Here is a 57,671-nt window from a genome sequence, read left to right as displayed (position 1 = left end):
CATCGGCTTTGAACTGGTTAATCAGTTGATAGATCTCTTTTTTCGCGCCGACATCTACGCCACGGGTAGGTTCATCAAGGATCAACACTTTGGGGCGTGTCATCAGACCGCGGGCAATCGCCACTTTTTGCTGATTGCCACCGGAAAGCAGACCAATTGCCTGTTCCATCGACGGAGTTTTCACATTAAACAGACGAATGAAATCACTCACAGCCTGCTGTTCATCGGCATGCTTCAAACTGCCGCCAGCGCGGCTGAAGTAGCGCAGCGCTGTCAGCGACATGTTCTCTTTTACTGACATGCCCAACACTAAACCGTCACGTTTACGGTCTTCGGAGATATACACAATGCCGTTTGCCAGGCCATCCTGCGGTGAACGGGTAACGACTTCATGCCCATCCAGGGTGACGTAACCGCTGGTGCGCGGTAGTGCGCCGTAGAGCACTTTCATCAGTTCGGTACGACCTGCGCCCATCAAACCAGAGACGCCAAGAATTTCGCCTTTGCGTAAAGTAAAAGAGACATCGTTAACGCCAGGTCCGCAGAGATTATCGACTTTCAGGCGGATATCTCCCGGCGCTTTGTCCAGGTGCGGATATTGATCTTCCAGCTTGCGACCCACCATCATCTCAATCAGCGAATCTTCGGTCAGTGATGCCACTTCGCGCTCAGCAATAAATTGCCCATCACGAAAAACGGTAACGTCATCGCAAATCTCGAAGATTTCTTTCATGCGGTGGGAGATATAGACAATACCGCGGCCTTGCGATTTCAGCTCGCGGATGACGCGGAACAGGGATTCGGTTTCGGTATCGGTCAGCGCATCGGTCGGTTCATCCATAATGATGACTTTCGACTCAAAGCTCAGCACTTTGGCGATTTCAACCATTTGCTGGTCACCGATGGAAAGATCGCCCACCAGCTTGTCGCTTTTAAAGCGCAGGTTAAGTTTAGCCAGCAATTTATCCGCTTCGGCATACATGGTTTTCCAGTCAATTTTGCCAAAGCGATTAACAAACTCACGACCGAGGAAAATGTTTTCGGCAATGGTTAACTGCGGGATCAGGTTCAGTTCCTGATGGATAATCCCAATCCCGGCTTCCTGGGAAGATTTCGGCCCGGTAAATGTCGTTTCTTTCCCCAGCCATAAAAGCGTGCCGGCATCGCGAGTATAGATACCAGTAAGCACTTTCATCATGGTGGATTTACCCGCGCCGTTTTCGCCCACCAGCGCCATCACGCGGCCCGGATAGACATTTAACGCAGCGCCCGAGAGGGCTTTTACGCCCGGGAAGGCTTTATCGATGCCTTTAAGCTGAAGTAATGCTTCCATGACGGCCTCAGAACGTCACGCCAGCACAGAGAATGATATTCGCATACGGAGAACATTCTCCGCTGCGAATTACCGCCTGACTTTCTGCGGTTTGTTGTTTGAATTGTTCATGCGTGGTGTAACGAATTTCAATGGTATTTCCCTGGTGTTTTTGCAGCTGCTCAAGGTGAGTGAGCAACGTTTCGTGGAGTTGCGGATTATGGTGTTTGATCTCTTCCGCGATAATGGCAGCCTCGACCTGCATTTCATTTGTGACGACGCCCAGCACCTGCATAAAAGAAGGTACACCCTGGGTTAATGCCATATCGATACGCGTTGTACTTTTGGGGATGGGTAAACCAGCATCACACACCACCAGCGTATCGGTATGTCCCAGACGGGAGATCACCGATGAAATATCAGAATTAAGAACGGTGCCTTTTTTCATTTTTTTCTCCATCAGCGAAACGTTTCGCTGACCCGCAGTTTAATCCTGACTGAGTTGGGAAAACCATCGTGACGTTACGGAAATGTGATCAACCTCGAAACGTTTTACATGGTGATTAACCATGAAAACAAAAACGCCCCCTTATGAAGAAAGGAGGCGTCTGGCGTTAGATTTCGACCTGAGTACCCAGTTCGATAACCCTGTTTGGCGGGATTTCAAATTGATCTGGTGCACGCAGCGCATTACGTTGCAGCAGCAAGTACAGCTTGCCGCGCAGACGCAAATACCACGGGCGTTTGCCGAGGATCAACGACTCATGCGACATAAAGAAGGAGGTTTCCATCATCCGGCAACTTAATCCTTCCAGACCGCAGCGGTGGAAAACTTCTTCCACGTTTGGCGTTTCTCGCCAACCATAACTTGCCACCACGCGCCAGAAAGTGGGCGACAGTTGTTCAATCTGTACCCGACGGACGTTATGGACATATGGCGCGTCTTCGGTGCGCAGAGTTAACAGAATCACCCGCTCATGCAATACCTTGTTATGTTTAAGGTTATGCATCAGCGCAAAGGGAATGACGTTGATTGCACGCGACATATACACCGCGGTCCCGGGCACGCGAACAGGCGGTGATTTCTCCAGCGAAGCAATCATCGCTTCCAGAGAGTTACCATGTTCATGCATCCGCCGCAGCAAGCGGAAACGCTCGCTCTTCCAGGTGGTCATCACGATAAACATCACCGTACCGAGGCTCAATGGCAACCAGCCGCCGGAGAGCAGTTTATCGAGGTTAGCGGTGAACAATGGAATATCGACACAAAGGAAAGCAATCAAGATCAGCGCAACAAAATACTTATTCCAGTGCCAGTTCTGACGTGCCACGGTAGTCGAGAGAATAGACGTCAGCACCATGGTTCCGGTCACCGCAATCCCGTACGCCGCCGCCAGGTTGCTGGAGTGCTCAAAGCTGACAATCACAATCACGACCGCGACATAGAGCATCCAGTTCACAAACGGAATATAGATTTGCCCTGACTCCATTTCGGAGGTGTGAATAATGCGCATCGGCGACAAATATCCCAGACGTACCGCCTGACGCGTCAATGAAAAGACGCCAGAGATAACCGCCTGCGAGGCAATTACCGTCGCCAGTGCGGCGATGATCAGCAGTGGGATCAGCGCCCAGTCCGGTGCCAACAGGAAGAACGGGTTCTTAATCGCTTCCGGGTTCTTTAACAACAACGCTCCCTGACCGAAGTAATTAAGGGTCAAGGAAGGTAATACGACGGTGAACCACGCCAGGCGAATAGGGAACTTACCAAAGTGCCCCATATCAGCATACAGCGCCTCGACCCCCGTAATCGACAGCACCACTGCCCCTAATGCAATAAAAGAAACCGTTTTGTATTCAAGGAAGAAATGCACCGCCCACATCGGATTCAGCGCATGCAGCACTTCCGGGTTAGCAATAATGCTACGTAACCCCAGTCCTGCCAGAATCAAAAACCAGGTCAGCATGATCGGCGCAAACAGCTTACCGACCATAGCCGTGCCATGCTTTTGAATCATAAATAATAAAGTGAGAACGATAATTGAGAGGGGAACTATCCAGGTATCCAGCTGCGGGGCGACGATTTCCAGACCTTCAATGGCTGACATCACCGAAATAGCGGGTGTTATGACGACTTCACCATAGAAAAAGCTGCCGCCGATTAGCCCCATAATCACCAGCATTGATGTAGTTCGCGCCGACGTATTACGCCCGGCAAGCGACATCAACGTCAGGATCCCCCCCTCACCGGCGTTATCTGCCCGCATCACGAAGGTGAGATATTTAATGGAAACCACAAAGATTAGCAGCCAGAAGATCAGCGATAAAAAGCCAAACACGGCATCGCGTTCAACGCCAAAACCAAACTGGCCGGACAAACATTCACGAAGTGTATATAACGGGCTGGTACCAATATCGCCGTAGACAACTCCAATCGCCGCGAGGGTAATCGCGGGCAATGATTGCTTATTATCAGTGCTCATAGACTAGTCTTTCGTTGAAATATGAAATGTGTGCTTAGTCCCTTGGCCCACAAAAAAGCGCACAGTATGCACGATTAACGGCAAAATCGTACTCCTAAATGCGGCCACATTAACCTGGCTCAAAGAAAAATCCCCCCCCTTTGAGACTATTTTAGCCACCAGCAAGAAACGTCTATACTCGCAATTTACGCAGAACTTTTGACGAAAGGACGCCACTTCATTATGGCTCACCCTCATTTATTAGCGGAAAGAATTTCCCGCCTGAGCAGTTCGTTGGAAAAGGGGCTTTATGAACGTAGCCACGCCATCCGCTTGTGTTTATTAGCGGCATTAAGTGGTGAAAGTGTGTTCCTCCTTGGCCCGCCAGGTATTGCCAAAAGTTTGATCGCCCGGCGCTTAAAATTCGCCTTTCAGAATGCCCGCGCGTTTGAATATCTGATGACTCGCTTCTCCACGCCGGAAGAGGTTTTTGGTCCCCTTTCTATTCAGGCGCTAAAAGATGAAGGGCGCTATGAACGTTTAACCAGCGGTTACCTGCCGGAAGCAGAAATCGTCTTTCTGGATGAGATCTGGAAAGCGGGTCCGGCAATTCTTAATACCCTGCTCACCGCCATTAACGAGCGCCAGTTCCGCAACGGTGCACACGTAGAAAAAATCCCGATGCGTCTACTGGTGGCGGCCTCCAACGAGCTGCCGGAAGCAGACAGCAGTCTGGAAGCGTTATATGACCGCATGCTGATTCGTCTGTGGTTAGATAAAGTGCAGGATAAAGCGAATTTCCGCTCCATGCTGACCAGTCAACAGGATGAAAATGACAATCCGGTTCCAGCCTCCTTGCAGGTCACAGATGAAGAATATGAACGCTGGCAGAAAGAGATTGGTGAAATTACGCTGCCCGATCATGTATTTGAGCTGATTTTTATGCTGCGCCAGCAACTGGATAAATTACCGGATGCGCCTTATGTCTCGGATCGTCGCTGGAAAAAAGCGATTCGATTATTGCAGGCCAGCGCCTTTTTTAGCGGTCGCAGTGCTGTTGCCCCGGTTGATCTCATTTTGCTAAAAGATTGCCTGTGGTATGACGCGCAAAGCCTGAATTTGATACAACAACAAATTGATGTATTGATGACCGGTCACGCCTGGCAACAGCAAGGGATGTTGACTCGCCTTGGCGCGATTGTGCAACGTCACCTGCAACTCCAGCAGCAACAAAGCGATAAAACAGCCTTAACGGTAATTCGTCTGGGCGGCATTTTCAGCCGTCGTCAGCAGTATCAACTTCCTGTTAACGTTACTGCTTCCACTCTGACTCTGCTGCTGCAAAAACCGTTAAAATTGCATGATATGGAAGTGGTTCATATCTCCTTTGAGCGTAACGCGCTGGAACAGTGGCTGAGTAAAGGTGGTGAAATTCGCGGCAAACTGAACGGTATCGGCTTTGCCCAGAAATTGAATCTGGAAGTGGATAGCGCCCAACATCTTGTTGTACGCGATGTAAGTTTACAAGGCAGTACGCTGGCACTTCCTGGTTCATCGGCTGAAGGTCTGCCAGGTGAAATAAAACAACAACTGGAAGAGCTTGAAAGTGACTGGCGCAAGCAACACGCTTTATTCAGCGAACAGCAAAAATGTCTGTTTATCCCTGGCGACTGGTTAGGTCGCATTGAAGCCAGCCTACAGGATGTCGGCGCACAGATTCGCCAGGCACAACAATGCTAACGCTGGATACGCTTAATGTGATGCTGGCCGTCAGCGAAGAGGGATTGATCGAAGAGATGATCATCGCGCTGCTGGCCTCACCGCAGCTGGCGGTCTTCTTTGAAAAATTCCCACGCCTGAAGGCGGCAATCACTGATGATGTTCCCCGCTGGCGTGAGGCGCTGCGTAATCGGCTGAAAGATGCCCGAGTCCCGCCGGAACTCACCGAAGAGGTGATGTGCTATCAGCAAAGCCAGCTCCTCTCCACGCCGCAGTTTATTGTGCAGCTACCACAGATCCTGGACTTACTGCATCGTCTGAATTCCCCATGGGCAGAACAAGCCCGACAGTTGGTTGATGCTAACAGCACGATCACTTCAGCGTTACACACGCTTTTCCTCCAGCGTTGGCGTTTAAGTCTGATCGTGCAAGCAACGACGTTAAATCAACAGTTATTAGAAGAAGAACGCGAACAACTGTTGAGTGAAGTTCAGGAACGCATGACGCTTAGCGGACAACTTGAACCGATTCTCGCAGATAACAATACCGCAGCTGGTCGTCTGTGGGATATGAGCGCCGGTCAGCTTAAACGTGGCGACTATCAGTTGATTGTGAAATACGGTGAATTTCTTAACGAACAGCCGGAACTGAAACGCCTGGCAGAACAGCTGGGGCGTTCCCGGGAAGCCAAATCAATACCGCGCAACGATGCGCAGATGGAAACCTTCCGCACCATGGTGCGCGAACCGGCGACGGTTCCTGAGCAGGTTGATGGTCTGCAACAAAGCGATGATATTTTACGTCTTCTGCCGCCAGAACTGGCGACACTAGGGATAACGGAACTGGAGTATGAGTTTTACCGTCGGCTGGTGGAAAAACAGTTGCTCACCTATCGCCTGCACGGTGAGTCGTGGCGTGAAAAAGTGATCGAACGCCCGGTGGTGCATAAAGATTACGACGAACAGCCGCGCGGACCGTTTATTGTCTGCGTGGATACTTCCGGCTCAATGGGCGGCTTTAATGAACAGTGTGCAAAAGCGTTCTGCCTGGCCTTGATGCGCATTGCTCTCGCTGAAAACCGGCGCTGTTATATTATGCTATTTTCCACCGAGATCGTCCGTTATGAGCTTTCAGGCCCACAAGGCATCGAACAAGCAATCCGTTTTTTAAACCAGCAGTTTCGTGGCGGCACCGATCTTGCCAGTTGTTTTCGCGCCATTATGGAACGCTTGCAAAGCAGGGAATGGTTTGATGCCGATGCGGTGGTGATTTCTGATTTTATCGCCCAGCGGTTGCCTGACGACGTGACGAGTAAAGTGAAAGAGCTGCAGCGGGTACATCAGCATCGCTTTCATGCCGTGGCGATGTCGGCACACGGCAAACCCGGCATCATGCGCATTTTCGATCATATCTGGCGCTTTGATACCGGGATGCGAAGCCGCCTGCTCAGACGCTGGCGGCGATAAATTATTACAGCAGAGAAGGGACGCTCTCGCGAACAGCAGCTGGCCATACTCCACACTGAACCTGGCCGATATGCGGCAGTTGCAGCAGCAGCATGGTCAAACGAGACTGGCCGATACCGCCGCCGATGGTCTGCGGCATTTCACCGCGCAGCAACGCCTGATGCCATTCCAGCTGCAGACGATCTTCATCACCGGTCAGCGCCAACTGATGCTTCAACGTGTCGGCATCCACGCGGATCCCCATGGAAGAAAGCTCAAACGCATCTTCCAGTACCGGGTTCCACACCAGAATATCGCCGTTCAGACCCGCATGGCCCAGCTCTGACGGGGTGCTCCAGTCATCATAATCCGGTGCGCGCACGTCGTGGCGATGACCATCGCTCAGCTTGCCGCCAATCCCGACAAGGAATACCGCACCAAGATCTTTCGCTATCGCCCGCTCACGCCCTTTGGCATCAAGATCCGGATAACGAGACAGTAACTCCTGGCTGTGTACGAAGTGGATCTGATCCGGCAGGAACGGTGCCAGGCCAAACTCTTCGCTAACCGCAGCTTCGGTTGCTTTAATTCCCGCCCAGATCGCCTCTACCGTGCTTTTCAGAGTCGAGAATTGACGCTCACCGTCGCCCATTACGCGTTCCCAGTCCCACTGGTCAACATAGACCGAGTGCAACGGAGAAAGACGGTCTTCATCGGGGCGAAGGGCTTTCATGTGCGTGTACAGCCCTTCGCCCGCGCTGAAGTCGTGTTGCCCTAAGGTCTGACGTTTCCACTTCGCCAGTGAATGAACCACTTCGAACTGGGCATCAGGCAGAGCTTTCACTTTTACCTGCACCGCTTTTTCACAGCCCGACAAGTTATCCTGCGTGCCATCCCCCACACGGCTAAGAATCGGCGCCTGGACTTCGATCAGCCCCAGACGTTCTTCCAGTTGGCGAGAAAAGTGAGATTTCACGAAGCTAATTTGGCGTTGTTTGGCAATGTAAGCGGTTTTCATTTTTTTATACTCCTGCGTCCTGTTGCTTATGATTAAGCAACAAAAACCGACACACATGCAATAATCATTCAATAAAAAACCTAACACACTTTTGATTCATTAAAAAAGAAGGCTAAAATAGAATGAATCATCAATCTGCATAAGAAAATCCTATGGAAAATTATCTGATCGACAATCTGGACCGTGGCATCCTGGAAGCATTAATGGGCAATGCGCGCACCGCTTACGCCGAACTGGCGAAACAATTTGGCGTCAGTCCAGGGACGATTCACGTTCGAGTAGAGAAAATGAAGCAGGCGGGGATCATTACCGGGGCGCGTATTGATGTCAGCCCGAAGCAGCTCGGTTATGACGTAGGCTGCTTTATCGGCATTATATTAAAGAGCGCCAAAGACTATCCTTCCGCGCTGGCGAAACTGGAAAGCCTCGATGAAGTCACTGAAGCCTATTACACAACCGGCCACTACAGCATCTTTATAAAAGTGATGTGCCGTTCGATCGATGCTCTCCAGCATGTACTTATCAACAAGATCCAAACAATTGATGAAATTCAGTCCACCGAGACACTGATCGTCCTGCAGAACCCGATCATGCGTACCATCAAGCCCTGATCGGCTTTTTTAATCCCATACTTTTCCACAGGTAGATCCCAACGCGTTCACAGCGTACAATACGCCACTCTTAATAAAGGTGGCGGTTTATGGCAGATATCACTCTTATCAGCGGCAGCACCCTCGGCGGTGCCGAATATGTAGCAGAACACCTGGCTGAAAAGCTGGAAGAGGCGGGTTTTACCACCGAAACGCTGCACGGTCCGCTGTTGGAAGATTTATCTGCCTCGGGGATCTGGCTGGTTATCAGCTCAACCCACGGTGCCGGAGATATTCCGGACAACCTTTCTCCTTTCTATGAAGCATTGCAGGAACAGAAGCCCGATCTTTCTGCGGTCCGCTTTGGCGCAATCGGTATTGGTAGTCGTGAATATGACACCTTTTGTGGGGCTATTGATAAACTCGAGGCTGAACTCAAAAATTCCGGTGCAAAACAGACGGGCGAAACACTGAAGATCAACATTCTTGATCACGACATTCCGGAAGATCCGGCAGAAGAATGGCTGGGATCGTGGATTAATTTACTCAAATGAGTATACAGATCGTGCGATCTACTGTGGATAACTCTGTCAGGAAGCTTGGATCAACCGGTAGTTATCCAAAGAACAACGGTTGTTCAGTTTTTGAGTTGTGTATAACCCCTCATTCTGATCCCAGCTTATACGGTCCAGGATCACCGATCATTCACAGTTAATGATCCTTTCCAGGTTGCTGATCTTAAAAGCCGGATCCTTGTTATCCACAGGGCAGTGCGATCCTAATAAGAGATCACAATAGAACAGATCTCTAAATAAATAGATCTTCTTTTTAATACCCAGGATCCCAGGTCTTTCTCAAGCCGACAAAGTTGAGTAGAATCCACGGCCCGGGCTTCAATCCATTTTCATACCGCGTTATGCGAGGCAATCACCATGTTTTATCCGGATCCTTTTGACGTCATCATCATTGGCGGGGGTCATGCAGGCACCGAGGCCGCGATGGCTGCGGCGCGTATGGGTCAACAGACTCTGCTTTTGACACACAATATCGACACTCTGGGGCAGATGAGCTGCAACCCGGCGATCGGAGGTATTGGGAAGGGACATCTGGTAAAAGAAGTGGATGCACTCGGCGGTCTGATGGCGAAAGCGATCGATCAGGCGGGTATCCAGTTTAGGATACTAAACGCAAGCAAGGGACCGGCAGTTCGCGCTACCCGAGCTCAGGCGGATCGTGTGCTCTACCGTCAGGCGGTACGTACGGCGCTGGAGAACCAACCGAATCTGATGATCTTCCAGCAGGCGGTTGAAGATCTTATTGTCGAAAACGATCGCGTGGTCGGTGCTGTTACCCAAATGGGACTGAAGTTCCGTGCCAAAGCCGTCGTGCTCACCGTTGGGACGTTCCTCGACGGTAAAATTCATATCGGTCTGGATAACTACAGCGGTGGCCGTGCTGGTGATCCGCCGTCCATTCCGCTTTCTCGCCGTTTGCGTGAACTGCCGCTGCGCGTTGGTCGTCTGAAAACCGGGACACCACCGCGTATTGATGCTCGAACCATCGACTTTAGCGTACTGGCGCAACAGCATGGCGATAACCCAATGCCGGTATTCTCGTTTATGGGCAATGCGTCCCAGCATCCCCAGCAGGTGCCGTGTTATATCACTCATACCAACGAGAAAACCCATGATGTGATCCGCAGTAACCTCGATCGTAGCCCAATGTACGCAGGGGTGATCGAAGGTGTCGGCCCACGCTACTGCCCGTCGATCGAAGACAAAGTCATGCGCTTCGCCGACAGAAATCAGCATCAGATCTTCCTTGAACCGGAAGGGCTGACCTCTAACGAAATTTATCCGAACGGTATCTCCACCAGCCTGCCGTTCGATGTGCAGATGCAAATCGTCCGCTCTATGCAGGGGATGGAAAACGCGAAGATCGTGCGTCCGGGTTATGCCATTGAGTATGACTTCTTCGATCCTCGCGACCTGAAACCGACGCTGGAGAGCAAGTTTATCCAGGGGCTGTTCTTTGCTGGTCAGATTAACGGCACTACCGGTTACGAAGAAGCCGCTGCGCAAGGTTTGCTGGCCGGTCTTAACGCTGCCCGTCTGTCTGCTGACAAAGAAGGTTGGGCTCCGGCGCGTTCTCAGGCGTATCTCGGCGTACTGGTTGATGACCTGTGCACTTTAGGAACCAAAGAACCGTATCGTATGTTTACCTCGCGCGCAGAATATCGTCTGATGCTGCGCGAAGATAATGCGGATCTGCGTTTGACTGAAATCGGTCGTGAACTGGGCCTGGTGGATGACGAACGTTGGGCGCGCTTTAACGAGAAACTTGAGAATATCGAGCGTGAGCGTCAGCGTCTGAAATCGACCTGGGTAACCCCGTCGGCGGAAGCTGCAGCCGAAGTGAATGCTCACCTGACTGCGCCGCTTTCCCGTGAAGCCAGTGGTGAAGATCTGCTGCGTCGTCCGGAAATGACTTATGAAAAATTAACCACGCTGACGCCGTTTGCCCCTGCGTTGACAGACGAACAGGCGGCGGAACAGGTTGAGATTCAGGTTAAATACGAAGGTTATATCGCGCGCCAGCAAGATGAGATCGAAAAGCAGCTGCGTAACGAGAACACCTTGCTACCCGCGACACTGGATTACCGCCAGGTATCCGGTCTTTCTAACGAAGTGATCGCCAAACTTAACGATCACAAACCGGCCTCTATCGGCCAGGCTTCGCGTATTTCTGGCGTCACGCCTGCGGCCATCTCCATTCTGCTGGTGTGGCTGAAAAAACAGGGTATGCTGCGTCGTAGCGCATAACGCATTAAAAATGCCTGGTAAGCACCCGCTTACCAGGCAACGCATCAAGAACAGGTAATCACCGTGCTCAACAAACTCTCCTTACTGCTGAAAGACGCAGGTATTTCGCTTACCGATCACCAGAAAAACCAGCTTATTGCCTACGTGAATATGCTGCATAAATGGAACAAAGCGTACAACCTGACTTCGGTCCGCGATCCTAATGAGATGCTGGTACGCCATATTCTCGATAGCATTGTGGTGGCACCGTATCTGCAAGGTGAACGGTTTATCGATGTCGGCACCGGTCCTGGACTGCCTGGCATTCCACTCTCTATCGTGCGTCCTGAAGCCCATTTCACTCTGTTGGATAGCCTTGGTAAACGCGTGCGTTTCCTTCGTCAGGTGCAACATGAGCTTAAACTGGAGAATATTGAGCCAGTACAGAGCAGGGTAGAAGAGTTTCCTTCAGAGCCGCCATTTGATGGCGTAATTAGCCGCGCTTTTGCCTCTCTGAACGATATGGTGAGCTGGTGTCACCATCTTCCTGGTGAGCAAGGCCGTTTCTACGCGCTGAAAGGGCAAATGCCGGAAGATGAAATCGCTTTGTTGCCCGAAGAATATCAGGTTGAATCAGTGGTTAAACTTCAGGTTCCTGCCCTGGATGGCGAACGCCATCTGGTGGTGATTAAAGCAAATAAAATTTAATTTTTATCAAAAAAATCATAAAAAATTGACCGGTTAGACTGTTAACAACAACCAGGTTTTCTACTGATATAACTGGTTACATTTAACGCCACGTTCACTCTTTTGCATCAACAAGATAACGTGGCTTTTTTTGGTAAGCAGAAAATAAGTCATTAGTGAAAATATCAGTCTGCTAAAAATCGGCGCTAAGAACCATCATTGGCTGTTAAAACATTATTAAAAATGTCAATGGGTGGTTTTTGTTGTGTAAATGTCATTTATTAAAACAGTATCTGTTTTTAGACTGAAATATCATAAACTTGCAAAGGCATCATTTGCCAAGTAAATAAATATGCTGTGCGCGAACATGCGCAATATGTGATCTGAAGCACGCTTTATCACCAGTGTTTACGCGTTATTTACAGTTTTTCATGATCGAACAGGGTTAGCAGAAAAGTCGCAATTGTATGCACTGGAAAAATATTTAAACATTTATTCACCTTTTGGCTACTTATTGTTTGAAATCACGGGGGCGCACCGTATAATTTGACCGCTTTTTGATGCTTGACTCTAAGCCTTAAAGAAAGTTTTATACGACACGCGGCATACCTCGAAGGGAGCAGGAGTGAAAAACGTGATGTCTGTGTCGCTCGTGAGTCGAAACGTTGCTCGGAAGCTTCTGCTCGTTCAGTTACTGGTGGTGATAGCAAGTGGATTGCTGTTCAGCCTCAAAGACCCCTTCTGGGGCGTCTCTGCAATAAGCGGGGGCCTGGCAGTCTTTCTGCCTAACGTTTTGTTTATGATATTTGCCTGGCGTCACCAGGCGCATACACCAGCGAAAGGCCGAGTGGCCTGGACATTCGCATTTGGCGAAGCTTTCAAAGTTCTGGCGATGTTGGTGTTACTGGTGGTGGCGTTGGCGGTTTTAAAGGCGGTATTCTTGCCGCTGATCGTTACGTGGGTTTTGGTGCTGGTGGTTCAGATACTGGCACCGGCTGTAATTAACAACAAAGGGTAAAAGGCATCATGGCTTCAGAAAATATGACGCCGCAGGATTACATAGGACACCACCTGAATAACCTTCAGCTGGACCTGCGTACATTCTCGCTGGTGGATCCACAAAACCCCCCAGCCACCTTCTGGACAATCAATATTGACTCCATGTTCTTCTCGGTGGTGCTGGGTCTGTTGTTCCTGGTTTTATTCCGTAGCGTAGCCAAAAAGGCGACCAGCGGTGTGCCAGGTAAGTTTCAGACCGCGATTGAGCTGGTGATCGGCTTTGTTAATGGTAGCGTGAAAGACATGTACCATGGCAAAAGCAAGCTGATTGCTCCGCTGGCCCTGACGATCTTCGTCTGGGTATTCCTGATGAACCTGATGGATTTACTGCCTATCGACCTGCTGCCGTACATTGCTGAACATGTACTGGGTCTGCCTGCACTGCGTGTGGTTCCGTCTGCGGACGTGAACGTAACGCTGTCTATGGCACTGGGCGTATTTATCCTGATTCTGTTCTACAGCATCAAAATGAAAGGCATCGGCGGCTTCACGAAAGAGTTGACGCTGCAGCCGTTCAATCACTGGGCGTTCATTCCTGTCAACTTAATCCTTGAAGGGGTAAGCCTGCTGTCCAAACCAGTTTCACTCGGTTTGCGACTGTTCGGTAACATGTATGCCGGTGAGCTGATTTTCATTCTGATTGCTGGTCTGTTGCCGTGGTGGTCACAGTGGATCCTGAATGTGCCGTGGGCCATTTTCCACATCCTGATCATTACGCTGCAAGCCTTCATCTTCATGGTTCTGACGATCGTCTATCTGTCGATGGCGTCTGAAGAACATTAATTTACCAACACTACTACGTTTTAACTGAAACAAACTGGAGACTGTCATGGAAAACCTGAATATGGATCTGCTGTACATGGCTGCCGCTGTGATGATGGGTCTGGCGGCAATCGGTGCTGCGATCGGTATCGGCATCCTCGGGGGTAAATTCCTGGAAGGCGCAGCGCGTCAACCTGATCTGATTCCTCTGCTGCGTACTCAGTTCTTTATCGTTATGGGTCTGGTGGATGCTATCCCGATGATCGCTGTAGGTCTGGGTCTGTACGTGATGTTCGCTGTCGCGTAGTAAGCGTTGCTTTTATTTAAAGAGCAATATCAGAACGTTAACTAAATAGAGGCATTGTGCTGTGAATCTTAACGCAACAATCCTCGGCCAGGCCATCGCGTTTGTCCTGTTCGTTCTGTTCTGCATGAAGTACGTATGGCCGCCATTAATGGCAGCCATCGAAAAACGTCAAAAAGAAATTGCTGACGGCCTTGCTTCCGCAGAACGAGCACATAAGGACCTTGACCTTGCAAAGGCCAGCGCGACCGACCAGCTGAAAAAAGCGAAAGCGGAAGCCCAGGTAATCATCGAGCAGGCGAACAAACGCCGCTCGCAGATTCTGGACGAAGCGAAAGCTGAGGCAGAACAGGAACGTACTAAAATCGTGGCCCAGGCGCAGGCAGAAATTGAAGCCGAGCGTAAACGTGCCCGTGAAGAGCTGCGTAAGCAAGTTGCTATCCTGGCTGTTGCTGGCGCCGAGAAGATCATCGAACGTTCCGTGGATGAAGCTGCTAACAGCGACATCGTGGATAAACTTGTCGCTGAACTGTAAGGAGGGAGGGGCTGATGTCTGAATTTATTACGGTAGCTCGCCCCTACGCCAAAGCAGCTTTTGACTTTGCCGTCGAACACCAAAGTGTAGAACGCTGGCAGGACATGCTGGCGTTTGCCGCCGAGGTAACCAAAAACGAACAAATGGCAGAGCTTCTCTCTGGCGCGCTTGCGCCAGAAACGCTCGCCGAGTCGTTTATCGCAGTTTGTGGTGAGCAACTGGACGAAAACGGTCAGAACCTGATTCGGGTTATGGCTGAGAATGGTCGTCTTAACGCGCTCCCGGATGTTCTGGAGCAGTTTATTCACCTGCGTGCCGTGAGTGAGGCTACCGCTGAGGTAGACGTCATTTCCGCTGCCGCACTGAGTGAACAACAGCTCGCGAAAATTTCTGCTGCGATGGAAAAACGTCTGTCACGCAAAGTTAAGCTGAATTGCAAAATCGATAAGTCTGTAATGGCAGGCGTTATCATCCGAGCGGGTGATATGGTCATTGATGGCAGCGTACGCGGTCGTCTTGAGCGCCTTGCAGACGTCTTGCAGTCTTAAGGGGACTGGAGCATGCAACTGAATTCCACCGAAATCAGCGAACTGATCAAGCAGCGCATTGCTCAGTTCAATGTTGTGAGTGAAGCTCACAACGAAGGTACTATTGTTTCTGTAAGTGACGGTGTTATCCGCATTCACGGCCTGGCCGATTGTATGCAGGGTGAAATGATCTCCCTGCCGGGTAACCGTTACGCTATCGCACTGAACCTCGAGCGCGACTCTGTAGGTGCGGTTGTTATGGGTCCGTACGCTGACCTTGCTGAAGGCATGAAAGTTAAGTGTACTGGCCGTATCCTGGAAGTTCCGGTTGGCCGTGGCCTGCTGGGCCGTGTGGTTAACACTCTGGGTGCACCAATCGACGGTAAAGGTCCGCTGGATCACGACGGCTTCTCTGCTGTAGAAGCAATCGCTCCGGGCGTTATCGAACGTCAGTCCGTAGATCAGCCGGTACAGACCGGTTATAAAGCCGTTGACTCCATGATCCCAATCGGTCGTGGTCAGCGTGAATTGATCATCGGTGACCGTCAGACCGGTAAAACCGCACTGGCAATCGATGCCATCATCAACCAGCGCGATTCCGGTATCAAATGTATCTATGTCGCTATCGGCCAGAAAGCGTCCACTATTTCTAACGTGGTACGTAAACTGGAAGAGCACGGCGCACTGGCTAACACCATCGTTGTGGTAGCAACCGCGTCTGAATCCGCTGCACTGCAATACCTGGCACCATATGCTGGTTGCGCAATGGGCGAATACTTCCGTGACCGCGGTGAAGATGCGCTGATCATTTACGATGACCTGTCTAAACAGGCTGTTGCTTACCGTCAGATCTCCCTGCTGCTCCGTCGTCCGCCAGGACGTGAAGCATTCCCGGGCGACGTATTCTACCTCCACTCTCGTCTGCTGGAGCGTGCTGCGCGTGTTAACGCCGAATACGTTGAAGCTTTCACCAAAGGTGAAGTGAAAGGGAAAACCGGTTCTCTGACCGCGCTGCCGATTATCGAAACTCAAGCGGGTGACGTTTCTGCGTTCGTTCCGACCAACGTAATCTCCATTACCGATGGTCAGATCTTCCTGGAAACCAACCTGTTCAACGCCGGTATTCGTCCTGCGGTTAACCCGGGTATTTCCGTATCCCGTGTTGGTGGTGCAGCACAGACCAAGATCATGAAAAAACTGTCCGGTGGTATCCGTACCGCGCTGGCACAGTATCGTGAACTGGCAGCGTTCTCTCAGTTTGCATCCGACCTTGACGATGCAACGCGTAAACAGCTTGACCACGGTCAGAAAGTGACCGAACTGCTGAAACAGAAACAGTATGCGCCGATGTCCGTTGCGCAGCAGTCTCTGGTTCTGTTCGCAGCAGAACGTGGTTACCTGGCGGATGTTGAACTGTCGAAAATCGGCAGCTTCGAAGCCGCTCTGCTGGCTTACGTCGACCGTGATCACGCTCCGTTGATGCAAGAGATCAACCAGACCGGTGGCTACAACGACGAAATCGAAGGCAAGCTGAAAGGCATCCTCGATTCCTTCAAAGCAACCCAATCCTGGTAACGTCTGGCGGCTTGCCTTAGGGCAGGCCGCAAGGCATTGAGGAGAAGCTCATGGCCGGCGCAAAAGAGATACGTAGTAAGATCGCAAGCGTCCAGAACACGCAAAAGATCACTAAAGCGATGGAGATGGTCGCCGCTTCCAAAATGCGTAAATCGCAGGATCGCATGGCGGCCAGCCGTCCTTATGCAGAAACCATGCGCAAAGTGATTGGTCACCTTGCACACGGTAATCTGGAATATAAGCACCCTTACCTGGAAGACCGCGACGTTAAACGCGTGGGCTACCTGGTGGTGTCGACCGACCGTGGTTTGTGCGGTGGTTTGAACATTAACCTGTTCAAAAAACTGCTGGCGGAAATGAAGACCTGGACCGACAAAGGCGTTCAATGCGACCTCGCAATGATCGGCTCGAAAGGCGTGTCGTTCTTCAACTCCGTGGGCGGCAATGTTGTTGCCCAGGTCACCGGCATGGGGGATAACCCTTCCCTGTCCGAACTGATCGGTCCGGTAAAAGTGATGTTGCAGGCCTACGACGAAGGCCGTCTGGACAAGCTTTACATTGTCAGCAACAAATTTATTAACACCATGTCTCAGGTTCCGACCATCAGCCAGCTGCTGCCGTTACCGGCATCAGATGATGATGATCTGAAACATAAATCCTGGGATTACCTGTACGAACCCGATCCGAAGGCGTTGCTGGATACCCTGCTGCGTCGTTATGTCGAATCTCAGGTTTATCAGGGCGTGGTTGAAAACCTGGCCAGCGAGCAGGCCGCCCGTATGGTGGCGATGAAAGCCGCGACCGACAATGGCGGCAGCCTGATTAAAGAGCTGCAGTTGGTATACAACAAAGCTCGTCAGGCCAGCATTACTCAGGAACTCACCGAGATCGTCTCGGGGGCCGCCGCGGTTTAAACAGGTTATTTCGTAGAGGATTTAAGATGGCTACTGGAAAGATTGTCCAGGTAATCGGCGCCGTAGTTGACGTCGAATTCCCTCAGGATGCCGTACCGCGCGTGTACGATGCTCTTGAGGTGCAAAATGGTAATGAGCGTCTGGTGCTGGAAGTTCAGCAGCAGCTCGGCGGCGGTATCGTGCGTACCATCGCAATGGGTTCCTCCGACGGTCTGCGTCGCGGTCTGGATGTAAAAGACCTCGAACACCCGATCGAAGTCCCGGTAGGTAAAGCGACTCTGGGCCGTATCATGAACGTACTGGGTGAACCGGTCGACATGAAAGGCGAGATCGGTGAAGAAGAGCGTTGGGCTATTCACCGCGCAGCACCTTCCTACGAAGAGCTGTCAAACTCTCAGGAACTGCTGGAAACCGGTATCAAAGTTATCGACCTGATGTGTCCGTTCGCTAAGGGCGGTAAAGTTGGTCTGTTCGGTGGTGCGGGTGTAGGTAAAACCGTAAACATGATGGAGCTCATTCGTAACATCGCGATCGAGCACTCCGGTTACTCTGTGTTTGCGGGCGTAGGTGAACGTACTCGTGAGGGTAACGACTTCTACCACGAAATGACCGACTCCAACGTTATCGACAAAGTATCCCTGGTGTATGGCCAGATGAACGAGCCGCCGGGAAACCGTCTGCGCGTAGCTCTGACCGGTCTGACCATGGCTGAGAAATTCCGTGACGAAGGTCGTGACGTTCTGCTGTTCGTTGACAACATCTATCGTTACACCCTGGCCGGTACGGAAGTATCCGCACTGCTGGGCCGTATGCCTTCAGCGGTAGGTTATCAGCCGACCCTGGCGGAAGAGATGGGCGTTCTGCAGGAACGTATCACCTCCACCAAAACCGGTTCTATCACCTCCGTACAGGCAGTATACGTACCTGCGGATGACTTGACTGACCCGTCTCCGGCAACCACCTTTGCGCACCTTGACGCAACCGTGGTACTGAGCCGTCAGATCGCGTCTCTGGGTATCTACCCGGCCGTTGACCCGCTGGACTCCACCAGCCGTCAGCTGGACCCGCTGGTGGTTGGTCAGGAACACTACGACACCGCGCGTGGCGTTCAGTCCATCCTGCAACGTTATCAGGAACTGAAAGACATCATCGCCATCCTGGGTATGGATGAACTGTCTGAAGAAGACAAACTGGTGGTAGCGCGTGCTCGTAAGATCCAGCGCTTCCTGTCCCAGCCGTTCTTCGTGGCAGAAGTATTCACCGGTTCTCCGGGTAAATACGTCTCCCTGAAAGACACCATCCGTGGCTTTAAAGGCATCATGGAAGGCGAATACGATCACCTGCCGGAGCAGGCGTTCTACATGGTCGGTTCCATCGAAGAAGCTGTGGAAAAAGCCAAAAAACTTTAACGCCTTAATCGGAGGGTGATATGGCAATGACTTACCACCTGGACGTCGTCAGCGCAGAGCAACAAATGTTCTCTGGTCTGGTCGAGAAAATCCAGGTAACGGGTAGCGAAGGTGAACTGGGGATCTACCCTGGCCACGCACCGCTGCTCACCGCCATTAAGCCTGGTATGATTCGCATCGTGAAACAGCACGGTCACGAAGAGTTTATCTATCTGTCTGGCGGCATTCTTGAAGTGCAGCCTGGCAACGTGACCGTTCTGGCCGACACCGCAATTCGCGGCCAGGATCTCGACGAAGCGCGAGCCATGGAAGCGAAACGTAAGGCTGAAGAGCACATTAGCAGCTCTCACGGCGACGTAGATTACGCTCAGGCGTCTGCGGAACTGGCCAAAGCGATCGCGCAGCTGCGCGTTATCGAGTTGACCAAAAAAGCGATGTAACACCGGCTTGAAAAGCACAAAAGCCAGTCTGGAAACAGGCTGGCTTTTTTTTTGCGCGTGTGACCCGCCCTGAATAGCGTTCACATAGATCCTGCTGATATAAAACCCCCTGTTTTCCCGTTTATTCATTGATCGAAATAAGAGCAAAAACATCCACCTGACGCTTAAATGAAGGTACTGCCTTAATTTTCTGCAGACAAAAGGCGTGACGATGGTCGAAAATGGCGCTTTCGTCAGCGGGGATAATCCGTTATTGAACAATTTATCCTCTGTCCATTTCACGATGAAAAAAATGTAGTTTTTTCAAGGTGAAGCGGTTTAAATTCGTTCTCAAATTACAGTCAGGACGCGTATGTTGAATAATGCTATGAGCGTAGTGATCCTTGCCGCAGGTAAAGGCACGCGCATGTATTCCGATCTTCCGAAAGTGCTGCATACCCTTGCCGGGAAAGCGATGGTTCAGCATGTCATTGATGCTGCGAATGAATTAGGCGCAGCGCACGTTCACCTGGTGTACGGTCACGGCGGCGATCTGCTAAAACAGGCGCTGAAAGACGACAACCTGAACTGGGTGCTTCAGGCAGAACAGCTGGGTACTGGTCATGCAATGCAGCAGGCTGCACCTTTCTTTGCCGATGATGAAGACATTTTAATGCTCTACGGCGACGTGCCGCTGATCTCTGTCGAAACACTCCAGCGTCTGCGTGATGCTAAACCGCAGGGTGGCATTGGTCTGCTGACGGTGAAACTGGATGATCCGACCGGTTATGGACGTATCACCCGTGAAAACGGCAAAGTTACCGGCATTGTTGAGCACAAAGATGCCACCGACGAGCAGCGTCAGATTCAGGAGATCAACACCGGCATTCTGATCGCTAACGGCGCAGATATGAAACGCTGGCTGGCGAAGCTTACCAACAATAATGCTCAGGGCGAATACTACATCACCGACATTATTGCGCTGGCGTATCAGGAAGGGCGTGAAATCGTCGCCGTTCATCCGCAACGTTTAAGCGAAGTAGAAGGCGTGAATAACCGCCTGCAACTCTCCCGTCTGGAGCGCGTTTACCAGTCCGAACAGGCTGAAAAACTGCTGTTAGCAGGCGTTATGCTGCGCGATCCGGCGCGTTTTGATCTGCGCGGTACGCTTACTCACGGGCGCGATGTTGAAATTGATACTAACGTTATCATCGAGGGCAACGTGACTCTCGGTCATCGCGTGAAAATCGGCACCGGTTGCGTGATTAAAAACAGCGTGATTGGCGATGATTGCGAAATTAGCCCATATACCGTCGTGGAAGACGCGAATCTGGCGGCGGCCTGTACCATTGGCCCGTTTGCCCGTTTGCGTCCTGGTGCTGAGTTGCTCGAAGGTGCACACGTCGGTAACTTTGTTGAGATGAAAAAAGCACGTCTGGGTAAAGGCTCGAAAGCTGGTCATCTGACTTACCTTGGCGATGCGGAAATTGGCGATAACGTTAACATCGGCGCGGGAACCATTACCTGCAACTACGATGGTGCGAATAAATTTAAGACCATTATCGGCGACGATGTGTTTGTCGGTTCCGACACTCAGCTGGTGGCCCCGGTAACAGTAGGCAAAGGTGCAACCATTGCTGCGGGTACAACTGTGACGCGTAATGTCGGCGAAAATGCATTAGCTATCAGCCGTGTGCCGCAGACTCAGAAAGAAGGCTGGCGTCGTCCGGTCAAGAAAAAGTAATTCTGGCCGGGTAATCCGGTCATATGGGATGAGGAGATAACATAATCTCCCGCTCACAAGCAGTAACTATAAAAATAACCCCACTCTCTACAAGGCTCGGGGCGCCCGAAAAAACGGGCATACAGGTTGACCGACAACGATATAAATCGGAATCAAAAACTATGTGTGGAATTGTTGGCGCGATCGCGCAACGTGATGTAGCAGAAATCCTTCTTGAAGGTTTACGTCGTCTGGAATACCGCGGATATGACTCTGCCGGTCTGGCCGTTGTTGATGCAGAAGGTCATATGACCCGCCTGCGTCGCCTCGGTAAAGTCCAGATGCTGGCTCAGGCAGCGGAAGAACATCCTCTGCATGGCGGCACCGGTATTGCTCACACTCGCTGGGCGACCCACGGTGAACCTTCAGAAGTGAATGCGCATCCGCATGTTTCTGAACACATTGTGGTGGTGCATAACGGCATCATCGAAAACCATGAACCGCTGCGCGAAGAGTTAAAAGCGCGTGGCTATACCTTCGTTTCTGAAACCGACACCGAAGTGATTGCCCATCTGGTGAACTGGGAGCTGAAACAGGGCGGTACTCTGCGTGAGGCTGTTCTGCGTGCTATCCCGCAACTGCGTGGTGCGTACGGTACAGTGATCATGGACTCCCGTCACCCGGATACCCTGCTGGCAGCACGTTCTGGTAGTCCGCTGGTGATTGGTCTGGGTATGGGTGAAAACTTTATCGCTTCTGACCAGCTGGCGCTGCTGCCGGTGACCCGTCGCTTTATCTTCCTTGAAGAGGGCGATATTGCGGAAATCACTCGCCGTTCGGTAAACATCTTCGATAAAACTGGCGCGGAAGTAAAACGTCAGGATATCGAATCCAATCTGCAATATGACGCGGGCGATAAAGGTATTTACCGTCACTACATGCAGAAAGAGATCTACGAACAGCCGAACGCGATCAAAAACACCCTTACCGGGCGCATCAGCCACGGTCAGGTTGATTTAAGCGAGCTGGGACCGAACGCCGACGAACTGCTGTCGAAGGTTGAGCATATTCAGATCCTCGCCTGTGGTACTTCTTATAACTCCGGTATGGTTTCCCGCTACTGGTTTGAATCGCTGGCAGGTATTCCGTGCGACGTCGAAATCGCCTCTGAATTCCGCTATCGCAAATCTGCCGTGCGTCGTAACAGCCTGATGATCACCTTGTCACAGTCTGGCGAAACCGCAGATACACTGGCGGGCCTGCGTCTGTCGAAAGAGCTGGGTTACCTTGGTTCACTGGCAATCTGTAACGTTCCGGGTTCTTCTCTGGTGCGCGAATCCGATCTGGCGCTGATGACCAACGCGGGTACGGAAATCGGCGTGGCATCCACTAAAGCATTCACCACTCAGTTAACTGTGCTGTTGATGCTGGTGGCGAAGCTGTCTCGCCTGAAAGGTCTGGATGCCTCCATTGAACATGACATTGTGCATGGTCTGCAGGCGCTGCCGAGCCGTATTGAGCAGATGCTGTCTCAGGACAAACGCATTGAAGCACTGGCAGAAGATTTCTCTGACAAACATCACGCGCTGTTCCTGGGCCGTGGCGATCAGTACCCAATCGCGCTGGAAGGCGCATTGAAGCTGAAAGAGATCTCTTACATTCACGCTGAAGCCTACGCTGCAGGTGAACTGAAACACGGTCCGCTGGCGCTGATTGATGCCGATATGCCGGTTATCGTCGTTGCACCGAACAACGAATTGCTGGAAAAACTGAAATCCAACATTGAAGAAGTTCGCGCGCGTGGCGGTCAGTTGTATGTCTTCGCCGATCAGGATGCGGGTTTTGTAAGTAGCGATAACATGCACATCATCGAGATGCCGCATGTGGAAGAGGTGATTGCACCGATCTTCTACACCGTTCCGCTGCAGTTACTGGCTTATCACGTCGCGCTGATCAAAGGCACCGACGTTGACCAGCCGCGTAACCTGGCAAAATCGGTAACGGTTGAGTAATATTATTCATTTGCTGAACGAAGGTGTGGGCGGACAATAAAGTCTTAAACTGAACAAAATAGATCTAAACTATGACAATAAAGTCTTAAACTAGACAGAATAGTTGTAAACTGAAATCAGTCCAGTTATGCTGTGAAAAAGCATACTGGACTTTTGTTATGGCTAAAGCAAACTCTTCATTTTCTGAAGTGCAAATTGCCCGTCGTATTAAAGAGGGGCGTGGCCAAGGGCATGGTAAAGACTATATTCCATGGCTAACAGTACAAGAAGTTCCTTCTTCAGGTCGTTCCCACCGTATTTATTCTCATAAGACGGGACGAGTCCATCATTTGCTATCTGACTTAGAGCTTGCTGTTTTTCTCAGTCTTGAGTGGGAGAGCAGCGTGCTAGATATACGCGAGCAGTTCCCCTTATTACCTAGTGATACCAGGCAGATTGCAATAGATAGTGGTATTAAGCATCCTGTTATTCGTGGTGTAGATCAGGTTATGTCTACTGATTTTTTAGTGGACTGCAAAGATGGTCCTTTTGAGCAGTTTGCTATTCAAGTCAAACCTGCAGCAGCCTTACAAGACGAGCGTACCTTAGAAAAACTAGAACTAGAGCGTCGCTATTGGCAGCAAAAGCAAATTCCTTGGTTCATTTTTACTGATAAAGAAATAAATCCCGTAGTAAAAGAAAATATTGAATGGCTTTATTCAGTGAAAACAGAAGAAGTTTCTGCGGAGCTTTTAGCACAACTATCCCCATTGGCCCATATCCTGCAAGAAAAAGGAGATGAAAACATTATCAATGTCTGTAAGCAGGTTGATATTGCTTATGATTTGGAGTTAGGCAAAACATTGAGTGAGATACGAGCCTTAACCGCAAATGGTTTTATTAAGTTCAATATTTATAAGTCTTTCAGGGCAAATAAGTGTGCAGATCTCTGTATTAGCCAAGTAGTGAATATGGAGGAGTTGCGCTATGTGGCAAATTAATGAGGTTGTGCTATTTGATAATGATCCGTATCGCATTTTGGCTATAGAGGATGGCCAAGTTGTCTGGATGCAAATAAGCGCTGATAAAGGAGTTCCACAAGCTAGGGCTGAGTTGTTGCTAATGCAGTATTTAGATGAAGGCCGCTTAGTTAGAACTGATGACCCTTATGTACATCTTGATTTAGAAGAGCCGTCTGTAGATTCTGTCAGCTTCCAGAAGCGCGAGGAGGATTATCGAAAAATTCTTCCTATTATTAATAGTAAGGATCGTTTCGACCCTAAAGTCAGAAGCGAACTCGTTGAGCATGTGGTCCAAGAACATAAGGTTACTAAGGCTACAGTTTATAAGTTGTTACGCCGTTACTGGCAGCGTGGTCAAACGCCTAATGCATTAATTCCTGACTACAAAAACAGCGGTGCACCAGGGGAAAGACGTTCAGCGACAGGAACAGCAAAGATTGGCCGAGCCAGAGAATATGGTAAGGGTGAAGGAACCAAGGTAACGCCCGAGATTGAACGCCTTTTTAGGTTGACCATAGAAAAGCACCTGTTAAATCAAAAAGGTACAAAGACCACCGTTGCCTATAGACGATTTGTGGACTTGTTTGCTCAGTATTTTCCTCGCATTCCCCAAGAGGATTACCCAACACTACGTCAGTTTCGTTATTTTTATGATCGAGAATACCCTAAAGCTCAGCGCTTAAAGTCTAGAGTTAAAGCAGGGGTATATAAAAAAGACGTACGACCCTTAAGTAGTACAGCCACTTCTCAGGCGTTAGGCCCTGGGAGTCGTTATGAGATTGATGCCACGATTGCTGATATTTATTTAGTGGATCATCATGATCGCCAAAAAATCATAGGAAGACCAACGCTTTACATTGTGATTGATGTGTTTAGTCGGATGATCACGGGCTTTTATATCGGCTTTGAAAATCCGTCTTATGTGGTGGCGATGCAGGCTTTTGTAAATGCTTGCTCTGACAAAACGGCCATTTGTGCCCAGCATGATATTGAGATTAGTAGCTCAGACTGGCCGTGTGTAGGTTTGCCAGATGTGTTGCTAGCGGACCGTGGCGAATTAATGAGTCATCAGGTCGAAGCCTTAGTTTCTAGTTTTAATGTGCGAGTGGAAAGTGCTCCACCTAGACGTGGCGATGCTAAAGGCATAGTGGAAAGCACTTTTAGAACACTACAAGCCGAGTTTAAGTCCTTTGCACCTGGCATTGTAGAGGGCAGTCGGATCAAAAGCCATGGTGAAACAGACTATAGGTTAGATGCATCTCTGTCGGTATTTGAGTTCACACAAATTATTTTGCGTACGATCTTATTCAGAAATAACCATCTGGTGATGGATAAATACGATCGAGATGCTGATTTTCCTACAGATTTACCGTCTATTCCTGTCCAGCTATGGCAATGGGGTATGCAGCATCGTACAGGTAGTTTAAGGGCTGTGGAGCAAGAGCAGTTGCGAGTAGCGTTACTGCCTCGCCGAAAGGTCTCTATTTCTTCATTTGGCGTTAATTTGTGGGGTTTGTATTACTCGGGGTCAGAGATTCTGCGTGAGGGTTGGTTGCAGCGGAGCACTGATATAGCTAGACCTCAACATTTAGAAGCGGCTTATGACCCAGTGCTGGTTGATACGATTTATTTGTTTCCGCAAGTTGGCAGCCGTGTATTTTGGCGCTGTAATCTGACGGAACGTAGTCGGCAGTTTAAAGGTCTCTCATTTTGGGAGGTTTGGGATATACAAGCACAAGAAAAACACAATAAAGCCAATGCGAAGCAGGATGAGTTAACTAAACGCAGGGAGCTTGAGGCGTTTATTCAGCAAACCATTCAGAAAGCGAATAAGTTAACGCCCAGTACTACTGAGCCCAAATCAACACGCATTAAGCAGATTAAAACTAATAAAAAAGAAGCCGTGACCTCGGAGCGTAAAAAACGTGCGGAGCATTTGAAGCCAAGCTCTTCAGGTGATGAGGCTAAAGTTATTCCTTTCAACGCAGTGGAAGCGGATGATCAAGAAGATTACAGCCTACCCACATACGTGCCTGAATTATTTCAGGATCCACCAGAAAAGGATGAGTCATGAGTGCTACCCGGATTCAAGCAGTTTATCGTGATACGGGGGTAGAGGCTTATCGTGATAATCCTTTTATCGAGGCCTTACCACCATTACAAGAGTCAGTGAATAGTGCTGCATCACTGAAATCCTCTTTACAGCTTACTTCCTCTGACTTGCAAAAGTCCCGTGTTATCAGAGCTCATACCATTTGTCGTATTCCAGATGACTATTTTCAGCCATTAGGTACGCATTTGCTACTAAGTGAGCGTATTTCGGTCATGATTCGAGGTGGCTACGTAGGCAGAAATCCTAAAACAGGAGATTTACAAAAGCATTTACAAAATGGTTATGAGCGTGTTCAAACGGGAGAGTTGGAGACATTTCGCTTTGAGGAGGCACGATCTACGGCACAAAGCTTATTGTTAATTGGTTGTTCTGGTAGTGGGAAGACGACCTCTCTTCATCGTATTCTAGCCACGTATCCTCAGGTGATTTACCATCGTGAACTCAATGTAGAGCAGGTGGTGTATTTGAAAATAGACTGCTCGCATAATGGTTCGCTAAAAGAAATCTGCTTGAATTTTTTCAGAGCGTTGGATCGAGCCTTGGGCTCGAACTATGAGCGTCGTTATGGCTTAAAACGTCATGGTATAGAAACCATGTTGGCTTTGATGTCGCAAATAGCCAATGCACATGCTTTAGGGTTGTTGGTTATTGATGAAATTCAGCATTTAAGCCGCTCTCGTTCGGGTGGATCTCAAGAGATGCTGAACTTTTTTGTGACGATGGTGAATATTATTGGCGTACCAGTGATGTTGATTGGTACCCCTAAAGCACGAGAGATTTTTGAGGCTGATTTGCGGTCTGCACGTAGAGGGGCAGGGTTTGGAGCTATATTCTGGGATCCTATACAACAAACGCAACGTGGAAAGCCCAATCAAGAGTGGATCGCTTTTACGGATAATCTTTGGCAATTACAGCTTTTACAACGCAAAGATGCGCTGTTATCGGATGAGGTCCGTGATGTGTGGTATGAGCTAAGCCAAGGAGTGATGGACATTGTAGTAAAACTTTTTGTACTCGCTCAGCTCCGTGCGCTAGCTTTAGGCAATGAGCGTATTACCGCTGGTTTATTGCGGCAAGTGTATCAAGATGAGTTAAAGCCTGTGCACCCCATGCTAGAGGCATTACGCTCGGGTATCCCAGAACGCATTGCTCGTTATTCTGATCTAGTCGTTCCCGAGATTGATAAACGGTTAATCCAACTTCAGCTAGATATCGCAGCGATACAAGAACAAACACCAGAAGAAAAAGCCCTTCAAGAGTTAGATACCGAAGATCAGCGTCATTTATATCTGATGCTGAAAGAGGATTACGATTCAAGCCTGTTAATTCCCACTATTAAAAAAGCGTTTAGCCAGAATCCAACGATGACAAGACAAAAGTTACTGCCTCTTGTTTTGCAGTGGTTGATGGAAGGCGAAACGGTAGTGTCAGAACTAGAAAAGCCCTCCAAGAGTAAAAAGGTTTCGGCTATAAAGGTAGTCAAGCCCAGCGACTGGGATAGCTTGCCTGATACGGATTTACGTTATATCTATTCACAACGCCAACCTGAAAAAACCATGCATGAACGGTTAAAAGGGAAAGGGGTAATAGTGGATATGGCGAGCTTATTTAAACAAGCAGGTTAGCCATGAGAAACTTTCCTGTTCCGTACTCGAATGAGCTGATTTATAGCACTATTGCACGGGCAGGCGTTTATCAAGGGATTGTTAGTCCTAAGCAGCTGTTGGATGAGGTGTATGGCAACCGCAAGGTGGTCGCTACCTTAGGTCTGCCCTCGCATTTAGGTGTGATAGCAAGACATCTACATCAAACAGGACGTTACGCTGTTCAGCAGCTTATTTATGAGCATACCTTATTCCCTTTATATGCTCCGTTTGTAGGCAAGGAGCGCCGAGACGAAGCTATTCGGTTAATGGAGTACCAAGCGCAAGGTGCGGTGCATTTAATGCTAGGAGTCGCTGCTTCTAGAGTTAAGAGCGATAACCGCTTTAGATACTGCCCTGATTGCGTTGCTCTTCAGCTAAATAGGTATGGGGAAGCCTTTTGGCAACGAGATTGGTATTTGCCCGCTTTGCCATATTGTCCAAAACACGGTGCTTTAGTCTTCTTTGATAGAGCTGTAGATGATCACCGACATCAATTTTGGGCTTTGGGTCATACTGAGCTGCTTTCAGACTACCCCAAAGACTCCCTATCTCAATTAACAGCACTAGCTGCTTATATAGCCCCTCTGTTAGATGCTCCACGAGCGCAAGAGCTTTCCCCAAGCCTTGAGCAGTGGACGCTGTTTTATCAGCGCTTAGCGCAGGATCTAGGGCTAACCAAAAGCAAGCACATTCGTCATGACTTGGTGGCGGAGAGAGTGAGGCAGACTTTTAGTGATGAGGCACTAGAGAAACTGGATTTAAAGTTGGCAGAGAACAAGGACACGTGTTGGCTGAAAAGTATATTCCGTAAGCATAGAAAAGCCTTTAGTTATTTACAGCATAGTATTGTGTGGCAAGCCTTATTGCCAAAACTAACGGTTATAGAAGCGCTACAGCAGGCAAGTGCTCTTACTGAGCACTCTATAACGACAAGACCTGTTAGCCAGTCTGTGCAACCTAACTCTGAAGATTTATCTGTTAAGCATAAAGACTGGCAGCAACTAGTGCATAAATACCAAGGAATTAAGGCGGCAAGACAGTCTTTAGAGGGTGGGGTGCTATACGCTTGGCTTTACCGACATGACAGGGATTGGCTAGTTCACTGGAATCAACAGCATCAACAAGAGCGTCTGGCACCCGCCCCTAGAGTTGATTGGAACCAAAGAGATCGAATTGCTGTACGACAACTATTAAGAATCATAAAGCGTCTAGATAGTAGCCTTGATCACCCAAGAGCGACATCGAGCTGGCTGTTAAAGCAAACTCCTAACGGAACCTCTCTTGCAAAAAATCTACAGAAACTGCCTTTGGTAGCGCTTTGCTTAAAGCGTTACTCAGAGAGTGTGGAAGATTATCAAATTAGACGGATTAGCCAAGCTTTTATTAAGCTTAAACAGGAAGATGTTGAGCTTAGGCGCTGGCGATTATTAAGAAGTGCAACGTTATCTAAAGAGCGGATAACTGAGGAAGCACAAAGATTCTTGGAAATGGTTTATGGGGAAGAGTGAGTGGTTAGGCTAGCTACATTTAATGACAATGTGCAGGTTGTACATATTGGTCATTTATTCCGTAACTCGGGTCATAAGGAGTGGCGTATTTTTGTTTGGTTTAATCCAATGCAAGAACGGAAATGGACTCGATTTACTCATTTGCCTTTATTAAGTCGAGCTAAGGTGGTTAACAGTACAACAAAGCAAATAAATAAGGCGGATCGTGTGATTGAGTTTGAAGCATCGGATCTTCAACGAGCCAAAATAATCGATTTTCCTAATCTCTCGTCCTTTGCTTCCGTACGCAACAAGGATGGAGCGCAGAGTTCATTTATTTACGAAGCTGAAACACCATATAGCAAGACTCGTTATCACATCCCACAGTTAGAGCTAGCTCGGTCATTATTTTTAATTAACTCCTATTTCTGTCGAAGCTGTTTGAGCAGTACCGCTTTACAGCAAGAGTTCGACGTTCAGTATGAGGTTGAGCGAGATCATTTAGAGATAAGGATCTTACCCAGTTCATCGTTTCCTAAAGGGGCGTTAGAGCAGTCGGCCGTAGTGCAGCTTTTGGTTTGGTTGTTTTCGGATCAAGATGTTATGGATTCGTATGAAAGTATTTTTAGGCACTATCAACAAAATAGAGAAATTAAGAACGGCGTTGAAAGCTGGTGCTTTAGCTTTGACCCTCCGCCCATGCAGGGTTGGAAATTACATGTAAAAGGACGTTCTTCTAACGAGGATAAGGATTATTTAGTTGAGGAAATAGTAGGTTTAGAAATCAACGCTATGCTTCCTAGCACAACAGCTATTAGCCATGCCTCTTTTCAGGAAAAGGAGGCAGGTGATGGTAGTACGCAGCACATAGCGGTTTCAACAGAGTCAGTTGTTGATGATGAGCATCTACAGTTGGACGATGAGGAAACAGCCAATATAGACACAGACACACGAGTCATAGAGGCTGAGCCGACATGGATAAGTTTTAGTAGACCTAGTCGAATTGAAAAATCTCGCAGGGCAAGAAAAAGTAGCCAAACTATTTTAGAAAAAGAAGAAGCAACAACAAGTGAAAATAGTAATTTGGTTAGTACTGATGAGCCACACTTAGGTGGTGTCCTAGCAGCGGCAGATGTGGGTGGGAAGCAGGATGCAACCAATTACAACTCTATTTTTGCTAATCGATTTGCTGCTTTTGATGAGCTACTTTCAATTCTAAAAACTAAATTTGCATGTCGGGTGCTTTTTGAAGAAACCTTGGTTTTGCCAAAAGTTGGGCGTAGCCGATTACATCTGTGTAAAGATGGCTCACCAAGAGTGATTAAAGCCGTTGGGGTGCAACGTAATGGCAGTGAATTTGTATTGCTAGAGGTGGATGCATCGGATGGGGTGAAAATGCTTTCTACCAAAGTGTTGAGTGGCGTTGATAGCGAAACATGGCGGAATGATTTTGAAAAGATACGGCGTGGAGTGGTGAAGAGCTCATTGAATTGGCCAAATAGTTTGTTTGATCAATTATATGGACAAGACGGGCATAGAGGGGTGAATCATCCAAAGGGGTTGGGGGAGCTGCAAGTATCGAGAGAGGATATGGAAGGGTGGGCTGAGAGAGTGGTTAGAGAGCAATTTACGCATTAAAGGAATGACTGAAAGAGCCTGTAAACCCTTTTGTGTAAGTGCTTTTGCCGGTCAGTTAAAGGTGGCCATTTAAACGGTCACCAAATTCGATCATAAAACGGTTCATGGCCGGCTTCCAGTTGCGGATCGGCATCGTCCATTTCTTGGTCGCCGCCTGGATAGCCAGGTACACCACCTTCATCGCTGATTCGTCCGTAGGGAACACCTTGAGTTCATATTAATGGAATTTTCTACAAATAGCCTCCGTGGTTTTGAGGGGGGATTACAGACGATCCATAGTAGTAATCCAATGAGTTCTTGAGCGCGGCGACATGTTTGGACGCCTTGGCAAAAATTAGAGCCTGCTTGAAGTGCAGGCGAGCACGTGCTTGGACGATTGATCCATTCGCGGTCAAAAACTCAATCTTGGATGACAGCGTGTCAGGAAATCCAATATCGAAGTCCCGCCCCGTGTCAAAGTAGGGCATTTCATGATCAAAGGACGAAGCTTCCCAGGCCACTTCCCTAATATTCCAGCCGCTAGAAACAAGATTTCGTACGACTTCATCAACTTTTTTGCTTTCCAACTTGTCACAAAGTGCATAGGCAAGAGCTTTGGCGGCAGACACGTGCGTTTCCTCTTAAACATAGGTCGAACGGATACCCGAGGCAAAGCGGAGCATTAGTCCCAAAGCATCTCCGGTAGATCCGGAGGCTCCATACTGAAGGCATGGCATCTTGGGCATTGATATTTGAAACTTCTCTCTAGATAGCAGGGATTTCTTGGCCTTGCCTCATGCTGATAGCTTGTAAATATCACACGATCCTTAGCCCCACAAAGTGAGCATACTCCGTAGCTTTCATTTATAGAAATCGTCGTTAGATTGTCGCAGCATGTGCACGTTCCGACTATTTGCTCAGGAAGCATCGCCATACCTTGGCCTAGGTAAAGAAGATCAGACTCGTAGCCACATCGGTGGCAACTGAGCTTGTACGCAATGCCCATCTGGTTGTCTCACCTGAATCGTAACGTCAGAGCTATTCATCCATCCATTCGGCATCAATGTATGCCACTAAGCCGACCAGCTGACCGTTTGGACTGAAGTATGTTGCCTGCACCCCACTTGACATCTCATCAATACCACCGCACTGCGCTAGGCGCCGGTCCCACTTGCCCACAGAAGCGTCAGGATCGGCTGAGTTCCCCAAGACCCTTGTGAGCCATGCCTCCTTTAACTCAACCTCTCGAATGATTGCGTCGGCCAGCTCCTCCGCGTTATCTAGTTCGACATAGTCTGGAATTCGGACGTACGTTCTGAACACAGCTGGATACTTACTTGGGCGATTGTCATACATGACATCAACAATGTACCCGTTTGTGTAACCGTCTCTTGGAGGTTCGTATGACACTAGTGGTTCCCCTCAGCTTGCGACTAGATGTTGAGGCCTAACATTTTATTAGAGAGCAGGCTAGTTGCTTAGATACATGATCTTCAGGCCGTTATCTGTCAGGGCAAGCGAAAATTGGCCATTTATGACGACCAATGCCCCGCAGAAGCTCCCATCTTTGCCGCCATAGACGCCGCGCCCCCCTTTTGGGGTGTAGAACATCCTTTTGCCAGATGTGGAAAAGAAGTTCGTTGTCCCATTGTTGGCAATGACGTAGTAGCCGGCGAAAGTGCGAGACCCATTTGCGCTATATATAAGCCTACGATTTCCGTTGCGACTATTGTCGTAATTGGATGAACTATTATCGTAGTTGCTCTCAGAGTTGTCGTAATTTGATGGACTATTGTCGTAATTGCTTATGGAGTTGTCGTAGTTGCTTGGAGAAATGTCGTAGTTGGATGGGGAGTAGTCATAGGGAAGACGAGCTTCATCCACTAAAACAATTGGCAGGTCAGCAAGTGCCTGCCCCGATGCCATCGCAAGTACGAGGCTTAGAACCACCTTCAACAGATCGCGCATAGTCTTCCCCAGCTCTCTAACGCTTGAGTTAAGCCGCGCCGCGAAGCGGCGTCGGCTTGAACGAATTGTTAGACATTATTTGCCGACTACCTTGGTGATCTCGCCTTTCACGTAGTGAACAAATTCTTCCAACTGATCTGTGCGCGAGGCCAAGCGATCTTCTTGTCCAAGATAAGCCTGCCTAGCTTCAAGTATGACGGGCTGATACTGGGCCGGCAGGCGCTCCATTGCCCAGTCGGCAGCGACATCCTTCGGCGCGATTTTGCCGGTTACTGCGCTGTACCAAATGCGGGACAACGTAAGCACTACATTTCGCTCATCGCCAGCCCAGTCGGGCGGCGAGTTCCATAGCGTTAAGGTTTCATTTAGCGCCTCAAATAGATCCTGTTCAGGAACCGGATCAAAGAGTTCCTCCGCCGCTGGACCTACCAAGGCAACGCTATGTTCTCTTGCTTTTGTCAGCAAGATAGCCAGATCAATGTCGATCGTGGCTGGCTCGAAGATACCTGCAAGAATGTCATTGCGCTGCCATTCTCCAAATTGCAGTTCGCGCTTAGCTGGATAACGCCACGGAATGATGTCGTCGTGCACAACAATGGTGACTTCTACAGCGCGGAGAATCTCGCTCTCTCCAGGGGAAGCCGAAGTTTCCAAAAGGTCGTTGATCAAAGCTCGCCGCGTTGTTTCATCAAGCCTTACGGTCACCGTAACCAGCAAATCAATATCACTGTGTGGCTTCAGGCCGCCATCCACTGCGGAGCCGTACAAATGTACGGCCAGCAACGTCGGTTCGAGATGGCGCTCGATGACGCCAACTACCTCTGATAGTTGAGTCGATACTTCGGCGATCACCGCTTCCCTCATGATGTTTAACTCCTGAATTAAGCCGCGCCGCGAAGCGGTGTCGGCTTGAATGAATTGTTAGGCGTCATCCTGTGCTCCCGAGAACCAGTACCAGTACATCGCTGTTTCGTTCGAGACTTGAGGTCTAGTTTTATACGTGAACAGGTCAATGCCGCCGAGAGTAAAGCCACATTTTGCGTACAAATTGCAGGCAGGTACATTGTTCGTTTGTGTCTCTAATCGTATGCCAAGGAGCTGTCTGCTTAGTGCCCACTTTTTCGCAAATTCGATGAGACTGTGCGCGACTCCTTTGCCTCGGTGCGTGTGCGACACAACAATGTGTTCGATAGAGGCTAGATCGTTCCATGTTGAGTTGAGTTCAATCTTCCCGACAAGCTCTTGGTCGATGAATGCGCCATAGCAAGCAGAGTCTTCATCAGAGTCATCATCCGAGATGTAATCCTTCCGGTAGGGGCTCACACTTCTGGTAGATAGTTCAAAGCCTTGGTCGGATAGGTGCACATCGAACACTTCACGAACAATGAAATGGTTCTCAGCATCCAATGTTTCCGCCACCTGCTCAGGGATCACCGAAATCTTCATATGACGCCTAACGCCTGGCACAGCGGATCGCAAACCTGGCGCGGCTTTTGGTACAAAAGGCGTGACAGGTTTGCGAATCCGTTGCTGCCACTTGTTAACCCTTTTGCCAGATTTGGTAACTATAATTTATGTTAGAGGCGAAGTCTTGGGTAAAAACTGGCCTAAAATTGCTGGGGATTTCAGGAAAGTAAACATCACCTTCCGGCTCGATGTCTATTGTAGATATATGTAGTGTATCTACTTGATCGATCAGGCTTTTGTATATCTCCCCACCACCTGAAACAATGACATGATCCGTTATTTTCTTTAGGTTGGTTAAAGCATCTTTAATTGATGGAAAGATCAATACGTTCTCATTGTCAGATGTAAAACTTGAACGTGTTACGACCGCATACTTTCGGTTGGGTAATGCTCCCATTGATTCAAAAGTCTTGCGTCCAACCAACAGCCATTGGTTATAGGTAATAGCTTTAAACAGGAGCTGTTCACCTTTGGCACTCCATGGAATATCAGGGCCATTCCCGATAACTCCATTCTTCGATATAGCTACCATTAGTGATAGTTTCACAATTCTTCCTCAGAGGTTAACATTTTATTAGTAAGCATGCTCGTTTTGTCACCCGCTGATGCTTACCGTTAATTAATATAATCACTTGTATTAAATAGACTTTCTTTAAAAATACAAGACACTCTGTTATTACAAATCGTGCATGCCGTCTATCCTGCTTGCACGATGCACATTATCTCACCCAAAGAACTCATAACATTTTAATTTATTTAGCATTAAATTAAAACTCTACCGGTAAACAAGCATCTCTAGGCGTAAAAAACAGGCACTTTTTTAAATCCCAGCTAGAATAGGCTGTATAGGCAGACAGTTGCAAGACAAGGAGCGTTTTATGTCTAACAGTCCATTTTTAAATTCTATACGCACGGATATGCGACAAAAAGGTTATGCGCTGAAAACTGAAAAAACTTACCTGCACTGGATTAAGCGTTTTATTCTGTTTCACAAAAAACGTCATCCTCAGACCATGGGCAGTGAAGAGGTCAGGCTGTTTTTATCCAGCTTAGCAAACAGCAGACATGTAGCCATAAACACGCAGAAAATCGCTTTAAATGCCCTAGCTTTTTTGTACAACAGGTTTTTACAACAGCCGTTGGGCGATATTGATTATATCCCTGCAAGCAAGCCTAGACGGCTACCCTCTGTTATCTCTGCAAATGAAGTGCAACGCATTTTGCAGGTTATGGATACTCGCAACCAAGTTATTTTTACGCTGCTGTATGGTGCAGGTTTGCGCATTAATGAATGCTTGCGTTTGCGGGTTAAAGATTTTGATTTTGATAATGGCTGCATCACTGTGCATGACGGTAAGGGTGGGAAAAGCAGAAACAGCCTACTGCCCACGCGCCTAATCCCAGCAATAAAATAACTCATTGAGCAAGCGCGGCTTATTCAGCAAGACGACAACTTACAAGGCGTAGGGCCATCGCTGCCTTTTGCTTTAGATCACAAATACCCTTCTGCTTATCGACAAGCGGCGTGGATGTTTGTCTTTCCCTCCAGCACGCTCTGCAACCACCCGTATAACGGCAAATTATGCCGCCATCATCTGCATGACTCCGTTGCGCGAAAGGCATTGAAGGCAGCCGTACAAAAAGCAGGCATCGTTAGCAAGCGTGTCACTTGTCATACATTTCGTCACTCGTTTGCTACGCATCTATTACAAGCGGGGCGTGATATTCGCACTGTGCAAGAACTCTTAGGGCATAACGATGTTAAGACCACGCAAATCTATACGCATGTGTTGGGTCAGCATTTTGCCGGCACCACCAGTCCTGCGGATGGACTGATGCTACTTATCAATCAGTAAAAGTAGATAAATATCTTTATGTAGCCCTGAGTAGCCCCTGATACTTTTTATGGTGAAAAAGATAAACAATCATAGAGGGGATAAATATGAGCCAGTTCTACCATTGTTCAGATAAGTTTAAGCAAGATACTGTCAATCACAGTGACCATTCATGGTCATTACACTTCCTCCAGTTGCCAGACAATGCCTAACATAAAAACGCAAAAGCCCAAAAGTCAGAGCTTAGGTGTTCTAGGCGTTTTCTAAGCGCTGAAGAAATACGTCTTACCGTAGATTGCGTGCGTTTCTGAAGCACATTTTCCTTATACATGGCTTTATCCCAGGCAGCTTCATCAAGCTCTTGGAGTAACAAGCCAGTAATAATGCGACACTCTCGGGTTTGTAGCGAGCCGCTGGTGAGATCGGAGTTATAGCGGAAAGGGGTCATTTGTAATTATTTGTGGGTGGAGGATAGTTAACTTATTATTGTAGTTGGAAGAGGCTGCTTTCCAAACATTAGCACCTCGTAATGCTTGTTACTGTATATTAATTTATGCTCTTAGCGCATGTTAATGGGCTATTACAATGCATAATGTCCACATCAAGATAACTGTGGCTTAACACCTGTACAAGCGAAAAAAATCAATCACCTGTCCGGAAATACGGGATCACTGTAAAGTGTTGGTGAGGCAGTCTAGGAGGGGGATTTAATTTGGGATACTGATGAAAGGATTATGATCAGTTGGATATAGGATCGTACTAAGCTGAGCGGCAGGTTAGCTAGATTAGTTAACCAGATAAGTGAAATCTAGTTCCAAACTATTTTGTCATTTTTAATTTTCGTATTAGCTTACGACGCTACACCCAGTTCCCATCTATTTTGTCACTCTTCCCTAAATAATCCTTAAAAACTCCATTTCCACCCCTCCCAGTTCCCAACTATTTTGTCCGCCCACAGAAGGGCTGCCTTTTGGCGGCCCTTTTACTTACCAGCATTAATAATCTAACCTCATTCCAGATAATTAACTTCAGCTATTATTTGGGGCACCGTTGAACACTTGTTTTAACCGTAGTAGTAATTAAATACCTCGAATCATTGACAAACAATTGCCATAATTGACGTACTTTGTAATGAATAGCACGTTTTGTTCATTCAAGAATCGCTTGTAAAATAATCATCAATATGTGATTTGATTTAACTATGTAACAATGTGTGATAATAAATTATCACTGTAAATGTATAGTCTTTCCACAAATATAGGCAAAAAATATAATTTGAAAGTATGGTTTACTAAAAATAAGACTATTTTCTACGCAAATTAATAGTTGTAGATTATGTAAATATGAAAAAATTGTCTGCTTTGAGATGTATGATATAATTAAAAAATCACCTCGTCATAAAAATAATATTTATATCTATTTATTATTCCCTCTTCTTTTAAGCAATCACATAACGATATAAATTTAGTTTTGCTTAACACCTAAATTAATTTATCTAAATGTATAAAATAAAAACCACTTGCGCCAAAGTATATTGGTAGTACTATTTGGTTTCTGATCAAATACCGATCAGGTTTATCCAAATTTAATAAATGGATAACACACAGGAATAATATCAAATTAATGGAGTTATATTTATGAAACCAAATATGATTGTAGGAGCATTAGCGTTAACTTCTGTGTTTATGGCAGGTCACCTACAGGCGGCTGATGGAACAGTCCATTTCCGTGGTGAAATTATTGACAGTACTTGCGAAGTCACACCTGAAACTAAAGATCAGGTCGTTGACTTAGGCAAAGTAAACCGTACAGCCTTTAGTGGCGTCGATGATGTGGCTGCCCCGACGGCTTTTTCTATCGATCTGACTCAATGCCCGGAAACCTTTAAGTCCGCCGCAATTCGTTTCGATGGTAATGAAGATGCTCATGGTAATGGCAACCTGGCAATTGGTACCCCGCTGGATAACTCTAACGATGCTGCCGCTGGTATTAGCCCGAGTGATAACAGTGGGGATTATACTGGTGCGGGTGCCGTTAGTGCAGCGAAAGGCGTAGCTATTCGTTTATATAACCGTGCAGATAACACTCAGGTCAAGTTATATGAAAATTCTGCATCAACTCCGATTTCTAATGGTAATGCATCCATGAAGTTCATGGCTCGTTATATTGCTACGGAAACGACTATTGACCCTGGTACAGCTAACGCCGACTCGCAGTTTACAGTTGAATATATAAAATAAATCATTCTTAACATAATACCTTAAATAAAATGGCGCTCGCCATTATGGTTCTCTTTTACTTAAATGAAGGGCGTCATTATTATATTTTTATGAGATACATTTATGCCTATGTATTTACTTAGATTGTTTTTTGCTGTTACTTTGATTACGCAGATGTCGATGGCTATGGCTGGTATTGTTGTTGGGGGAACTCGCGTTATTTTTTATGGAGACAAACCTGATACCACAATCTCTATTTTTAATAAAGAAACGAACCTTCCTTATCTATTGCAGACATGGGTTGATCCATTTAATAAAGAGGATAAAAGCAAACCGCCATTTTCAGTGATACCTCCTGTTTCTCGCATTGAACCACAGCAAGAGAAAATATTACGCATTTTAAAAACGGCTGGCGAGTTACCAAAAGATCGGGAGTCCGTATTCTGGTTGAACGTGAAAAACATCCCTCCTTCACTTGATAAAAAAAATACCAATGTTCTTGAGATAGCCATAAAAACAAGAATTAAGTTATTCTGGCGACCAGCCGCGGTAAAGATAATCCCTGAGCAGGCTATTAAAAATGTTAAATGGTCGCGGCAGGGTAATAATCTCATCGTCGAAAATCCAAATCCGATCCATATTAATGTAATGAGTGTGACGGTGGATGATAAAGACGTGTCGCTAAATATGATCCGCCCTTTTGAAACATTGACATTACCAATTCCGGCTGGCGTGGCAGGAAAATCGCTCGTTTGGCGCTTTATTAATGATTACGGTGCAATTAGTCAACCACTAAAGAAAAACCTTTAAGCGCCGGATAAGGATATATCGATGGCCTCTTCGCATCTTTTCATTACGCTTGCATCGGGCATATGTCTGCTCTGTTCCATATCTGCTTTTGCCCGGGATAGCTTGTTCAACCCCAGATTACTGGAACTGGATCATCCTGCGGATAATATTGATATTCACCAGTTCAACCGTTCGAATACCTTACCTGCGGGAACATACAAAGTTGATGTGATGATCAACGGCATGCTCTTCGAACGCCAGGAAGTTAAATTTGTCCAGGATAACCCTGATGCTGAACTCCACCCATGCTACGTGGCGATAAAAAACGTACTGGCGACCTATGGTATAAAAGTTGATGCGATAAAATCTCTGGCGAATGTTGATGACAAAACATGCGTAAATCCCGTTCCGCTGATCGACGGGGCGACCTGGTTACTGGACGCCAGTAAGCTGGCATTGAATATTACTATTCCGCAAATTTATCTCAACAATGCAGTTAATGGTTATATCAGCCCTTCCCGTTGGGATCAGGGGATCAATGCCATGATGATGAATTATGATTTTTCGGCATCGCATACCATCCGGTCAAATTATGACGACGACGATGACAGTTATTATCTGAATTTGCGTAATGGTATTAATTTAGGCGCATGGCGTTTTCGTAATTACAGCACCCTGAATTCTTATGACGGTAATGTGGACTACCATTCCGTCAGTAATTACATTCAGCGCGACATTATGGCATTACGTAGCCAGATTATGATTGGCGATACCTGGACGGCAAGCGATGTATTTGATAGTACACAGGTGCGTGGCGTGCGGCTGTATACCGATGACGATATGTTGCCCTCCAGCCAGAACGGCTTTGCGCCAGTGGTACATGGGATTGCGAAAACTAACGCCACGGTGATCATCAAACAAAACGGCTACGTTATTTATCAATCAGCCGTACCACAGGGCGCATTTGCCCTCACCGACTTAAACACGACCAGTAGCGGCGGCGATCTCGATGTCACTATCAAAGAAGAAGATGGCAGCGAGCAGCACTTTATTCAGCCATTTACTTCACTGGCCATTCTCAAGCGTGAAGGTCAGACCGATGTAGACCTTAGCATTGGAGAAGTGCGCGACGAAAGCGGCTTTACGCCTGAGGTCTTGCAGTTACAAGCAATGCACGGTTTCCCTTTGGGAATAACCTTGTATGGCGGAACACAACTGGCAAATGATTACGCTTCTGCCGCGCTGGGTATTGGTAAAGATATGGGGGCGCTGGGCGCGATTTCTTTTGACGTGACTCATGCCCGCTCGCAGTTTGACTACGGCGATAATGAGAGTGGTCAATCGTATCGTTTTCTCTATTCCAAACGTTTTGAAGACACCAATACCACCTTTCGTCTGGTGGGTTATCGCTACTCTACGGAGGGGTTCTACACCCTCAATGAATGGGTGTCGCGACAGGATAACGATTCTGATTTCTGGGTAACGGGCAACCGTCGCAGCCGCTTCGAAGGCACCTGGACGCAATCTTTCACGCCAGGCTGGGGCAATATTTATTTAACATTCAGTCGACAGGAATACTGGCAGACCGATGAGGTCGAGCGTTTATTACAGTTCGGCTATAACAACAACTGGCGAAACATCTCCTGGAACGTTTCCTGGAACTATACGGACTCGATCAAGCGCTCATCGGGCAACCATCATGATGATAACAATGATGATTTCGGCAAAGAACAGATTTTCATGTTCTCAATGTCGATACCGCTATCGGGCTGGATGGAAGACAGCTACGTCAACTATTCGTTAACGCAAAACAACCACCATGAAAGCACGATGCAGGTCGGTCTGAACGGAACGATGCTGGAAGGGCGTAACCTGTCTTATAACGTACAGGAATCGTGGATGCACTCTCCTGATGACTCCTACAGCGGCAATGCCGGAATGACCTATGACGGGACTTATGGCTCGGTCAATGGCAGCTATTCCTGGAGCCGTGACTCCCAACATTTTGATTATGGCGCCAGAGGCGGCGTGCTGGTGCATAGTGACGGAGTGACCTTCTCGCAGGAACTGGGCGAAACGGTGGCATTAGTCAAAGCGCCGGGCGCAGAAGGCCTGTCCATTGAAAACGCCACCGGGATTTCTACCGACTGGCGTGGTTATACCGTAAAAACGCAGCTTAGCCCATATGACGAAAACCGCGTGGCATTGAACAGCGACTATTTCTCCAAAGCCAATATTGAACTGGAAAACACCGTCATCAACCTGGTACCAACGCGCGGTGCGGTGGTGAAAGCCGAATTTGTCACCCATGTCGGTTATCGCGTGCTATTTAACGTCCGCCAGGTCAACGGTAAACCAATAATGTTTGGCGCGATGGCAACCGCCTCTCTCGAAACGGGCACAGTCACCGGGATTGTCGGTGATAACGGCGAACTGTATCTCTCCGGGATGCCTGAAAAAGGCGAGTTTTTATTGAGTTGGGGACAAGCTGCGGATGAAAAATGTAAGGCGGCCTATCACATCACCCATAAACCTGATGATACCAGCCTGATTCAAATGGATGCGATTTGTCGCTAAAGGAAGCATGAATGAAAAAAATATTATCAGGGTTGATTCTGCTGCTTTGCTGTCCTTATGGTTTCGCCGCTAATGGTGATGGCGTTTGTTTTAATAGTGATGGCGCAACGCACATGTCAAATTTATCATTTGGTCCGCTGACGGTGGCTGCGGCGAATAACCACTCCGGATACAATATTTTCGAGGCACTGAGCAACACGACTGGAACATACCCGGTGCGCTGTCACTGTGATGACACGCATGGCGGACCGGGCCAACAAACAGCATTTTTTCCTATCTTCTACACGGGGGATGCCGCACCGGGGCTTGTGCTTGAGCGCACTCTTAATGGGTTAAATTACTATGCTCTGAATGATTATTTATCGGTCGGCGTGACGATTTTTATTATTAATAACCAATATGCGGCCATTCCTTTTGAACACTTATCCAACCAATCCACCTCACCGCAACATACCTGTGGAGCAGGTAATAATGGGAGCACTGTAAATCTGGATTCAGGGCGCTCGGCAAAATTATCTTTCTATGTTCGGCATTCTATTACTGGCACGGTGACAATACCCACAACGGAAGTCGCCTGGTTGTACGCGGGCATGTCCGATCATTTTCCCAAAACGACCCCCGTTTCTAAAGTGACAATTCGCGGACAACTAACGGCCCCGCAGAACTGTGAGTTAACGCCAAATCAGAGCATCGATGTCGATTTTCAAAAAATTAATAGCGCTGAGTTCTCCTCAACGGCGGGTTCAATTATTGCCGAAAGAAAGATCAAAACCGAAGTGACTGTATCCTGTACCGGGATGGAAGACGTAAGGTCCACGGAGGTGGTGAGTGCGTCGATGATTGCGGCAAACAGAAGTGCCGATGCCACTATGATCGTGACGAGTAATCCGGATGTGGGAATTAAGATTTTTGATAAGAACGACCGTCCAGTGAATGTGGATGGGGGCAACTTACCCGCTGATATGGGTGCTATTAGTCGATTAGGAAAAACCGATGGTAGCGTAACGTTTTATTCAGCGCCCGCCAGTCTGACGGGAGCAAAACCAGCGCCTGATAATGGATTTACCGCTACAGCCACGCTGGTTATTGAATTTACTAACTAATCTTGTGTTAGTAAAAGGAATAATTTCATGAAAAAATGGCATTATATATTTTGCATAATTCTCTTTCATTTAGGGTTGCCGTGCGGGTATGCGGCAAATGATGGCACGTGTGCAACAAGAGGCGGCACACATACATTAAGCCTTAATTTTCCTCTGACAACGGTCAGTGCAGCAAACAATGTGCCTGGAAATACATTAATAGATATTGCTAATGCAACATCTTCTGAAAATTATAGCGTTCTGTGTAACTGTGATTCAAAACATAGCAATGGCGCTTATCACGAAATATATTATACCGCAGACCCTGCTCCCGGTATGGTTTATAGCACCACCGCAAGTGGTCTTGCTTTTTACTATCTTAACGAATATGTCGATGTGGGAACAAAAATATCTGTGCTAAATGCGGGGTATACGGCAGTTCCTTTTGAACATGTTTCCAACCAGGCAACTACAACAGATCACACTTGTCAGGGAAACAAAACTACAGCGGTTGGCGTGAGCCTGAAAACTGGAGCAGATGCGAAGATTTCATTTCGTATTAAACGTTCAATAAATGGAACGGTAGTAATACCTATCACCGATATTGCATTGCTGTATGCCAACATATCCAGCACCACGACCCGTGGTGAGGCGATTGCAAAAGTTCGAATTTCAGGCAGTTTGACCGCACCACAGTCTTGTCAGATAAATGCAGGACAGGTGATTTATTTTGATTTTGATACTATTCCTGCGTCCGAATTTTCATCTACCGCCGGGCAAGCCATTACTTCACGAAAAATCACTAAAACAGTGAGTATTGAGTGTACGGGGATGGGGGATGAGCGTACGCAGAAAGTCGATGCTTCTTTTACGGGGACGAACCGAAGCAGTGACGATACGATGGTTGCGACAGACAATGCCGATGTCGGGATCAAAATTTACAATAAATCGAATGCTGAAGTTAGCGTCAACAACGGAAAGTTACCCGCAGACATGGGCAACACGACCATTTTTGGTCGTAAAAATGGTTCGGTAACTTTTTCGGCAGCACCTGCCAGCTTTACCGGTGCCCGGCCTCAGCCCGGCGTTTTTAACGCTACCGCGACCTTAACCATTGAATTTGTAAACTAACCTTTTGCGGCTGTTTTATGACAGCCGTTCATATTTCCTCTCCTTTTATGAAAAAACGCTGATATTTTTACCCTTTAATATCAATAAGTAATAACTTTCGTTTGGGTGTCATCAAACTGTCACATTCCTTACATATAACTGTCACCTGTTTGTCCTATTTTGCTTCTCGTAGCCAACAAACAATGCTTTATGAATCCTCCCAGGAGACATTATGAAAGTTATGCGTACCACCGTCGCAACTGTTGTCGCCGCGACCTTATCGATGAGTGCTTTCTCTGTGTTTGCAGAAGCAAGCCTGACAGGTGCAGGTGCAACCTTCCCTGCGCCGGTGTATGCCAAATGGGCTGACACTTACCAGAAAGAAACCGGTAATAAAGTTAACTACCAGGGTATCGGTTCTTCCGGTGGCGTAAAACAGATTATCGCTAATACCGTTGATTTTGGTGCCTCTGACGCGCCGCTGTCTGATGAAAAATTGGCTCAGGAAGGCCTGTTCCAGTTCCCGACCGTGATTGGCGGCGTGGTGCTGGCGGTTAACATTCCAGGGTTGAAGTCTGGCGAGCTGGTGCTGGATGGTAAAACCCTCGGCGACATCTACCTCGGCAAAATCAAGAAGTGGGATGATGAAGCCATCGCCAAACTGAATCCGGGTCTGAAACTGCCTTCACAGAACATTGCTGTAGTACGCCGCGCAGATGGCTCCGGGACTTCCTTCGTCTTCACCAGCTACCTGGCGAAAGTGAATGAAGAGTGGAAAAACAACGTTGGTACTGGCTCTACCGTAAAATGGCCGATCGGTCTGGGTGGTAAAGGTAACGACGGTATCGCTGCGTTCGTTCAGCGTCTGCCGGGTGCAATTGGTTACGTTGAATATGCTTATGCGAAGCAAAACAACCTGGCGTACACCAAACTGATCTCCGCTGATGGTAAACCTGTTTTGCCGACTGAAGAAAACTTCGCTAATGCAGCAAAAGGTGCAGACTGGAGCAAAACCTTCGCTCAGGATCTGACCAACCAGAAAGGCGAAGATGCGTGGCCTATTACCTCTACCACGTTCATTCTGATCCACAAAGATCAGAAGAAACCAGAACAAGGCACAGAAGTGCTGAAATTCTTCGACTGGGCGTACAAAACCGGGGCTAAACAGGCGAACGACCTGGATTATGCCAGCCTGCCGGATAGCGTAGTTGAACAGGTTCGCGCAGCGTGGAAGACCAATATTAAAGACAGTAGCGGCAAGCCGCTGTACTAATAAAACTCCAGGCCGGGTACGGTGTTTTACGCCGCATCCGGCATTACAAAATGACTTTGTAAACGCGTTTAACTGAAGAGTAACTTATGGCTGCAACCAAGCCTGCTTTTAACCCACCGGGTAAAAAGGGCGACATAATTTTCAGCGTGCTGGTAAAACTGGCGGCGCTGATTGTGCTATTGATGTTGGGTGGCATTATTGTCTCTCTGATCATCTCCTCATGGCCGAGCATTCAGAAATTTGGTCTGGCTTTCCTGTGGACCAAAGAGTGGGATGCGCCGAACGATATCTACGGGGCGCTGGTGCCGATCTACGGTACGTTGGTGACTTCGTTTATCGCGCTGCTGATCGCCGTCCCGGTGAGTTTCGGTATCGCCCTGTTCCTGACTGAGCTTGCGCCTGGCTGGCTGAAACGCCCGCTGGGTATCGCCATTGAGCTGCTGGCAGCCATTCCAAGTATCGTTTACGGCATGTGGGGCCTGTTTATCTTTGCGCCGCTGTTCGCCGTTTACTTCCAGGAGCCGGTCGGCAATATCATGTCGAATATCCCGATTGTCGGCGCGCTGTTCTCTGGCCCGGCATTTGGTATCGGTATCCTCGCGGCAGGCGTGATCCTCGCCATCATGATTATTCCGTACATTGCGGCGGTAATGCGCGATGTGTTCGAACAAACCCCGGTGATGATGAAAGAGTCGGCCTACGGTATTGGCTGCACCACCTGGGAGGTTATCTGGCGTATCGTTCTTCCGTTCACCAAAAATGGTGTTATCGGCGGCATTATGCTGGGGCTGGGCCGCGCGCTTGGTGAAACCATGGCGGTGACCTTTATCATCGGTAACACCTACCAGCTCGACAGCGCCTCGCTGTACATGCCGGGCAACAGTATCACCTCTGCGCTGGCGAACGAATTTGCCGAAGCGGAATCCGGTCTGCACGTTGCCGCACTGATGGAACTGGGCCTGATCCTGTTTGTGATTACCTTCATCGTCCTCGCCGCATCGAAGTTTATGATTATGCGCCTGGCTAAGAATGAGGGGGCACGCTAATGGCTATGGTTGAAATGCAAACCACTGCGGCGCTGGCGGAATCCCGCCGCAAAATGCAGGCGCGTCGCCGCCTCAAGAACCGTATTGCACTGACGCTCTCGATGGCGACGATGGCCTTCGGTCTGTTCTGGCTGATCTGGATTTTAATGTCCACCATCACCCGCGGTATCGACGGTATGTCGCTGGCTCTGTTTACTGAAATGACGCCGCCGCCCAATACGGAAGGTGGTGGTCTGGCGAACGCTCTGGCGGGTAGCGGGCTGTTAATTTTGTGGGCCACGGTATTCGGTACGCCGCTGGGCATTATGGCGGGGATTTATCTGGCGGAATATGGTCGTAAATCCTGGCTGGCAGAAGTGATTCGCTTCATTAACGACATTCTGCTCTCTGCGCCGTCGATTGTGGTTGGTCTGTTTGTTTACACCATTGTGGTGGCGCAGATGGAGCACTTCTCCGGTTGGGCGGGTGTGATTGCCCTGGCGCTGTTGCAGGTACCGATTGTTATCCGCACCACCGAGAACATGCTGAAACTGGTGCCGGACAGCCTGCGTGAAGCGGCTTATGCGCTGGGTACACCGAAGTGGAAGATGATCTCCGCGATTACGCTGAAAGCGTCGGTGTCCGGGATCATGACCGGTATCCTGCTGGCGATTGCCCGTATTGCTGGTGAAACCGCGCCGCTGCTGTTTACCGCGCTCTCCAACCAGTTCTGGAGCACGGACATGATGCAGCCGATCGCCAACCTGCCGGTGACGATCTTTAAGTTTGCGATGAGCCCGTTTGCTGAATGGCAGCAACTGGCCTGGGCCGGGGTGTTGATTATTACCCTGTGCGTACTGCTGCTGAACATTCTGGCGCGCGTTGTTTTTGCGAAGAATAAACACGGTTAACACTTTGCCGGATGCGGCGTGAACGCCTGATCCGGCCTACGGTAAGCCTGATTAGCGAAGTGCATCAGGCACGATGAGGAAAAGATTGCAATGAGTATGGTTGAAACTGCCCCGAGTAAAATTCAGGTTCGTAATTTGAACTTCTACTACGGCAAATTCCATGCCCTGAAAAACATCAACCTGGATATCGCTAAAAACCAGGTTACGGCGTTTATCGGGCCGTCCGGCTGCGGTAAATCGACGCTGCTGCGTACCTTCAACAAAATGTTTGAACTGTACCCGGAGCAGCGCGCAGAAGGTGAAATTCTGCTTGATGGCGACAACATCCTGACCAACTCTCAGGATATCGCCCTGCTGCGTGCGAAAGTGGGCATGGTGTTCCAGAAACCGACGCCGTTCCCGATGTCCATCTACGACAACATCGCCTTTGGCGTTCGTCTGTTTGAGAAGCTCTCCCGTGCCGACATGGACGAGCGCGTGCAGTGGGCATTGACCAAAGCCGCATTGTGGAACGAAACCAAAGATAAATTGCATCAGAGCGGTTACTCTCTCTCTGGCGGTCAGCAACAGCGTCTGTGTATTGCGCGTGGTATCGCCATTCGCCCGGAAGTGCTGCTGCTCGACGAACCGTGTTCGGCGCTCGACCCTATCTCTACCGGGCGTATTGAAGAGCTGATCACCGAACTGAAGCAGGATTACACCGTGGTGATCGTCACCCACAACATGCAGCAGGCTGCGCGTTGTTCCGACCACACGGCGTTTATGTACCTGGGCGAATTGATTGAGTTCAGCAACACGGACGATCTGTTCACCAAGCCAGCGAAGAAACAAACAGAAGACTACATCACCGGTCGTTACGGTTGATTCAGGAGTGCGTTATGGACAGTCTCAATCTTAATAAACATATTTCCGGCCAGTTCAACGCCGAACTGGAAAGTATCCGCACGCAGGTGATGACCATGGGCGGCATGGTGGAGCAGCAGCTTTCTGATGCAATCACCGCGATGCACAACCAGGACAGCGATCTGGCGAAGCGCGTCATCGAAGGCGACAAGAACGTCAACATGATGGAAGTGGCGATCGATGAAGCCTGCGTGCGCATTATTGCCAAACGCCAGCCGACGGCGAGCGACCTGCGACTGGTTATGGTGATCAGTAAAACCATTGCCGAGCTGGAGCGTATTGGTGACGTGGCGGACAAAATCTGCCGTACTGCGCTGGAGAAATTCTCCCAGCAGCATCAGCCGTTGCTGGTAAGTCTGGAGTCGCTGGGCCGTCATACCATCCAGATGCTGCACGACGTGCTGGACGCGTTCGCGCGGATGGACATTGACGAAGCGGTACGTATTTATCGTGAAGATAAAAAAGTCGATCAGGAGTATGAAGGTATTGTTCGTCAACTGATGACCTACATGATGGAAGATTCGCGTACCATTCCGAGCGTACTTACCGCGCTATTCTGTGCGCGTTCTATCGAACGTATTGGCGACCGCTGCCAGAATATTTGTGAGTTTATCTTCTACTACGTGAAGGGGCAGGATTTCCGTCATGTAGGCGGTGATGAGCTGGATAAACTGCTGGCGGGAAAAGACCCGAAAGAGTAGTGCTAACTGTAGGCCAGATAAAGCTTTTTGCCGCATCTGGCAATCAGCCCGGTCATACATAGTTACCGGGCTGATAAACTTTCTCACTGAAATATTGCCACACAAACTCACCTCGAAACTCTCCCCAGTACATTGCATATACATTATTACATTTGAATTTTTTTACTTTTAATGTAGTGCCCCGCTATAAAAACATTTTTGTTATTCTTTTCATTTATATCGTTACCTGCAAAGAAAATGGAAAAGAAAACAAAAACCAGGGTAAAAGCCCTATATCGAAACATAAAAAATGAGCGATTTTTTACAGTATTCATAGGTGGTTTAGCCATAATCGTCTCAAACCAACACCCAGGTATGCTTTTAAGACAAATCGGCTATGTGTTGTGCTTGGGCGAATAAATATTGTGTTCAGGAGAAATGATTATGGCTATATCATCATATAGTACAGTTACAGATAAATTTGCTAATCTGACTAAAATGCCAGATGAAAATAATGGATTGCAAAAAAAATCAGAAAAATTTTGTTTGTCTGTTGGTAATGAGGAGAAGTATTCAATAACCCATAAAGATATAACAAACCTTATAGCTGGTGATAGACAATCTTTTCTTAAACTAACTCTTTGGGAATTTATACTCGATCTCTTTCCCATGTATCATATTAAGGAGGCTAAAGAAACAATTGTAGAATTTGTAACGAAAACTGAGGACAAAGTTAAGAGATTTGAGAGAATTAAATATCTCGCTATTCCAGAAGAAAAATGGCGCTTTAGTACGACGGCAGAATTTACAGTAGATGAGAATAAAGACATTATTGTTAGTAGAGTATTTAAAATAAATATTAACTCGAAAGATAATCATAATAATGCTGAAGAAAATACAATGCGTTCTGTATTATCAGAAGAACGTAATTATAATAGTTATAAACATGATATTCATTTTGATGAGAAGGCTTTTCAATCAGGGATATTGAAAATGCAGTTCCCTAATGATAATGAAAAACTAAGCGTATATTTAAAAAATAAAATCCCCTTTGAAAATATGATAATTGATTTATCTGCACTGAAAAAAGATGTTCTGGTATCGCTAAAACAGTGTTGCTTTAAAAATATGACATTCACTGGTGATATATCTTACGAAAATCTTAATGGCCCAGTATTTGAAAATTGTTTTTTTGAGGGTTGTAATTTCGAGAATGTGTCCCTTGTTGGCTTTGATAAAGTGACCTGTGAAAGCTATGACGTTCTTTGTAACGTAAAACCAAATAATAAAATACCGATTTACGGTATGTTTAAAGGGTGTTTTTTGTATCAATGCGAAATGAAAAATTTCAAGATAGAGACATCAAAAATATACTCTATAAATCAAGATCCCCAAAGAGGGGATAAGAAAGTCGGTGCATATCTGTTTATGCAGTCATTTGTATATGCAAGTAATCTTCAAGATGGAGTGTGTAAAGAAGCAAGTGTTATTGCAAGCAGTTTATTATCTTGCAATATAGCAAAGCTTAATGGTGTTGGAATGGATTTCATAGAAACTTCGTTTTATAGAAAAACTCGCGGTGGTTTTAGAGATAGTAATAATTTTTATGATTGTGATTTTCGTTATGTTAATATGACATGCAAACGAGATGGAATTCGTGAAGATTTACGAGATTATGATCCAAGAAAATATTTCGGAGAAAGTGAAAATAAACTTAATCTGGATAAAAATCTTTTAGATGTTATCCATGATGATATTTTCCAAGATATGAAGACTCATTATAATATAAATGGCGATATAGATAAACATATAAATCTTAATCATTGCTGTTTATATGGTGCTTGTTTGGGCGAGTTAACCGGTGGAAATCCATTGTATGATTGTGCTATTGATACTTATACCACTATCTTAAGTGGTAATCTTGCTGCAAACACTCAGGTTAAAATTCCTGTTTATATGTACCATAGAGGAGCTATAGCTGAAAAAGACATTTTACCTTTCATGGAAAAGGTAACGAATATTTATTCACGGATAGAAGATATTTATAAATATAGCAATAATATGAAGAATAATTACAAAAAGGCACTAGCCGATTTACAATCCTTATTAGTTAATCTGCATAACATTATGCCTGGTGATGATGTAAAAGATTTTCAACTCAATGATGAAACTATAAAATATATTATAGATAATGTTTTGTACAATAGAAAAAAAGATATAGCTAGTGAAATAGATACTGATAAAGTGAATTTCATGCATAAAATCTATAATAACCTTTATTGGTATAGACATTACGATGAAAATGGAAATGAAAAAACATATCGTACTGCCAATCCAAATGGTAATAGATTTTACTTTGATTTTGCTGGTTTGCAAGTACTTTACTACGATTATGAGAATAAGAATAAGCCTACAAAGGAGAAATTTTTGGAAAAGCAAAATCTTTTTTCAACGGTGAAAAACTTTAAGGCAGAAGAAAAAATAAACCAAGAGAAATATATAGAAAAACCAGCAAATGTAGCCCATGAAATTGCTTCATTCTTTGACATTGAACAATATTTATTGGGGGTCATTGATAGAAATAATAATTATATTAATGAAAATTTCACTTATAAATTGCTAGATTTAGCCAACCGTTCTGGCGCAAGAGATGCTCAGCTAGAAAGAAAGGTTTATTTTAATGAGAAGATGCTTAATTTAAATGATAATGATGAAAAAGAAAAAGTCAAAATCGAAAATGATATAAATAAAATAGATGAAAAAATTGAAGAAATAGATAATGCAATCCGGGATCTTTCCTCTGAAACAGAGAGATTCAAGATAAAGTTTCAACAAGAAAATAGCCTTAATGATGTAATTCTAGGTATCAGTCGTTGGCTAAAAGAAAATCAAGTTATGGTGGAAACTATTAAGAAAATTGATACCGAATAATAACGTGGCGAATAAATAAACGGATCAAGTCGTTCCTGTGACAATGAGGTTATACGAAAAGACGCTTACTCATCAGAAATCTGGTATGCTTTAATTAAACCAGTGTCGCTGATGTGTAAGCGTTGACGTTGGGAGACGATTAAATGGTTATACCACTCCTACGCCTTTTCCAGACGGCGTATAAGAGTGCAACATGTTGAGTTTTCCGAGCGAATGGTGCATTTTACTAACCGAGCCATTTGAAAAAACCAACGCAATAAAACAGACTGGAATAATAAGCCTGTATTTATTATTCATCGCAATCGCACTCTACGGTTTTATCCTGCTGAAATGAGACTACTTCCAGCGGTTGTGGATTATCCCTGGGCGATAGTCATAGTCTGGTGTCAGGATTCACAAATGACCTGTTACCTGACATGGATATAAACACAACATAGAGTGCGGTAGTTAATCTGAATCATCTATTTTTCGGCTACACAGCACAAAACAACATTATTGATTCTTTATAAGAGAGAATCTCTCCATCATTTTTATATAAATCATTATTAAGAAAATCCAGAAGCTCTTGCCTTACACTATAAATATTGACTTTTTGGTCAACCAACGACAGTAATATATCCTTGATACCTTTTAATTTCATATTTCTATCAGATATTGTATTAAAAGTGAAGATGATATTACGTTTATTACAACTGGAGAACCAATATTTTAGAGTATTATTCGTCCACTTTGTTGGTGTCTTAATTAGTTGCGCTGTTGTTGTTTTTACATTGTTAAATGTAGAACCGCTAAAATTTGTCCCGACGCACGAAATGAAATTCATCTCTGAATTGTCAAAATTGCAATTCTTTATCTCACACATATCAAGGTTAACATCATGAAATGTCGAATATTTCATGTTTGCATGTGAAAATAAACATGCAATAAACGTTATATATTGCAACCTGGCATTACAAAAAGATTTATTTTTAAAATCAAAACAAAAGGTTTTTTTTATTTTGAAATTGTTATTATATCTGCAATGTAAAGAAATCATGTTTTTTATTAACTGATAACACCATTGTGATGATTCTGGTAATTCATAGGGATTTAAATGGATGTTTTCATCGAATATAACCTGTGAGTTATGGTTGTTTATTGAAGATATATGGAAGCTATCATTTGTTAAAGCTATGGTTGTGCTAAAATTATAGTGGTGATCAGCGCTCATGAAATCAAATGTAACAATGTCGTTGTTTCCTTTCTTTTCTTTGTGATATGCGTTTAAAAAAGAAATATTTTCGATCTGTTCATCAGTTAATGTAAATGGCATTTCGTCATCAAAGAAAGCGTAATCGGCATTTGGGAGAGGAATACTCTCAATTGAGCATAGTTTTAATAAAAAAACATGAAAACAATGAAACATGTTTTTATGCATAAGAGAACTTAATCTCTGTTGTATCTTCTGTAGTTGTCCTTTGGGAAGTATATGCTGTAAATTTGAAAAAGAGTCATCTAAAATATATTTATATGTAAAAATGTCATCTCTTGGACCATTTATTAAAAAATCGTCAGGTAATTTAGAAAAACGATTGAGATGACATAAATATTCCATTTGCTCCATGTCTATATACTTATGGGGAACTGCATAGTTTGGTGGTGTGCCAATAAGATTATCCATAAATCACCTTGGTTATATTTAATGAAATCTCTTTATTTTAACCTCGACAATAAAAGCGGCTATAAAAAAACGCTCATTTTCTGATGCTGCGGTTAACCTGTGGAATGTGCCGTTAACCCCCTAAAAATTGCAAATCCAGGGTGAACACCCTGGGTTAAAATGGAAATAATGAGCTATTTTTTACAGTATTCACCGGTAATATAAGTAACACTTGTTGCTAACCTAACTAGCAGTACGGTTAATTAACAACATAGAAGTTATTGTTTTTCAAACAACTCAACAACTCAATATTGCACGCCGGAGGATTTATGTTCGTTAAATTAAAACCAGATGTTTTTGTTAATACTAATCCTTTTTTAGAAGCAATGTATAAGGAGAGGCTTAGTCATAAAGGCTATTCTGATAAAATTGCTTTAAGTATTAATAAAAAGAAATATAATATAAACTCTAAAGATATTGAAAATATTCTTGATGGTAAAGGGGATTTATTTAAAAAACGTACGCTGTGGGAGTTTGTCCGCGATCTTTTTCCCGGCTCTCATATTAAAGAAGTTAAAGGCTTAATTTACGAATTTGTCACGAAAGTTGATAATAAAGCCGAGGTGTTCGATAAGATTAAATCTCTGGCAAAAATAGAACAACAATGGCGATTTAGTACTAAGACAGACTTCACCACAAATGAAAATAATGAAATTATTGTGTGTAGATCCTTTAATCTCTATACGGGGGCCACTCCGAATGATGACGAAAAGAACCAGGTTTCTTCAGAGAGATTAACGCTTGATAATTATCTCGATGATTTACATTTTGATAATTCTCCCTTGATGAGATTAACGTTTGATGATTATTCTGTAAAACTTGCGACGCTGATTAAAAATAAAATTCCTATTATTAATACAACAATCAATTTATCATCGTTGTCTAAGGATGTTTTAAATTCACTAAAATATTGTAGTTTTAAAAATGTAATTTTTTCAGGAGAGATAAAAAGTGTGGATCTTAAAGGTCCTATTTTTGAAAATTGCTATTTTGAGGATTGTAAATTCAACAATATACAGCTTTATGAGCCTGTTGATAATACAGTGGGGTCCGAAAATAATAAACCAATAAAAGGTATGTTTAAAGGTTGTTTTATTTCTAAATGCAAAATTGAAAATTATAGATGTGAGACGTCTAAAATCTACAACGTTACACAACCTGTAAGTATTAATGAAAAATTAGGTTCTTATCTCTTTATGCAGTCTTTTGTTCAGGATTGCATAATTCAGGGGGGATATTGTCCAGATTCGAGTATACTTCTAAGTCATTTTTATAATTGTAATATAGCAGGACTTGATGCTCATAGAATGGATTTTTTAGCAAATTCGTTCAACAAGTCTAACTATGATGATACCAGGGAGCAGGATACCGGAACTGTCTTTTATAATTGTAATTTGAAGCATGTTAAAATAAACAGTGGTCTTAGTGAAGATGGTTCAGATAAATATATGTTTAACCCGGATGAGTATTTTTCTGATTATATTGAAAGAAGATCGAGAAATCTTAGGTTAGATAATAATTTTTCGAAATGTATAGATAATATAAAGAAAGGAATTAACTCTTCATTAAGCAAGAACAATACAGAGAACAATAATGTTTTCTTTAAAAATAGTAATTTGATTGGGGCAAGTTTAGGCTGTTATTACAGTGGAGATAGGTGCAAAGACTGTGCTATTGATCCAAATACAAATTATTCAATAAATGGTCTTACAGCGCGAAAATACACTTATATGGATCTGGACGGAGCTATAAGTAAAGAACAGATACCTGATTTCTTAAAAAAGGTAAGTGCTATCAATATCGATATAATAAATTTTTACAATTCCGAGTCAAAGGCTAATAAAAGATATAGAAACGCATTTTTAGAGTTAGAGTTGTTTTTGTCTACACTTTATGGTGAAAATAAATTGTACGAGGGAAAATATCATTTTGATAATAGTAGGGTTGATTTTTTTATTTTTAAAGATATGCAGAAAAATGCACAAAATATCATTAACAATATGATAGAAAGTGACCGGATTAAGTTTGTTGAATCTATAATAAATAAAATAATTCTGTCGCCAGATGGAACAATACTTACTGAGAATCTAAAAGAATATGTCCAAAAGCAAATAAAGGAGTCTCATAAAGAATCTGCTACAAATGTAACATTTGATTATAAGGAACTTGCATCCATTTTTGAAGGTGTTGAAGAAAAACAAATTGAAGCGCTATCAAACCAACTGGAACATATAAAATCTTTTAAGACAGATTACGACTCAAGGCTAAATAAGTTTGCTCGCGATTTTCAATATTTATCCAGTGCATTTGCAATTAACTGGGAGGATTTACAAAAAAACTATCAGGAAATAAATACTTCCATTAAAGATTACGATGACTTATTGCGAGAAATTAAAGAGTTAACCATAAGTCGTAATAAATCATTAGAGGATAAAAGGACTTTATTTGATAACAAAAGGGACAATTGGAATAGTATAGAAGTGCAGGATGAAGTAAATGCATTGAATGCGAAAATTGTCGATTGTGATGATAAAATACGTTCTAAGCTTACTATTGTTCGAAATAATAGACTTGAGAATCAATATAAAGACGATAAAAACATCAGTAACGCGATGCGTAATATTCTGGATTGGTTCGAACGGTATCCCGATATTGTACAAAATATAACCCAGGCTTAACCATACAGAGGGTGGATGACAGGACGAATAACGACATAAATTATTTATAGGGAATAGACGCTTACTCATCAGACACCTGGTATTTTTTATCTCAAACCAGCGTGACTGATGTGTAAGCGTTGAAGTAAGGAGGCGATTATCGCGTTATATTCCAGCCCCGTGCCTTCCAGAGTGCAGGCAGCTGCGCCAGCTCGGTAAAGGTGGTGACTTTCGGGTGAACGATCGGTTTATTGTGCGGGTCAGCGCAGAAGTAAAACACTTCCATTCCGGCATCTATCCCTGATTGCGCGCCGGCGCTGGAGTCATCGACCAGAATGCAGTTTTCAACGTTCACATTCATCGCTTTTGCCGCATGGAACATTAATGCCGGATCGGGCTTCCAACGCTGGATATCGTAGCCGCTGAACAGTTTTTCCGGGAAGTAGTGCAGCATCTTGAGCTTACCCAGCGAATGCTGCATTTTGTTGATCGGACCGTTAGAGACGACGCACATCGGCACGTTAATGCTCGCCAGCAATTCGTTCGCTCCTGCGATGTCCTCAAGTTCGGTATCAAACAGACGCGCCACTTCTGCGCGGTAAACGTGCTCGGCATCGGCCTGGATCATCGTCACGCCCTGTTCTTTACTGATGATGTCGATGATTTCGTAGAGTTTTACGCCTTTAAAACGGGTAAAAATCTCCTCCAGGTCAACGTGAATGCCAAATTCCCTGAACATCGTGACATAGGCGCGAGATCAAATGACCTCGCTATCGACCAGCGTACCGTCGCAGTCGAAAAATACCGCTTCTATCTGGGACATGTTTTTCCTTTATCGTTAGTTTAACGTTTTCGTCATGCCAATTCGCATGACGCAATCGTTGCCGTATAAGCAAATACAATGAAAAAAAGTTATCTTCAGCCGTCCATATTGTCTCATTTTGGTATACGATAGCGACGGATTTTCCCTCCTTGTTCGGAAATAGATAATGAGTCAACAACACACAACCCAGGCTTCTGGCCAGGGGATGCTGGAACGCGTGTTTAAACTGCGCGAACATGGCACGACGGCACGGACCGAAGTGATCGCCGGTTTTACCACCTTCCTGACGATGGTTTACATCGTTTTTGTTAACCCGCAAATTCTTGGCGTTGCTGGCATGGATACCAGCGCCGTCTTCGTTACTACCTGTCTGATTGCTGCATTCGGCAGTATTATGATGGGGCTGTTTGCTAACCTGCCAGTTGCACTGGCACCCGCTATGGGCCTGAATGCGTTCTTCGCTTTTGTCGTTGTGCAGGCGATGGGCTTGCCGTGGCAAGTCGGGATGGGCGCAATCTTCTGGGGCGCGATTGGTCTGCTATTACTGACGATTTTCCGCGTTCGCTACTGGATGATTGCCAACAT

Annotated in this window: 46 protein-coding genes and 4 pseudogenes (2 of these 50 running past the window's edge); 37 read left to right on the top strand and 13 right to left on the bottom strand. The window is 46.3% G+C overall.

The window, feature by feature from the left end; genetic code table 11:
- From rbsA to kup, 3 genes are all read right to left on the bottom strand, one after another.
- On the bottom strand, positions 1-1,333 hold the 5' portion of the coding sequence (gene rbsA / locus HUZ68_RS23315; protein ID WP_000387770.1) for a ribose ABC transporter ATP-binding protein RbsA. Its footprint begins 173 nt before the window's first position; only the first 1,333 of its 1,506 coding nucleotides appear in the window; the start codon lies at positions 1,331-1,333; its stop codon lies beyond the left edge, outside the window.
- A 7-nt stretch (positions 1,334-1,340) separates the two neighbouring features.
- On the bottom strand, positions 1,341-1,760 hold the full coding sequence (gene rbsD / locus HUZ68_RS23310; RefSeq protein WP_001301979.1) for a D-ribose pyranase: 420 nt from the start codon (positions 1,758-1,760) through the stop codon (positions 1,341-1,343).
- A gap of 166 nt (positions 1,761-1,926) precedes the next feature.
- Entirely contained in the window at positions 1,927-3,795 is a 1,869-nt protein-coding gene (kup, locus tag HUZ68_RS23305; RefSeq protein WP_000102319.1) for a low affinity potassium transporter Kup, read from the bottom strand.
- A gap of 222 nt (positions 3,796-4,017) precedes the next feature.
- On the opposite strand from kup, the gene ravA reads away from it, so the two are divergent.
- Positions 4,018-5,514, top strand: coding sequence for an ATPase RavA (gene ravA / locus HUZ68_RS23300; protein WP_001316743.1), 1,497 nt, complete (start codon positions 4,018-4,020; stop codon positions 5,512-5,514).
- A complete protein-coding gene (gene viaA / locus HUZ68_RS23295) occupies positions 5,508-6,959 on the top strand; it encodes an ATPase RavA stimulator ViaA (RefSeq protein ID WP_033815334.1) in 1,452 nt (483 codons plus the stop codon). The genes ravA and viaA overlap by 7 nt, the downstream gene beginning before the upstream one ends.
- Positions 6,960-6,963: 4 nt before the next feature.
- Here viaA and asnA read toward each other — a convergent pair whose 3' ends face one another.
- Complete coding sequence (gene asnA, locus HUZ68_RS23290; RefSeq protein ID WP_000845107.1) at positions 6,964-7,956, bottom strand: aspartate--ammonia ligase; 993 nt, start codon at positions 7,954-7,956, stop codon at positions 6,964-6,966.
- A 152-nt stretch (positions 7,957-8,108) separates the two neighbouring features.
- Here asnA and asnC point away from each other — a divergent pair, with 152 nt between their 5' ends.
- The 20 genes from asnC (at position 8,109) to HUZ68_RS23190 (ending at position 31,158) form a co-directional block, all read left to right on the top strand.
- Positions 8,109-8,567, top strand: coding sequence for a transcriptional regulator AsnC (gene asnC, locus HUZ68_RS23285; RefSeq protein WP_000432970.1), 459 nt, complete (start codon positions 8,109-8,111; stop codon positions 8,565-8,567).
- Positions 8,568-8,656: 89 nt separating this feature from the next.
- Positions 8,657-9,100 (top strand): FMN-binding protein MioC, encoded by a 444-nt coding sequence (gene mioC / locus HUZ68_RS23280; protein ID WP_000763742.1) that lies wholly within the window; start codon positions 8,657-8,659, stop codon positions 9,098-9,100.
- Between the two features lie 378 nt (positions 9,101-9,478).
- Positions 9,479-11,368, top strand: a complete 1,890-nt coding sequence (gene mnmG, locus HUZ68_RS23275) for a tRNA uridine-5-carboxymethylaminomethyl(34) synthesis enzyme MnmG (RefSeq protein WP_000499788.1) — start codon at positions 9,479-9,481, stop codon at positions 11,366-11,368.
- 63 nt (positions 11,369-11,431) lie between these two features.
- Positions 11,432-12,055, top strand: coding sequence for a 16S rRNA (guanine(527)-N(7))-methyltransferase RsmG (gene rsmG, locus HUZ68_RS23270; protein ID WP_000932839.1), 624 nt, complete (start codon positions 11,432-11,434; stop codon positions 12,053-12,055).
- Between the two features lie 616 nt (positions 12,056-12,671).
- Positions 12,672-13,052, top strand: a complete 381-nt coding sequence (gene atpI, locus HUZ68_RS23265) for a F0F1 ATP synthase subunit I (RefSeq protein ID WP_000116695.1) — start codon at positions 12,672-12,674, stop codon at positions 13,050-13,052.
- An 8-nt stretch (positions 13,053-13,060) separates the two neighbouring features.
- Entirely contained in the window at positions 13,061-13,876 is an 816-nt protein-coding gene (gene atpB / locus HUZ68_RS23260) for a F0F1 ATP synthase subunit A (RefSeq protein ID WP_000135625.1), read from the top strand.
- Between the two features lie 46 nt (positions 13,877-13,922).
- Positions 13,923-14,162 (top strand): F0F1 ATP synthase subunit C, encoded by a 240-nt coding sequence (gene atpE / locus HUZ68_RS23255; protein WP_000429386.1) that lies wholly within the window; start codon positions 13,923-13,925, stop codon positions 14,160-14,162.
- Positions 14,163-14,223: 61 nt separating this feature from the next.
- Entirely contained in the window at positions 14,224-14,694 is a 471-nt protein-coding gene (gene atpF, locus HUZ68_RS23250; protein ID WP_001052219.1) for a F0F1 ATP synthase subunit B, read from the top strand.
- 14 nt (positions 14,695-14,708) lie between these two features.
- The gene (atpH, locus tag HUZ68_RS23245) at positions 14,709-15,242 is read left to right on the top strand and encodes a F0F1 ATP synthase subunit delta (RefSeq protein ID WP_001288587.1); all 534 of its coding nucleotides are present in this window, start codon (positions 14,709-14,711) and stop codon (positions 15,240-15,242) included.
- Positions 15,243-15,254: 12 nt separating this feature from the next.
- A complete protein-coding gene (atpA, locus tag HUZ68_RS23240; RefSeq protein WP_001176745.1) occupies positions 15,255-16,796 on the top strand; it encodes a F0F1 ATP synthase subunit alpha in 1,542 nt (513 codons plus the stop codon).
- Positions 16,797-16,846: 50 nt separating this feature from the next.
- On the top strand, positions 16,847-17,710 hold the full coding sequence (gene atpG, locus HUZ68_RS23235; RefSeq protein WP_000896498.1) for a F0F1 ATP synthase subunit gamma: 864 nt from the start codon (positions 16,847-16,849) through the stop codon (positions 17,708-17,710).
- 26 nt (positions 17,711-17,736) lie between these two features.
- The gene (gene atpD / locus HUZ68_RS23230) at positions 17,737-19,119 is read left to right on the top strand and encodes a F0F1 ATP synthase subunit beta (protein WP_000190506.1); all 1,383 of its coding nucleotides are present in this window, start codon (positions 17,737-17,739) and stop codon (positions 19,117-19,119) included.
- A gap of 20 nt (positions 19,120-19,139) precedes the next feature.
- Complete coding sequence (locus HUZ68_RS23225; protein WP_001251965.1) at positions 19,140-19,559, top strand: F0F1 ATP synthase subunit epsilon; 420 nt, start codon at positions 19,140-19,142, stop codon at positions 19,557-19,559.
- A 352-nt stretch (positions 19,560-19,911) separates the two neighbouring features.
- Positions 19,912-21,282 (top strand): bifunctional UDP-N-acetylglucosamine diphosphorylase/glucosamine-1-phosphate N-acetyltransferase GlmU, encoded by a 1,371-nt coding sequence (gene glmU, locus HUZ68_RS23220; protein ID WP_000933736.1) that lies wholly within the window; start codon positions 19,912-19,914, stop codon positions 21,280-21,282.
- 161 nt (positions 21,283-21,443) lie between these two features.
- On the top strand, positions 21,444-23,273 hold the full coding sequence (gene glmS / locus HUZ68_RS23215) for a glutamine--fructose-6-phosphate transaminase (isomerizing) (RefSeq protein ID WP_000334099.1): 1,830 nt from the start codon (positions 21,444-21,446) through the stop codon (positions 23,271-23,273).
- Positions 23,274-23,431: 158 nt separating this feature from the next.
- A complete protein-coding gene (locus HUZ68_RS23210; RefSeq protein WP_001029679.1) occupies positions 23,432-24,253 on the top strand; it encodes a TnsA endonuclease N-terminal domain-containing protein in 822 nt (273 codons plus the stop codon).
- Positions 24,240-26,348 (top strand): DDE-type integrase/transposase/recombinase, encoded by a 2,109-nt coding sequence (locus HUZ68_RS23205; RefSeq protein WP_000267723.1) that lies wholly within the window; start codon positions 24,240-24,242, stop codon positions 26,346-26,348. The genes HUZ68_RS23210 and HUZ68_RS23205 overlap by 14 nt, the downstream gene beginning before the upstream one ends.
- Complete coding sequence (locus HUZ68_RS23200; RefSeq protein ID WP_001276994.1) at positions 26,345-28,012, top strand: AAA family ATPase; 1,668 nt, start codon at positions 26,345-26,347, stop codon at positions 28,010-28,012. The genes HUZ68_RS23205 and HUZ68_RS23200 overlap by 4 nt, the downstream gene beginning before the upstream one ends.
- A 2-nt stretch (positions 28,013-28,014) precedes the next feature.
- Entirely contained in the window at positions 28,015-29,541 is a 1,527-nt protein-coding gene (locus tag HUZ68_RS23195) for a TnsD family Tn7-like transposition protein (protein WP_001243518.1), read from the top strand.
- Positions 29,542-31,158, top strand: a complete 1,617-nt coding sequence (locus HUZ68_RS23190; RefSeq protein WP_000251879.1) for a Tn7-like element transposition protein TnsE — start codon at positions 29,542-29,544, stop codon at positions 31,156-31,158. It abuts the gene before it with no gap.
- Positions 31,159-31,213: 55 nt separating this feature from the next.
- On the opposite strand, the pseudogene HUZ68_RS23185 reads toward HUZ68_RS23190, so the two are convergent.
- From HUZ68_RS23185 to dfrA1, 6 genes and pseudogenes are all read right to left on the bottom strand, one after another.
- Positions 31,214-31,366 (bottom strand): annotated as a pseudogene (locus tag HUZ68_RS23185) (IS256 family transposase); the annotation flags it as partial.
- Positions 31,367-31,388: 22 nt separating this feature from the next.
- Positions 31,389-31,766: a hypothetical protein gene (locus HUZ68_RS23180; RefSeq protein ID WP_001271300.1), complete on the bottom strand. Its 378-nt coding sequence runs from the start codon at positions 31,764-31,766 to the stop codon at positions 31,389-31,391.
- Positions 31,767-32,607: 841 nt separating this feature from the next.
- Entirely contained in the window at positions 32,608-33,105 is a 498-nt protein-coding gene (locus HUZ68_RS23170; RefSeq protein WP_001444089.1) for a hypothetical protein, read from the bottom strand.
- A gap of 75 nt (positions 33,106-33,180) precedes the next feature.
- Complete coding sequence (gene aadA1, locus HUZ68_RS23165) at positions 33,181-33,969, bottom strand: ANT(3'')-Ia family aminoglycoside nucleotidyltransferase AadA1 (protein WP_476727172.1); 789 nt, start codon at positions 33,967-33,969, stop codon at positions 33,181-33,183.
- A 57-nt stretch (positions 33,970-34,026) separates the two neighbouring features.
- The gene (gene sat2, locus HUZ68_RS23160; RefSeq protein ID WP_000704156.1) at positions 34,027-34,551 is read right to left on the bottom strand and encodes a streptothricin N-acetyltransferase Sat2; all 525 of its coding nucleotides are present in this window, start codon (positions 34,549-34,551) and stop codon (positions 34,027-34,029) included.
- A 94-nt stretch (positions 34,552-34,645) separates the two neighbouring features.
- Positions 34,646-35,119 (bottom strand): trimethoprim-resistant dihydrofolate reductase DfrA1, encoded by a 474-nt coding sequence (gene dfrA1, locus HUZ68_RS23155; RefSeq protein WP_000777554.1) that lies wholly within the window; start codon positions 35,117-35,119, stop codon positions 34,646-34,648.
- A 331-nt stretch (positions 35,120-35,450) separates the two neighbouring features.
- Between dfrA1 and intI2 the strand changes: the two are divergent.
- Positions 35,451-36,428 (top strand): annotated as a pseudogene (gene intI2 / locus HUZ68_RS23150) (class 2 integron integrase IntI2).
- 187 nt (positions 36,429-36,615) lie between these two features.
- Here the strand turns inward: intI2 and HUZ68_RS23145 are convergent.
- A complete protein-coding gene (locus HUZ68_RS23145; RefSeq protein ID WP_001353740.1) occupies positions 36,616-36,855 on the bottom strand; it encodes a BrxA family protein in 240 nt (79 codons plus the stop codon).
- A gap of 1,189 nt (positions 36,856-38,044) precedes the next feature.
- On the opposite strand from HUZ68_RS23145, the gene lpfA2 reads away from it, so the two are divergent.
- The 12 genes and pseudogenes from lpfA2 (at position 38,045) to HUZ68_RS23085 (ending at position 51,907) form a co-directional block, all read left to right on the top strand.
- Entirely contained in the window at positions 38,045-38,647 is a 603-nt protein-coding gene (lpfA2, locus tag HUZ68_RS23140; protein WP_000804045.1) for a long polar fimbria major subunit LpfA2, read from the top strand.
- 102 nt (positions 38,648-38,749) lie between these two features.
- Positions 38,750-39,436 (top strand): fimbrial chaperone, encoded by a 687-nt coding sequence (locus HUZ68_RS23135; protein WP_001626332.1) that lies wholly within the window; start codon positions 38,750-38,752, stop codon positions 39,434-39,436.
- A 21-nt stretch (positions 39,437-39,457) separates the two neighbouring features.
- Positions 39,458-41,992, top strand: coding sequence for a fimbria/pilus outer membrane usher protein (locus HUZ68_RS23130; RefSeq protein ID WP_072686539.1), 2,535 nt, complete (start codon positions 39,458-39,460; stop codon positions 41,990-41,992).
- An 11-nt stretch (positions 41,993-42,003) separates the two neighbouring features.
- Complete coding sequence (locus tag HUZ68_RS23125) at positions 42,004-43,095, top strand: fimbrial protein (protein ID WP_000722807.1); 1,092 nt, start codon at positions 42,004-42,006, stop codon at positions 43,093-43,095.
- A gap of 27 nt (positions 43,096-43,122) precedes the next feature.
- The gene (locus tag HUZ68_RS23120) at positions 43,123-44,205 is read left to right on the top strand and encodes a fimbrial protein (protein ID WP_001308158.1); all 1,083 of its coding nucleotides are present in this window, start codon (positions 43,123-43,125) and stop codon (positions 44,203-44,205) included.
- Between the two features lie 211 nt (positions 44,206-44,416).
- Complete coding sequence (gene pstS, locus HUZ68_RS23115; protein WP_000867143.1) at positions 44,417-45,457, top strand: phosphate ABC transporter substrate-binding protein PstS; 1,041 nt, start codon at positions 44,417-44,419, stop codon at positions 45,455-45,457.
- Between the two features lie 86 nt (positions 45,458-45,543).
- Entirely contained in the window at positions 45,544-46,503 is a 960-nt protein-coding gene (gene pstC, locus HUZ68_RS23110) for a phosphate ABC transporter permease PstC (RefSeq protein ID WP_000741620.1), read from the top strand.
- A complete protein-coding gene (gene pstA / locus HUZ68_RS23105) occupies positions 46,503-47,393 on the top strand; it encodes a phosphate ABC transporter permease PstA (protein WP_001251991.1) in 891 nt (296 codons plus the stop codon). The genes pstC and pstA overlap by 1 nt, the downstream gene beginning before the upstream one ends.
- Positions 47,394-47,483: 90 nt before the next feature.
- Positions 47,484-48,257: a phosphate ABC transporter ATP-binding protein PstB gene (gene pstB, locus HUZ68_RS23100; protein WP_000063125.1), complete on the top strand. Its 774-nt coding sequence runs from the start codon at positions 47,484-47,486 to the stop codon at positions 48,255-48,257.
- A gap of 14 nt (positions 48,258-48,271) precedes the next feature.
- Complete coding sequence (gene phoU / locus HUZ68_RS23095) at positions 48,272-48,997, top strand: phosphate signaling complex protein PhoU (RefSeq protein WP_000377785.1); 726 nt, start codon at positions 48,272-48,274, stop codon at positions 48,995-48,997.
- Between the two features lie 423 nt (positions 48,998-49,420).
- A pseudogene (locus HUZ68_RS23090) lies at positions 49,421-49,556 on the top strand (hypothetical protein).
- Positions 49,523-51,907: a type III effector protein gene (locus HUZ68_RS23085; RefSeq protein ID WP_077786706.1), complete on the top strand. Its 2,385-nt coding sequence runs from the start codon at positions 49,523-49,525 to the stop codon at positions 51,905-51,907. Before HUZ68_RS23090 ends, HUZ68_RS23085 begins: the two are co-directional and overlap by 34 nt.
- 472 nt (positions 51,908-52,379) lie before the next feature.
- Here HUZ68_RS23085 and HUZ68_RS23080 read toward each other — a convergent pair whose 3' ends face one another.
- Positions 52,380-53,567, bottom strand: coding sequence for a pentapeptide repeat-containing protein (locus tag HUZ68_RS23080; RefSeq protein ID WP_033815331.1), 1,188 nt, complete (start codon positions 53,565-53,567; stop codon positions 52,380-52,382).
- A gap of 308 nt (positions 53,568-53,875) precedes the next feature.
- On the opposite strand from HUZ68_RS23080, the gene espY4 reads away from it, so the two are divergent.
- Positions 53,876-56,284: a T3SS effector EspY4 gene (gene espY4, locus HUZ68_RS23075; RefSeq protein WP_239593981.1), complete on the top strand. Its 2,409-nt coding sequence runs from the start codon at positions 53,876-53,878 to the stop codon at positions 56,282-56,284.
- 136 nt (positions 56,285-56,420) lie between these two features.
- Here the strand turns inward: espY4 and yieH are convergent.
- A pseudogene (yieH, locus tag HUZ68_RS23070) lies at positions 56,421-57,086 on the bottom strand (6-phosphogluconate phosphatase).
- 166 nt (positions 57,087-57,252) lie between these two features.
- Here yieH and adeP point away from each other — a divergent pair.
- Positions 57,253-57,671: the start of an adenine permease AdeP gene (adeP, locus tag HUZ68_RS23065; RefSeq protein ID WP_000082693.1), read on the top strand. Its footprint extends 919 nt past the window's final position; the window shows 419 of its 1,338 coding nt (coding positions 1-419); its start codon is at positions 57,253-57,255; its stop codon lies off the right edge, out of view.

The sequence above is a fragment of the Shigella dysenteriae genome (assembly GCF_022354085.1).
Lineage (GTDB): Bacteria > Pseudomonadota > Gammaproteobacteria > Enterobacterales > Enterobacteriaceae > Escherichia > Escherichia coli.
This window is presented reverse-complemented; position numbering and strand designations above follow the sequence as displayed.

Coding starts and splice junctions, on each gene's coding strand:
- rbsD (WP_001301979.1), bottom strand. CDS start 1,760: ATGAAAAAAGGCACCGTTCTTAATTCTGATATTTCATCGGTGATCTCC.
- kup (WP_000102319.1), bottom strand. CDS start 3,795: ATGAGCACTGATAATAAGCAATCATTGCCCGCGATTACCCTCGCGGCG.
- ravA (WP_001316743.1), top strand. CDS start 4,018: ATGGCTCACCCTCATTTATTAGCGGAAAGAATTTCCCGCCTGAGCAGT.
- viaA (WP_033815334.1), top strand. CDS start 5,508: ATGCTAACGCTGGATACGCTTAATGTGATGCTGGCCGTCAGCGAAGAG.
- asnA (WP_000845107.1), bottom strand. CDS start 7,956: ATGAAAACCGCTTACATTGCCAAACAACGCCAAATTAGCTTCGTGAAA.
- asnC (WP_000432970.1), top strand. CDS start 8,109: ATGGAAAATTATCTGATCGACAATCTGGACCGTGGCATCCTGGAAGCA.
- mioC (WP_000763742.1), top strand. CDS start 8,657: ATGGCAGATATCACTCTTATCAGCGGCAGCACCCTCGGCGGTGCCGAA.
- mnmG (WP_000499788.1), top strand. CDS start 9,479: ATGTTTTATCCGGATCCTTTTGACGTCATCATCATTGGCGGGGGTCAT.
- atpI (WP_000116695.1), top strand. CDS start 12,672: ATGTCTGTGTCGCTCGTGAGTCGAAACGTTGCTCGGAAGCTTCTGCTC.
- atpB (WP_000135625.1), top strand. CDS start 13,061: ATGGCTTCAGAAAATATGACGCCGCAGGATTACATAGGACACCACCTG.
- atpE (WP_000429386.1), top strand. CDS start 13,923: ATGGAAAACCTGAATATGGATCTGCTGTACATGGCTGCCGCTGTGATG.
- atpH (WP_001288587.1), top strand. CDS start 14,709: ATGTCTGAATTTATTACGGTAGCTCGCCCCTACGCCAAAGCAGCTTTT.
- atpA (WP_001176745.1), top strand. CDS start 15,255: ATGCAACTGAATTCCACCGAAATCAGCGAACTGATCAAGCAGCGCATT.
- atpG (WP_000896498.1), top strand. CDS start 16,847: ATGGCCGGCGCAAAAGAGATACGTAGTAAGATCGCAAGCGTCCAGAAC.
- atpD (WP_000190506.1), top strand. CDS start 17,737: ATGGCTACTGGAAAGATTGTCCAGGTAATCGGCGCCGTAGTTGACGTC.
- HUZ68_RS23225 (WP_001251965.1), top strand. CDS start 19,140: ATGGCAATGACTTACCACCTGGACGTCGTCAGCGCAGAGCAACAAATG.
- glmU (WP_000933736.1), top strand. CDS start 19,912: ATGTTGAATAATGCTATGAGCGTAGTGATCCTTGCCGCAGGTAAAGGC.
- glmS (WP_000334099.1), top strand. CDS start 21,444: ATGTGTGGAATTGTTGGCGCGATCGCGCAACGTGATGTAGCAGAAATC.
- HUZ68_RS23210 (WP_001029679.1), top strand. CDS start 23,432: ATGGCTAAAGCAAACTCTTCATTTTCTGAAGTGCAAATTGCCCGTCGT.
- HUZ68_RS23205 (WP_000267723.1), top strand. CDS start 24,240: ATGTGGCAAATTAATGAGGTTGTGCTATTTGATAATGATCCGTATCGC.
- HUZ68_RS23200 (WP_001276994.1), top strand. CDS start 26,345: ATGAGTGCTACCCGGATTCAAGCAGTTTATCGTGATACGGGGGTAGAG.
- HUZ68_RS23195 (WP_001243518.1), top strand. CDS start 28,015: ATGAGAAACTTTCCTGTTCCGTACTCGAATGAGCTGATTTATAGCACT.
- HUZ68_RS23170 (WP_001444089.1), bottom strand. CDS start 33,105: ATGCGCGATCTGTTGAAGGTGGTTCTAAGCCTCGTACTTGCGATGGCA.
- aadA1 (WP_476727172.1), bottom strand. CDS start 33,969: ATGAGGGAAGCGGTGATCGCCGAAGTATCGACTCAACTATCAGAGGTA.
- sat2 (WP_000704156.1), bottom strand. CDS start 34,551: ATGAAGATTTCGGTGATCCCTGAGCAGGTGGCGGAAACATTGGATGCT.
- HUZ68_RS23145 (WP_001353740.1), bottom strand. CDS start 36,855: ATGACCCCTTTCCGCTATAACTCCGATCTCACCAGCGGCTCGCTACAA.
- lpfA2 (WP_000804045.1), top strand. CDS start 38,045: ATGAAACCAAATATGATTGTAGGAGCATTAGCGTTAACTTCTGTGTTT.
- HUZ68_RS23135 (WP_001626332.1), top strand. CDS start 38,750: ATGCCTATGTATTTACTTAGATTGTTTTTTGCTGTTACTTTGATTACG.
- HUZ68_RS23130 (WP_072686539.1), top strand. CDS start 39,458: ATGGCCTCTTCGCATCTTTTCATTACGCTTGCATCGGGCATATGTCTG.
- HUZ68_RS23125 (WP_000722807.1), top strand. CDS start 42,004: ATGAAAAAAATATTATCAGGGTTGATTCTGCTGCTTTGCTGTCCTTAT.
- HUZ68_RS23120 (WP_001308158.1), top strand. CDS start 43,123: ATGAAAAAATGGCATTATATATTTTGCATAATTCTCTTTCATTTAGGG.
- pstS (WP_000867143.1), top strand. CDS start 44,417: ATGAAAGTTATGCGTACCACCGTCGCAACTGTTGTCGCCGCGACCTTA.
- pstC (WP_000741620.1), top strand. CDS start 45,544: ATGGCTGCAACCAAGCCTGCTTTTAACCCACCGGGTAAAAAGGGCGAC.
- pstA (WP_001251991.1), top strand. CDS start 46,503: ATGGCTATGGTTGAAATGCAAACCACTGCGGCGCTGGCGGAATCCCGC.
- pstB (WP_000063125.1), top strand. CDS start 47,484: ATGAGTATGGTTGAAACTGCCCCGAGTAAAATTCAGGTTCGTAATTTG.
- phoU (WP_000377785.1), top strand. CDS start 48,272: ATGGACAGTCTCAATCTTAATAAACATATTTCCGGCCAGTTCAACGCC.
- HUZ68_RS23080 (WP_033815331.1), bottom strand. CDS start 53,567: ATGGATAATCTTATTGGCACACCACCAAACTATGCAGTTCCCCATAAG.
- espY4 (WP_239593981.1), top strand. CDS start 53,876: ATGTTCGTTAAATTAAAACCAGATGTTTTTGTTAATACTAATCCTTTT.